Origin of the sequence: Cryobacterium sp. Hh38 (genome assembly GCF_004403235.1) — a bacterium.
GTDB lineage: Bacteria > Actinomycetota > Actinomycetes > Actinomycetales > Microbacteriaceae > Cryobacterium > Cryobacterium levicorallinum.
The window spans coordinates 112,067-169,737 of record NZ_SOHD01000017.1 but is presented as its reverse complement, the minus strand read 5'-3'; the positions used below and the strand labels follow the sequence as shown (position 1 = coordinate 169,737).

General features: G+C 61.3%; 50 protein-coding genes and 3 tRNA genes (1 of these 53 cut by a window edge). 25 read left to right on the top strand and 28 right to left on the bottom strand.

The genetic code is table 11. From position 1 onward, the window contains the following. Nucleotides 1-216 precede the first annotated feature (216 nt). The 3 genes from E3T41_RS06775 to E3T41_RS06765 are packed head-to-tail and all read right to left on the bottom strand — an operon-like array spanning nucleotide 217 to nucleotide 3,115. Nucleotides 217-1,251 (bottom strand): NAD(P)-dependent alcohol dehydrogenase, encoded by a 1,035-nt coding sequence (locus E3T41_RS06775; protein ID WP_198415576.1) that lies wholly within the window; start codon nucleotides 1,249-1,251, stop codon nucleotides 217-219. Beyond that, nucleotides 1,248-2,060, bottom strand: coding sequence for an iron-sulfur cluster assembly protein (locus tag E3T41_RS06770; protein WP_241991052.1), 813 nt, complete (start codon nucleotides 2,058-2,060; stop codon nucleotides 1,248-1,250). Before E3T41_RS06770 ends, E3T41_RS06775 begins: the two co-directional genes overlap by 4 nt. 11 nt (nucleotides 2,061-2,071) lie before the next feature. Further along, nucleotides 2,072-3,115: an amidohydrolase family protein gene (locus E3T41_RS06765; RefSeq protein ID WP_104132945.1), complete on the bottom strand. Its 1,044-nt coding sequence runs from the start codon at nucleotides 3,113-3,115 to the stop codon at nucleotides 2,072-2,074. Nucleotides 3,116-3,309: 194 nt separating this feature from the next. Here E3T41_RS06765 and E3T41_RS06760 point away from each other — a divergent pair, with 194 nt between their 5' ends. Then, on the top strand, nucleotides 3,310-4,746 hold the full coding sequence (locus E3T41_RS06760) for a GAF domain-containing protein (RefSeq protein WP_233195405.1): 1,437 nt from the start codon (nucleotides 3,310-3,312) through the stop codon (nucleotides 4,744-4,746). Between the two features lie 391 nt (nucleotides 4,747-5,137). Beyond that, nucleotides 5,138-6,289: a glycerol dehydrogenase gene (locus E3T41_RS06755; RefSeq protein ID WP_134477821.1), complete on the top strand. Its 1,152-nt coding sequence runs from the start codon at nucleotides 5,138-5,140 to the stop codon at nucleotides 6,287-6,289. A 294-nt stretch (nucleotides 6,290-6,583) separates the two neighbouring features. Here the strand turns inward: E3T41_RS06755 and E3T41_RS06750 are convergent, their stop codons facing one another. From E3T41_RS06750 to E3T41_RS06740, 3 genes are all read right to left on the bottom strand, one after another. Then, nucleotides 6,584-7,342 carry a glucose 1-dehydrogenase gene (locus tag E3T41_RS06750; protein WP_092448062.1) on the bottom strand — a complete coding sequence of 253 codons (759 nt, stop codon included), beginning with the start codon at nucleotides 7,340-7,342 and terminating at the stop codon, nucleotides 6,584-6,586. Nucleotides 7,343-7,408: 66 nt separating this feature from the next. Further along, nucleotides 7,409-8,167: a glucose 1-dehydrogenase gene (locus tag E3T41_RS06745; RefSeq protein ID WP_092448061.1), complete on the bottom strand. Its 759-nt coding sequence runs from the start codon at nucleotides 8,165-8,167 to the stop codon at nucleotides 7,409-7,411. Nucleotides 8,168-8,325: 158 nt separating this feature from the next. Continuing rightward, nucleotides 8,326-9,576 (bottom strand): ABC transporter substrate-binding protein, encoded by a 1,251-nt coding sequence (locus E3T41_RS06740; protein ID WP_166787531.1) that lies wholly within the window; start codon nucleotides 9,574-9,576, stop codon nucleotides 8,326-8,328. A 298-nt stretch (nucleotides 9,577-9,874) separates the two neighbouring features. Between E3T41_RS06740 and E3T41_RS06735 the strand changes: the two genes are divergently transcribed. The 8 genes from E3T41_RS06735 to E3T41_RS06700 all read left to right on the top strand — a co-directional run bounded on the left by E3T41_RS06735 (nucleotide 9,875) and on the right by E3T41_RS06700 (nucleotide 17,971). After that, nucleotides 9,875-10,963: an MBL fold metallo-hydrolase gene (locus tag E3T41_RS06735; protein ID WP_158251671.1), complete on the top strand. Its 1,089-nt coding sequence runs from the start codon at nucleotides 9,875-9,877 to the stop codon at nucleotides 10,961-10,963. Further along, nucleotides 10,960-11,790 (top strand): cyclase family protein, encoded by an 831-nt coding sequence (locus tag E3T41_RS06730; RefSeq protein WP_134477819.1) that lies wholly within the window; start codon nucleotides 10,960-10,962, stop codon nucleotides 11,788-11,790. Before E3T41_RS06735 ends, E3T41_RS06730 begins: the two co-directional genes overlap by 4 nt. A gap of 113 nt (nucleotides 11,791-11,903) precedes the next feature. Continuing rightward, the gene (locus tag E3T41_RS06725) at nucleotides 11,904-13,031 is read left to right on the top strand and encodes an acyl-CoA dehydrogenase family protein (RefSeq protein ID WP_134477817.1); all 1,128 of its coding nucleotides are present in this window, start codon (nucleotides 11,904-11,906) and stop codon (nucleotides 13,029-13,031) included. Further along, entirely contained in the window at nucleotides 13,028-13,921 is an 894-nt protein-coding gene (locus tag E3T41_RS06720) for an acyl-CoA dehydrogenase family protein (protein WP_092448056.1), read from the top strand. The genes E3T41_RS06725 and E3T41_RS06720 overlap by 4 nt, the downstream gene beginning before the upstream one ends. Next, nucleotides 13,914-15,107: an acetyl-CoA C-acetyltransferase gene (locus E3T41_RS06715; RefSeq protein WP_092448055.1), complete on the top strand. Its 1,194-nt coding sequence runs from the start codon at nucleotides 13,914-13,916 to the stop codon at nucleotides 15,105-15,107. Before E3T41_RS06720 ends, E3T41_RS06715 begins: the two co-directional genes overlap by 8 nt. A gap of 143 nt (nucleotides 15,108-15,250) precedes the next feature. After that, the gene (locus E3T41_RS06710; RefSeq protein WP_092448054.1) at nucleotides 15,251-16,030 is read left to right on the top strand and encodes an electron transfer flavoprotein subunit beta/FixA family protein; all 780 of its coding nucleotides are present in this window, start codon (nucleotides 15,251-15,253) and stop codon (nucleotides 16,028-16,030) included. A 37-nt stretch (nucleotides 16,031-16,067) separates the two neighbouring features. Next, the gene (locus E3T41_RS06705) at nucleotides 16,068-17,042 is read left to right on the top strand and encodes an electron transfer flavoprotein subunit alpha/FixB family protein (protein ID WP_241991051.1); all 975 of its coding nucleotides are present in this window, start codon (nucleotides 16,068-16,070) and stop codon (nucleotides 17,040-17,042) included. After that, nucleotides 17,039-17,971, top strand: coding sequence for a cytochrome b/b6 domain-containing protein (locus tag E3T41_RS06700; protein ID WP_134477813.1), 933 nt, complete (start codon nucleotides 17,039-17,041; stop codon nucleotides 17,969-17,971). The genes E3T41_RS06705 and E3T41_RS06700 overlap by 4 nt, the downstream gene beginning before the upstream one ends. A 392-nt stretch (nucleotides 17,972-18,363) precedes the next feature. Here E3T41_RS06700 and E3T41_RS06695 read toward each other — a convergent pair whose 3' ends face one another. The 3 genes from E3T41_RS06695 to E3T41_RS06685 all read right to left on the bottom strand — a co-directional run bounded on the left by E3T41_RS06695 (nucleotide 18,364) and on the right by E3T41_RS06685 (nucleotide 23,077). Continuing rightward, complete coding sequence (locus tag E3T41_RS06695; RefSeq protein ID WP_134477811.1) at nucleotides 18,364-19,548, bottom strand: acetyl-CoA C-acyltransferase; 1,185 nt, start codon at nucleotides 19,546-19,548, stop codon at nucleotides 18,364-18,366. 137 nt (nucleotides 19,549-19,685) lie between these two features. Continuing rightward, nucleotides 19,686-20,369: an ABC transporter ATP-binding protein gene (locus tag E3T41_RS06690; RefSeq protein ID WP_092448050.1), complete on the bottom strand. Its 684-nt coding sequence runs from the start codon at nucleotides 20,367-20,369 to the stop codon at nucleotides 19,686-19,688. After that, entirely contained in the window at nucleotides 20,366-23,077 is a 2,712-nt protein-coding gene (locus E3T41_RS06685) for a branched-chain amino acid ABC transporter permease/ATP-binding protein (protein WP_104132953.1), read from the bottom strand. The genes E3T41_RS06690 and E3T41_RS06685 overlap by 4 nt, the downstream gene beginning before the upstream one ends. Nucleotides 23,078-23,457: 380 nt before the next feature. On the opposite strand from E3T41_RS06685, the gene E3T41_RS06680 reads away from it, so the two are divergent. After that, nucleotides 23,458-25,551: a hydantoinase/oxoprolinase family protein gene (locus E3T41_RS06680; RefSeq protein ID WP_158251672.1), complete on the top strand. Its 2,094-nt coding sequence runs from the start codon at nucleotides 23,458-23,460 to the stop codon at nucleotides 25,549-25,551. Nucleotides 25,552-25,572: 21 nt separating this feature from the next. Further along, nucleotides 25,573-27,777, top strand: a complete 2,205-nt coding sequence (locus tag E3T41_RS06675; RefSeq protein WP_092448047.1) for a hydantoinase B/oxoprolinase family protein — start codon at nucleotides 25,573-25,575, stop codon at nucleotides 27,775-27,777. A 216-nt stretch (nucleotides 27,778-27,993) separates the two neighbouring features. Here the strand turns inward: E3T41_RS06675 and E3T41_RS06670 are convergent, their stop codons facing one another. The 5 genes from E3T41_RS06670 to accB are packed head-to-tail and all read right to left on the bottom strand — an operon-like array spanning nucleotide 27,994 to nucleotide 33,170. After that, nucleotides 27,994-28,917 carry a cyclase family protein gene (locus E3T41_RS06670; RefSeq protein WP_134477809.1) on the bottom strand — a complete coding sequence of 308 codons (924 nt, stop codon included), beginning with the start codon at nucleotides 28,915-28,917 and terminating at the stop codon, nucleotides 27,994-27,996. 15 nt (nucleotides 28,918-28,932) lie between these two features. Further along, on the bottom strand, nucleotides 28,933-29,760 hold the full coding sequence (locus tag E3T41_RS06665; protein WP_092448045.1) for an enoyl-CoA hydratase-related protein: 828 nt from the start codon (nucleotides 29,758-29,760) through the stop codon (nucleotides 28,933-28,935). 4 nt (nucleotides 29,761-29,764) lie between these two features. Further along, nucleotides 29,765-31,237, bottom strand: a complete 1,473-nt coding sequence (locus E3T41_RS06660; protein ID WP_092448044.1) for a carboxyltransferase — start codon at nucleotides 31,235-31,237, stop codon at nucleotides 29,765-29,767. A 60-nt stretch (nucleotides 31,238-31,297) separates the two neighbouring features. Next, nucleotides 31,298-32,656: an acetyl/propionyl/methylcrotonyl-CoA carboxylase subunit alpha gene (locus tag E3T41_RS06655; protein ID WP_092448043.1), complete on the bottom strand. Its 1,359-nt coding sequence runs from the start codon at nucleotides 32,654-32,656 to the stop codon at nucleotides 31,298-31,300. Between the two features lie 4 nt (nucleotides 32,657-32,660). After that, nucleotides 32,661-33,170, bottom strand: a complete 510-nt coding sequence (accB, locus tag E3T41_RS06650; RefSeq protein WP_158251673.1) for an acetyl-CoA carboxylase biotin carboxyl carrier protein — start codon at nucleotides 33,168-33,170, stop codon at nucleotides 32,661-32,663. 211 nt (nucleotides 33,171-33,381) lie between these two features. On the opposite strand from accB, the gene E3T41_RS06645 reads away from it, so the two are divergent. Genes E3T41_RS06645 through E3T41_RS06635 form a run of 3 tightly spaced genes read left to right on the top strand, consistent with a single transcriptional unit; the run spans nucleotide 33,382 to nucleotide 35,094 of the window. After that, the gene (locus tag E3T41_RS06645; RefSeq protein ID WP_092448041.1) at nucleotides 33,382-34,074 is read left to right on the top strand and encodes a 3-oxoacid CoA-transferase subunit A; all 693 of its coding nucleotides are present in this window, start codon (nucleotides 33,382-33,384) and stop codon (nucleotides 34,072-34,074) included. After that, nucleotides 34,071-34,730 carry a 3-oxoacid CoA-transferase subunit B gene (locus tag E3T41_RS06640; RefSeq protein WP_198416393.1) on the top strand — a complete coding sequence of 220 codons (660 nt, stop codon included), beginning with the start codon at nucleotides 34,071-34,073 and terminating at the stop codon, nucleotides 34,728-34,730. Before E3T41_RS06645 ends, E3T41_RS06640 begins: the two co-directional genes overlap by 4 nt. A 1-nt stretch (nucleotide 34,731) precedes the next feature. Beyond that, nucleotides 34,732-35,094, top strand: a complete 363-nt coding sequence (locus E3T41_RS06635) for a nuclear transport factor 2 family protein (RefSeq protein ID WP_092448039.1) — start codon at nucleotides 34,732-34,734, stop codon at nucleotides 35,092-35,094. A gap of 69 nt (nucleotides 35,095-35,163) precedes the next feature. Here the strand turns inward: E3T41_RS06635 and E3T41_RS06630 are convergent, their stop codons facing one another. After that, nucleotides 35,164-35,790, bottom strand: coding sequence for a TetR/AcrR family transcriptional regulator (locus E3T41_RS06630; protein WP_092448038.1), 627 nt, complete (start codon nucleotides 35,788-35,790; stop codon nucleotides 35,164-35,166). A 190-nt stretch (nucleotides 35,791-35,980) separates the two neighbouring features. Between E3T41_RS06630 and E3T41_RS06625 the strand changes: the two genes are divergently transcribed. Beyond that, nucleotides 35,981-38,050 carry a 3-hydroxyacyl-CoA dehydrogenase NAD-binding domain-containing protein gene (locus tag E3T41_RS06625; RefSeq protein ID WP_092448037.1) on the top strand — a complete coding sequence of 690 codons (2,070 nt, stop codon included), beginning with the start codon at nucleotides 35,981-35,983 and terminating at the stop codon, nucleotides 38,048-38,050. Here the strand turns inward: E3T41_RS06625 and E3T41_RS06620 are convergent. From E3T41_RS06620 to E3T41_RS06605, 5 genes are all read right to left on the bottom strand, one after another. Next, nucleotides 38,043-39,503, bottom strand: coding sequence for a class I adenylate-forming enzyme family protein (locus E3T41_RS06620; protein WP_166791505.1), 1,461 nt, complete (start codon nucleotides 39,501-39,503; stop codon nucleotides 38,043-38,045). The two genes, E3T41_RS06625 and E3T41_RS06620, sit on opposite strands and share 8 nt — an antisense overlap. A gap of 48 nt (nucleotides 39,504-39,551) precedes the next feature. After that, nucleotides 39,552-40,919 carry an NAD(P)/FAD-dependent oxidoreductase gene (locus E3T41_RS06615; RefSeq protein ID WP_092448035.1) on the bottom strand — a complete coding sequence of 456 codons (1,368 nt, stop codon included), beginning with the start codon at nucleotides 40,917-40,919 and terminating at the stop codon, nucleotides 39,552-39,554. Between the two features lie 128 nt (nucleotides 40,920-41,047). Beyond that, nucleotides 41,048-41,941 (bottom strand): alpha/beta hydrolase, encoded by an 894-nt coding sequence (locus E3T41_RS06610; protein ID WP_134477805.1) that lies wholly within the window; start codon nucleotides 41,939-41,941, stop codon nucleotides 41,048-41,050. 403 nt (nucleotides 41,942-42,344) lie between these two features. Further along, on the bottom strand, nucleotides 42,345-42,488 hold the full coding sequence (locus tag E3T41_RS17815; protein ID WP_158251675.1) for a hypothetical protein: 144 nt from the start codon (nucleotides 42,486-42,488) through the stop codon (nucleotides 42,345-42,347). Between the two features lie 832 nt (nucleotides 42,489-43,320). Next, a tRNA-Leu gene (locus E3T41_RS06605) sits at nucleotides 43,321-43,404 on the bottom strand. 417 nt (nucleotides 43,405-43,821) lie between these two features. Between E3T41_RS06605 and E3T41_RS06600 the strand changes: the two genes are divergently transcribed. The 7 genes from E3T41_RS06600 (at nucleotide 43,822) to pknB (ending at nucleotide 52,668) form a co-directional block, all read left to right on the top strand. After that, on the top strand, nucleotides 43,822-44,571 hold the full coding sequence (locus tag E3T41_RS06600) for a DUF3662 and FHA domain-containing protein (RefSeq protein WP_134477803.1): 750 nt from the start codon (nucleotides 43,822-43,824) through the stop codon (nucleotides 44,569-44,571). A 2-nt stretch (nucleotides 44,572-44,573) separates the two neighbouring features. Then, nucleotides 44,574-45,125 (top strand): FHA domain-containing protein, encoded by a 552-nt coding sequence (locus tag E3T41_RS06595; RefSeq protein ID WP_166791510.1) that lies wholly within the window; start codon nucleotides 44,574-44,576, stop codon nucleotides 45,123-45,125. Nucleotides 45,126-45,128: 3 nt separating this feature from the next. Then, a complete protein-coding gene (locus E3T41_RS06590) occupies nucleotides 45,129-46,364 on the top strand; it encodes a PP2C family serine/threonine-protein phosphatase (protein ID WP_092448032.1) in 1,236 nt (411 codons plus the stop codon). Further along, nucleotides 46,357-47,742: an FtsW/RodA/SpoVE family cell cycle protein gene (locus E3T41_RS06585; protein ID WP_233195407.1), complete on the top strand. Its 1,386-nt coding sequence runs from the start codon at nucleotides 46,357-46,359 to the stop codon at nucleotides 47,740-47,742. Before E3T41_RS06590 ends, E3T41_RS06585 begins: the two co-directional genes overlap by 8 nt. Beyond that, a complete protein-coding gene (locus E3T41_RS06580) occupies nucleotides 47,742-49,193 on the top strand; it encodes a penicillin-binding protein 2 (protein ID WP_134477799.1) in 1,452 nt (483 codons plus the stop codon). Before E3T41_RS06585 ends, E3T41_RS06580 begins: the two co-directional genes overlap by 1 nt. Continuing rightward, nucleotides 49,190-50,896, top strand: a complete 1,707-nt coding sequence (locus E3T41_RS06575) for a protein kinase (RefSeq protein ID WP_104132956.1) — start codon at nucleotides 49,190-49,192, stop codon at nucleotides 50,894-50,896. Before E3T41_RS06580 ends, E3T41_RS06575 begins: the two co-directional genes overlap by 4 nt. Nucleotides 50,897-50,973: 77 nt before the next feature. Next, nucleotides 50,974-52,668 carry a Stk1 family PASTA domain-containing Ser/Thr kinase gene (gene pknB / locus E3T41_RS06570; protein ID WP_092448029.1) on the top strand — a complete coding sequence of 565 codons (1,695 nt, stop codon included), beginning with the start codon at nucleotides 50,974-50,976 and terminating at the stop codon, nucleotides 52,666-52,668. Nucleotides 52,669-52,722: 54 nt separating this feature from the next. Here the strand turns inward: pknB and E3T41_RS06565 are convergent, their stop codons facing one another. Genes E3T41_RS06565 through E3T41_RS06560 form a run of 3 tightly spaced genes read right to left on the bottom strand, consistent with a single transcriptional unit; the run spans nucleotide 52,723 to nucleotide 54,386 of the window. After that, nucleotides 52,723-53,361, bottom strand: coding sequence for an aminodeoxychorismate/anthranilate synthase component II (locus E3T41_RS06565; RefSeq protein WP_092448028.1), 639 nt, complete (start codon nucleotides 53,359-53,361; stop codon nucleotides 52,723-52,725). After that, a complete protein-coding gene (locus tag E3T41_RS17810) occupies nucleotides 53,358-53,519 on the bottom strand; it encodes a hypothetical protein (protein WP_166791504.1) in 162 nt (53 codons plus the stop codon). Before E3T41_RS17810 ends, E3T41_RS06565 begins: the two co-directional genes overlap by 4 nt. Nucleotides 53,520-53,528: 9 nt before the next feature. Then, entirely contained in the window at nucleotides 53,529-54,386 is an 858-nt protein-coding gene (locus E3T41_RS06560; protein ID WP_104132958.1) for a class E sortase, read from the bottom strand. An 80-nt stretch (nucleotides 54,387-54,466) separates the two neighbouring features. Here E3T41_RS06560 and E3T41_RS06555 point away from each other — a divergent pair, with 80 nt between their 5' ends. After that, the gene (locus tag E3T41_RS06555; RefSeq protein ID WP_092448026.1) at nucleotides 54,467-54,712 is read left to right on the top strand and encodes a cell division protein CrgA; all 246 of its coding nucleotides are present in this window, start codon (nucleotides 54,467-54,469) and stop codon (nucleotides 54,710-54,712) included. Between the two features lie 152 nt (nucleotides 54,713-54,864). Here the strand turns inward: E3T41_RS06555 and E3T41_RS06550 are convergent, their stop codons facing one another. Together E3T41_RS06550 and E3T41_RS06545 are read right to left on the bottom strand one after the other, a co-directional pair. Further along, on the bottom strand, nucleotides 54,865-55,710 hold the full coding sequence (locus E3T41_RS06550) for a rhomboid family intramembrane serine protease (protein WP_134477797.1): 846 nt from the start codon (nucleotides 55,708-55,710) through the stop codon (nucleotides 54,865-54,867). 18 nt (nucleotides 55,711-55,728) lie between these two features. Further along, nucleotides 55,729-56,268 (bottom strand): peptidylprolyl isomerase, encoded by a 540-nt coding sequence (locus tag E3T41_RS06545; protein WP_092448024.1) that lies wholly within the window; start codon nucleotides 56,266-56,268, stop codon nucleotides 55,729-55,731. A 179-nt stretch (nucleotides 56,269-56,447) separates the two neighbouring features. Here E3T41_RS06545 and E3T41_RS06540 point away from each other — a divergent pair, with 179 nt between their 5' ends. Then, a complete protein-coding gene (locus tag E3T41_RS06540) occupies nucleotides 56,448-56,975 on the top strand; it encodes a hypothetical protein (protein WP_092448023.1) in 528 nt (175 codons plus the stop codon). Nucleotides 56,976-57,156: 181 nt separating this feature from the next. Here the strand turns inward: E3T41_RS06540 and E3T41_RS06535 are convergent. The 3 genes from E3T41_RS06535 to E3T41_RS06525 all read right to left on the bottom strand — a co-directional run. Further along, a tRNA-Ala gene (locus tag E3T41_RS06535) sits at nucleotides 57,157-57,229 on the bottom strand. Between the two features lie 51 nt (nucleotides 57,230-57,280). Beyond that, a tRNA-Ile gene (locus E3T41_RS06530) sits at nucleotides 57,281-57,354 on the bottom strand. A 149-nt stretch (nucleotides 57,355-57,503) separates the two neighbouring features. Beyond that, nucleotides 57,504-57,671, bottom strand: the 3' end of a protein-coding gene (locus tag E3T41_RS06525) for a DUF3566 domain-containing protein (RefSeq protein WP_092448022.1). The gene runs 237 nt beyond the window's last position; the window shows 168 of its 405 coding nt (coding positions 238-405); the start codon falls outside the window, past its right edge; the stop codon is at nucleotides 57,504-57,506.

Here is a 57,671-nt window from a genome sequence, read left to right as displayed (position 1 = left end):
CACTCAGCCTGTGGAAAATGGCACAGAGAATCACCCGTTCACGCTGCCCGGAGAGCTTGGATCCACACGGCTAACGAGCCACTCTGGCCGAGACTGCCGCCCATCTGGAACATCTCGTCTCTCTGCAGCGCGCAACCTGGCTTGCGACGGCCGACAGCGATGTGCTCGCGATCGCCCGACAATAGTGAAACCGCTCCCATTGCATCCCACCCGGTGTCAGGGGATGAGTATGGCGCGCCCGCGCACGCGCCCGGCCCCGAGGTCGTCGACAGCTTGCTGAAAGTCGTCGAGAGCGTAGGACGTCGTGTGCAGTGTGACTTGGCCTCGTGCAGCAAGCACCATTAGCTCGGTGAGGTCAGTGTAGCTACCCACGAGGTTGCCGATGAAGTTGATCTCGCTCGAAATGATGTCGATCGTGGGCACGTCGATGTTCTCGCCGTAGCCCACGACGTAGTAGTCGCCGGCTTGGCGCAGCATGCGAATGCCCTCCGCTGTCGATCCGCCCTCGCCGACGAAGTCCATCACGGCCTCAGCCCCGGCGCCACCGGTCAGTTCAAGAACGCGATCGACGTGTGATCCGTCGGCAATCACCCCGTGGTCGGCACCAAGCGACATCGCGAGTTCGAGCGCGGCCGGGTTACGGTCGACGACGATCAGCTCCGACGCCGTGAGCGCCTTCAGCACCTGGATGCCGATGTGCCCGAGCCCGCCCGCCCCAATGATGACGCACCGATCGGCGGGGCGCAGGTGCCGGGCGGCCTTGGCCGCTGCGTGATAGGCGGTGAGGCCCGCGTCGGCGAGCGCTGCAACATCCGCCGGTTCGAGTGAATCAGCGATAGGCACGAGGCTACGAGCCGAGGTCTTCAGGTACTCGGCGTAGCCGCCGTGGGTGTCGATCCCTGGAAAAGCGCTCGCGGTGCAATGTACGTCGTCACCGGATCGGCACGCACGACAAAACCCGCAGGTGATGAGCGGATGCACGATCACTTTGTCGCCGACAGCCACATTCGTCACCGCACTGCCGATCTCGTCGACCCATCCCGCGTTCTCGTGGCCGATCGTGTACGGGAGGGTGATTCCTGACTTCTGCTCCCATTGTCCCTCGAGGATGTGCAAGTCCGTGCGGCACACCCCTGCGCCTCCGATCCTCACGATCACGTCGAACGGACCGGTGATCTGAGGTTTTGGAACCTCGGTCATTACAAGGTTTTGGTGGTAGTCGACGACCTGAACGGCTCTCATGGTGCTCATGCAATTTTCCTTTTGTGCGTGCGGATGACTGAAGACAAGGGAAAGAAATTCTCTTCTGCCCTGGGTAGTTGATCGACCTCGGAGCCCGGATACCGCGTTGCGAGCAAACCCCGGCAGAAATGAGCGTTGCCGTCGATCGAGATACGAGTCGAGCGAGCCCGGCGAAGGGCGAGAGCAACGGATACTGCAGGGTAAGGTGATCCGCTGTCGTCAACCAGCACCGATGCGGAATCGACGGTGCTCAGGCCGATCGTCGCCCGCCGCCTCAGCAAGGCAGCCTTCGCCGAGTCGTCGGGCAAATCGCCCAACACCACGTTTGCGACCGCCGTCTCTGCGAGTTCAGGCCGAGCGCGCAGGAACGCGGTGAGCGAGCGTTCCATCGCCGCGGTGTGGGCCTTGCGCTGAAACGTGGCCCGCAATTCATCGAGATCACTCTCTGCCTCGTGCAGGAACGTTCCCTTGTAGCCGGCGTTCGCTGCCAGTCCACTGTTGATGATGTCGGAGTCATGGTGGTCGTCGAGCTCGACTGTCACCACCCCGACATTGCGGAGTGCTGTGAGCACGTCCTTGGCGTCCGACGCCATCAAATACGCGAAGTTCGGTGCGCAGAATGACGTGGGCAGACGCAGGTGAACCTCAACGCTCGCACCCGTCAGCGTCACCGAGCGCACGAATCCGAGGTCGGTGATGGGCTCGTCGAGCTCAGGGTCGATGACCGAATCCAAAGCCCGCAGCACGTCGCCCTCCGTGAGCGGCTCTGGTGCTCCTGCCTCCCAGTGCAGAGTGGCCGCCACTGCGGCTGGCATCATCGTGGTACCCATCACACTGCAGCCAGATCGGCCCGTTCGGGCTGACGCGGCCCCGTCGCCGTCTCATCTGCACTCGGCAACTGCAGTTCGACCGGCACCGGAATGTCGTACATCTTCGCCGCGTTAAGCCCGAGGATCTTTCGCTTCTGCTCGATCGTGATGGGAGCGTACTCCGTCATGTCCTCCGGGATCTGAAAGTCCACGAAGGCTTCGATAAGCCAGCGCGGGGTCCACAGCGCGTAGTCGGAGGAGAACTGGATGCGGTCTTCGCCAATCCAATAGATCAACTCCCCCATGATCTGGGCGAAGTAGCGCGGGCGCGTGTGGATGAAGGGCATCGCTACTGCAAGCCCCCCGTGCACATTAGGCTCCTGCGTGGCTATCCAGCAGAAATCTTCGAGGCGGGGCAGGCCCACGTGCTCGACGATGAAATTGAGGTCGGTGAAGTCGGTCGCTGCGTGGTCGACATCGGCCACGTCGAAGGCATCTCGATCGAGTGGGCGGATTGTCGGCCCCTTGTGCACATGGATGTTGCGGATGCCGAGCTCGCGGCACAACTCGAAGTAACGGTAGGTCCAGGGGTCGTTGAGCTTGTAGCCCCGGGAGTCACCGTGCCACTCGGCGGTATAAAGTTTCACACCCTTCAAGTTGAAACGCTCGGCGTCGGCGCGCAGCTGGTCCAGGCCGGCCTCGCCGTTGCGTGGGTCGAAATTGTGATTGTAGGTGAGCCGCCCAGGGTTCGCCTGGGTGAGCGCGAACGCTTCTTCGGTCTGCCCGAAGCCGGTCTTGTAGAACTCGCCGAGGTGGGCAGGCTGGAAAATGGCGTGGTCGACGTAGCCGTCGGTGAAAATGTCCTTGATGAAACGCTCGCCGCCCTGATAGAGGTACTCCTCATATGGCCACTTCTCCGAAGCTGGGGACAGGTTGGCGTGGTAATCGTAGAAGCAGTCGATGAACTGCTTGCCGTGGATGTTGCGCTGATTCTCGGGGCGCGCGTCCCAGAGCGCCACATGGGCGTCGACAATAAAGTAGCTCTCGCCATCCTTCTGATACATACCTGCTCCTTTGCTGCATGCGGGAATCGTGATTACCTACGTCACGCTAACGGACGCCTACCGGAGCGGAGCGATGGCGCCGTCTCATTCTGAGATCGGTCTGGGCACCTCGGTGGCGGGAAGACCTAAACTGATGGTGACCGACTACCGCAAAGGTGCTGATGGACGCTCACGATCTTCCTTCTCGTGTACACGTGCATAACGCACCGATGGCGGCGATCTCCCCCCGCCTTCTCGCTTCGTGGCGGCGCAGTGAAGACTACGGCGTCTCCCTTGACGACGTCCAGCCCATGTTCTCGGGCACGTACGACGACGAATCGCTGTTCGTCGAGTGTGGGCGTGAGGTCCTGACAGAACTGCACGACACCCTCTCGTCCGAACCGGTCGGACTCATGCTCACCGATGCGGAGGGACTCGTGCTTAACCGACTCAGCGGAGACCGCCAGCTGCTGCTCGCGCTCGACGATGTGCACTTAGCACCAGGATTCTCGTACTCCGAGCGGCAGGCGGGCACTAATGGCCTCGGCCTCGCCCTCGCCGATCGAGTACCCACCCTCGTGCGCGCGGAAGACCATTACACGCTGAGCCTGCGCCTGTACAGCTGTGCCGCTGCCCCGGTTTTCGACCCGGTGAGCGGTCGGCTCGAGGGGGCGGTGAACCTGACGACCTGGTCGGAGAAAGGCTCTGACCTGCTGCTCGCGCTGGCGCAGACGGCTGCCACGTCGACCGCGAACCTCATGCTCGCTCGATCGCAGGGCCACCACCCGCGGCGGGTATCGCGCGGCCAGGTCTTTCGCATCGAGGGTCTACGGGAGCAGTCGGGGAACGCTCCACTGCGCGATCTGTCGGACGCCTGGAACAATGCCGTCACCCGCACCGTCGAAGCCCTCACCGCGGGCCGTATGGTTGCAGCGGTGGGCGAGCGAGGTTCGGGACGAGCTACGCTGTTGGCCCAAGCCGTTCGGCAGGTGTACCCTCACGACCGGCTGTTTGCCGTACGCGCCCCAGCGCCGCGCGACACGGATTCGTGGTTCTCGGTCTGGACACCCGAGCTCAGCCGTCCCAACACCGGGTTCGTGCTGTGCGACGTTGATGATCTCTCCTCTCCCGCCGCCGAGCACCTGCGCGCGATGCTGGTCGGCGAGCGCACCTCCGACGCGGCTGCCTGCCCAGTGTCCGCAGAGCATTTCGATGCCATTCCGCTGCCACTTCGCACCCTTGTCGAAACGGTGGTGCAGGTGCCTCCGCTGCGTGAGCGGGCGGCCGACATCCTCCCCCTCGCCAACCATCTAGCCTGGCGGGCACGCCGCCGCGAGGTCGATTTCACCACCGCCGCTTCACGCGCGCTCACCGACTACGCCTGGCCGGGAAACGTCGAGGAACTCGCTCAGGCCGTCAGAGAGGCCGCGAGCCGCACCGATTTAGTCGACGTGCGCCACCTTCCGCCACAGATACTGTCCCGCGGCCAGCACCTTTCGCGCATCAAGGCGTTTGAGCGCGACGAGATCGTGCGCGTGCTCAGTAGACCCGGTGCCACCTCAGAAGGTGCGGCGGCCGAGCTGGGAATGAGTCGCGCCACCGTGTACCGCAAACTGGCGCAATACGGAATTCAGCTCCCCCGCCACGACTGAACAACATCCCTCGAGACGAGGCACCGTAGGCCTCAACCGCGCGCTGTTGCTCGCCGCATTCGCCGCGCTCAACGCACCAGTCTCACGCAATGGCTGCACCCGAAGATCGCCCAAGGCAAACATCACAGCCAAGCCTTCATTCCGGAGCCCGCCGCCGCTGCGACGTCCTCTCCACCATGATCCGAGACGACACAATCGTATAAATCGGGTCCACACTCCCGACTGGACGAAACCGCGGGGCTGCAACAACGCGCAGTGCCCGTCTCAAGTTGAGATAGTCGCCATCACTCGGAACTCCATCGGCCTAATACTCTCGTCACACCGGGGTTCAGAAAAAAGGCTCCGGGACCGCCATTTGGCCTGCATCGACAACGACGTCAAGGAGCCCCACATGTCCGCAATAAGTCCCATCCGCACAGTCATCAGCCCGGGGCGCTACGTCCAAGGGCCGGGAGCCATTTCCCGTCTGGGCGAGTTCCTCGCACCCATCGGAGACACACCCCTGATCGTCGCCGATGATGCCGTCTGGGGTTTCGTGGGGCACGATGTAACCTCATCCTTGAAGACGGTTGGGCTGCCTGTCACCCGAGAAACGTTCCGTGGAATCCCGTCTGCAAGAGAGATCAATCGCCTCGTTGCCGTGATCAAGAGCACGAATGCGAACGTCGTCGTCGCCGTCGGCGGCGGAAGTACGATCGACGCGGTCAAAGCATCCGGATTTCTCGCAGGTATCCGGTGGGTGACCGTACCAACGGTCGCTTCCACGGATGCGCCGACTTCCGCCTTGGCCGTGGTTTACACCGAAGAAGGTGCATTCGAGGAGTACCGCTTCTTTCCTCGCAACCCGGACCTCGTCCTTGTCGATTCGCAGATTATTGCCAACGCCCCGGCGGCCTTTCTCGCAGCGGGAGTTGGCGACGCTTTGGCCACCTGGCTTGAGGCACGGGCAACGGCAGCTTCAAACTCGCTGACGATGGCCGGGGGTCTTCCTACCCTCACCGGCACCGCCCTGGCCCGACTTAGCTGGGATGTCCTTTGGGAGAACGCGCTGCCAGCTCTCGACGCTGTACGCGATCACCTCGTAACCCCGGCAGTCGAGAAAGTCATCGAGGCGAATACTCTGCTTTCGGGCATGGGGTTCGAGTCCGGTGGTCTAGCCGCAGCCCACGCCATCCACAACGGGCTGACGGCGGTACCGCAAACACATGGACTGGCTCATGGGCAGAAGGTCAACATCGGTTCACTCACGCAGCTGGTACTTGAGGGGGCACCAACCGGCGACATCCGGGATTTCATCGAGTTCACCACTCGAGTGGGCCTCCCCACAACTCTCACCGAAGTCGGGCTGACGGTGGAAAGCTCCCAGGAACTCGCATTGGTCGCCAGTGCGGCTACCGAGAAAGGCGAGACCATTCACGCGATGCCTTTCGACGTGCGGCCGGCCGATGTTGTTTCGGCCCTTAAGTCGATAGAGCGTTTCTCTCGCCGGGTCCGCGAGGAAGCCAGCCTCCCGGTTCCGACGCCATACGTGGCTGCTCACTGACGTGTTCTTGGGCTTCTCCAGTCCAACCGGGCTGAGGCCGCCGACGACCTGATTGTTTAGCGGTTTCGATTTGCTGAAATCATATGCGGACGGATCAGAGACCTCGCTTGGAATCAACTTCGTATCAGCTGGCGGGCACCTCGCCGATCCCAGCCGAGGTGCCCAGCATCGCCTCCGCGATCGCCGCTCAGATCTCGTTCACCTCGGGTGCGGTGAGCGGATCGGAGATGATCGGCGCGCGGCGACTTTGCCTAGGGAAGTCCAGCCAGCAGGTCCCGTGGCTAACGTGCCGGATTAGACGACAACCCGCGACAGAGGTATGAGATTGGAAAGGCCCGCTGCTTCGCCACCGTCAGCCAGGTACTCCGCTCCGGTACAGAACGAAGATTCATCACTCGCGAGAAAGAGAACGAGATTGGAGACTTCTTCAGGCTCTCCTAGCCTATGCATGGCCGTGTTGCTGGGGTTAGGGCTCAGTCCCACAGTCATCGGTGTCCTGACAGCACCGGGGTGCACCGAGTTCACTCGGATACCATCGGCCGCGAGGTCGAGGGCCACCGACTTGGTCAGCCCGCGCAGAGCGAACTTCGAAGCGTTATAGACGCCCAAACCCTCAAACCCGACGAATCCGGCGATTGAGGAGATATTGATGATGGATGCGTGCTCGGATTGCTTCAGTGCGGGCAGGGCCGCCTGGATCCCCCGAAAAGCACCGGTGAGGTTGATTGCGATCGTCCGGTCCCACAGCTCCATTGTCGTGTCTTCCAGGCTCACGAATTCCGCGATTCCGGCGTTGTTCACCAGGATGTCCAGTCCCCCGAAGCTCTCAACCGCGACCGCAACGGCCCGGTCCCAGTCCTCAGAGTCGGTGACATCCAAATGAACGTATCTGGCATTAACTCCGAGCTCATCGGCGAGCGCTTCACCCTGGGCATCTCCGATGTCACCGAGCACGACACGGGCTCCTTCCCGAATCATGGTGCGCGCGTGCGCGGCGCCCATTCCCTGTGCGGCCCCACTGATCAGTGCAACTTTTCCAGCTAAACGTGCCATGGTTCTGCTCCTTCAACATTCGTGTTTTTCGAATTTGTCTGGCTTGAGCGCACCCGCGTGCGGCCGTCAGACGGTGTGGCGCGACAAGATGGCGTTGTTAGCTAGGCCGGCGATTTCCCCGCCGTCAGCAAGGTATTCAGCGCCCGTGCAGAACGAAGCCTCATCGCTGGCAAGAAAGAGCACGAGATAGGAGACCTCTCGTGGCTCGCCCATACGGCGCATGGCAACATGGCTGGGGCTCTCACTGAGTCCCTCCGACAGCGGGGTCTTGATGACGCCAGGATGTACCGAGTTCACGCGGATACCGTGCTTCGCCAGGTCCAGGGCCATGGATTTCGTCAGTCCACGGACTCCGAATTTGGAGGCGTTGTAGACGCTGAGCCCTTCGTAGCCGACAAAGCCTGCCGTGGAGGACAGGTTGATGATGGACGCACGTCCTGATTTCTTCAGTTCGGACAGGGCTGCCATGACTCCGCGGAACGGGCCAGTGAGGTTCACCGCGAGGGTTCGATCCCACAAGGCCATGGAGGTCTCCGCGATGGGCGCGAACTCTGCGATGCCCGCGTTGTTCACGAGGATGTCGAGGCCGCCGAATCGCTGGACGGCCGTGTCGACCGCGTGGATCCAGTCGTCCGGTTTCGTCACGTCCAGATGAACGTAGACAACGTTGTCTCCCAGCTCGGCAGAAAGGGCCTGCCCCTCAGCGTCAAGGATGTCGCCGATGACAATGCGTGCGCCTTCCTCGCTGAAGAGGCGTGCATGCTCTGCGCCCATGCCGCGAGCTGCCCCGGTAATGAGTGCGACTTTGCCTTGTAGACGATTCATTTCACTACTTCCTATCGTTGAGGGCTGATGCACGGAGGGCCCTCGCTGATTCGGAGAAGCAATCATTTCTGACTGATCGACTCCGAGCGAAGGCCCCGTGGCTATGTTTCGTTACAACTTGTCGTTCGCCAGTTCATCGGCAAACGATGCCCCGCGCGTTACGGTGCCAGTCCCTGCATGGGCCCGGAAAGGTCAATCCATCCGCCACCGTCAACGGGAGTGCCGTCGATCTTCATGTAGGTCACCTGCCGGCTGAAGGACCGTGCGTACTGGCCGTCGAAGGCATCCCAAGTCTTGGAGAAGTCGATGACAGGGGTCATGCCGCCGTTGTCCACAACGGTTGTCGAAGCGGCGGCGAGGAAGCTCTCCGGCGTGATGTCCCCCGTGATCGACTCGGCGATCTGTGTGAAGGCGCTGTATCCAGACCAAGCTGACAAGGCTCCCAGGGAGCTGTAGTCGAACGTGTCCGGAGCGTCGTTGGCCGTGAGCGCTCCACGGAAGTCGTCCCAGACGGCGTCGTTCAAAGGCATGTAAGCGCCGGTTACAACGCTGTTCTTGACGCCGGCAAGCTCTTCATATCCCTTGGTCGAAACGGCGTTCAGGTTTCCCTGTGCTCCGTACAGAGTCTGCGTTCCGCCGGACTGAGCGAACGGCGCCATCATGCCCGAGATATTGTTCTCTCCGAGGAACATACTGATGCAGTCAGTGCCGTCAGTGGCCTGGGCGACAACGGAACTGTAGTCGGTGGCGGTGAGGGGAACGCGAATGAATTTGAGTTCCTTCTCGTAGCCGTACGCCTTGGCGATATTGCTGAAAATGATGTTCGTGTCGTCGGTGACGCCCGGGATGTCCAGCTCAAGAACCGCGATGTCCTCGCACCCGTCCTGAACCGCACGAGCAACACCGGCGGGGTTCAGCACCGGGTTGTTGCCCATCTGAAATGTATTCGGACTCGTGTACTCAGCGGCGGCAAGGTTGCAGCACGCGCCTAGGATGGCCATGCTCGCGGCGTCATAGATGGGAACGTTGACGTATGCGTTGTAGCTGAAGGAACCCACATCGGCGATGGCACCCGCGGCGATGGCGTCGCGAGCACAAGCGGCCGTGAGCGTAGGGTCGCCCTTGTCATCGCACACGGTGACTTCGAGCGGGTGTCCGGCGATACCACCCTGGTCGTTGATCCATTTTTCGTATGCCTTTGCGGCCACGAAGATGTTCTCGTAGGTCGGGCCGTTCCAGTCGGCGGCAGCTACCGTCACTGTCTTGATGGGGGTGCCGACCGCTGCGCCAGCCACGGACGCGCTGCCATCGATGGCGGAACCGGAGCTACAAGCGGACAGCATGAGGGCGGCAACGGCGACAGCCGCTACGACCCCCAGCTTCTGGGTGGATTTACGGAAATTGATCAATTGAGCTCCTCCTTGAGCTGAAATGTGGTGCGGGCCGAACCGCGAGGTTTGAGTCACGTCGCTCATTTCCCGATGGGGGTGAGGATGCTGTGGGATAAGCGACAACCATCCAGTTGCTCAAGCAAACGATTGGTTGATTTATTTTCTACCACCCCCTCTAACAGGTGTCAAGAGAATTCTTTTCCGGTGATCTCGGGCCAGGCGAACCGGCAGACTCAGCACTTAATCAAACAAACGATTGACGGATAGTGCATGTCTGGGTCAAGCTGTCTCTCACGCCATCACTTCAGGAGGATCCGTGCATGACACAGTATCTGCGCCCAACACCTTTGCTGTGCCCCGCGACGGCGAACTAACCCAGATCGCTCCCGGGATCTTCTGGGGGCGCCTTCCCCTTCACTACGCCCCTCACCACGTCAACATCTACGTTCTTGACGACGGTAACGCTTGGCTCGTTGTCGACACCGGAGTCGACAGCACGGCCAGCCGAGAAAGTTGGCTTTCCCTCATCTCCGGACCGCTGGCGTCCAAGCCGATCACTCGTATTCTTGTCACGCACTGGCACAACGATCACCTCGGAATGGCCGGCTGGCTCGCTCGCCGTACGGGAGCAACCCTGCTGATCAGTGACGAGGAGCACCAGCGCGGAGCGAGTCAAGCGGATCAGACACGTCACGCTCGCGATGCCCGGGAGCGGCGTTACCTGCTGGCCCATGGCGCCGCCGTCCCAGTGCTTGACCGATGGCTTGCTGAAGGCTTTCAGAACATGTCGATGATCTCCCCCCTTCCTGAAACCTACATTCCGATCGGACCTCGTGATCCGGTGAGAGTGGGGAAACGGACGTTTCAAATCCTCCCGCTATCCGGGCACTCCCCTCTTGCATCTGGCCTGCACTGCTCCGAAGACCACATATTCATCTGTGGAGACCAACTGTCGGACCGGCTCGTGCCTCCCGTCGCCGTCATGTCCGACCAGCCCGACGCAAATCCCTACGCTGGGTTCATTGCATCCATGGACCTTATCCGACGGACCATCCCCGAAGACACGCTCATCCTCCCCGGACACGAGGAGCCATTCAGGGGCGTTGCCGCCGCACTCGCCAGACAGGCGACCAAACACACCGAGGTCTGCAACCGATTACTGAAGGCGGCCCACGAACCTCAGTCCGCCGGGGAACTGGTTTCCCAGCTGAGCCGTTCCGACCCCGGTTCGACTTGGTTCGGATTCGTTGTGTCGCGCGTCGTTGCCTACGCCCATCTCCTGCTGGCCTGGGGACACTTGAGTCGGGTTGTCACCGACGGAAGAATATATTTTACAACCACTCTCACCGAGGAAATCGAGATCTCTCAATTCCTCCCTACTACCGAAACGGAGACCACCCCATGACCCACTGGTCCGGATCATTTCTCGATACCGAACTCGACATCACGCTGAAAGGACGAGTTCGCGTCTTCGACCTTGCGGTACGTCTGGAAAACGGTATGGCTCGACACCCTCACCACCCGCCCTACTCTTTCGCCATGGCCAAAACGCATGGCGGGCACGGATACCGTGACGGCGTCTCTGCCGCGATGGAGATGATTGCCATGGGTGCTCACGTCGGCACGCACATTGACGCCCTCGGTCATGTGTCAAAAGACGGCATGACCTTTGGGTGTCGCGACGTGCTCATGGGCGCCGAAGGGCTGGGCGGCCTCGACGCCGGCAGCATCGAGGAGATGCCACCAATCATTGGGCCGGGCTACCTTGTCAACGGCCCTGAGCTCTTTGGTCGCGACCTCACCCCGGCTGACAGCTTCGGCCCCAGGGAACTGGAGCAGTGGTTCACCGGTCGCACTCTCCCCATCCCCGGATCAATCGTGCTCATCCGCACTGGTTGGATGAAGTACTGGGCGGATTCCGAACGCTACATCGGGCTTTCAACAGGACTGCCCGGAGTAACCCTCGAGGGCGCTCAATGGCTCAGTGCGAGAGGCATTCTCGCAACGGGATCCGACACCATGAACTACGAGCACAAGCCTTCTGCCGCCATCATCAACCTGCCCGTGCACGTTCACAACCTGGTTGAAATGGGAATTCCCATCATGGAATCCATGGACCTCGAAGAACTGGGCAAGGCAGGTGTCTCTGAATTCACATTCATCGCAACACCACTGCGCATCGGCGGAGGGACCGGCTCCCCCATTCGGCCTCTCGCGATTGTTCCGCAATAACCACAACCGTCAGGGCCGAACAATTTCCCGGGTTTCTTCCGCAGCACTAGTCACGGGAGGAAATCCGGGTGTAATATTCAAACAATCGTTTGGCTGAATTATAAGGAGTACAAATGCCCACCACAGAAGAGCGCAATGCGAGGGAAGTGTTCACCAGCGCCGCCCGCGTGTGGCTCCAAGAGAACGTCCCCGCGCGTTGGAGGGAACACAGAGGCAGCTTGAGCGAGAAGGAAACGGACGAGATCCGACACGAGTGGGACCGTCAGCTTCACCGCGGCGGGTTTGCCGGACTCTCCCTGCCGAAGGAATTCGGTGGCCAGGGGCTCTCCATGGTTGAAGAGGTGATCTTCCACGATCTCGCCGCCCAGGCCCAGGCCCCCGACGGGCTGGCCCGCATCGGCCGCATCCTGACGGCACCCAGCCTGATCGGCCACGGAACGGATGAGCAACTTGCGCGCTTCCTGCCGAAGATCCTCAACGGGGATGAGATCTGGTGCCAGGGATTCTCCGAGCCCAATGCCGGATCAGACCTCGCAGGCGTATCTTGCCGAGCAGTCAAAGTCGACGGCGGATATCTCATCTCGGGCCGGAAGACCTGGACCAGCTTCGCCAAGATGGCCCATCGTTGCCTCCTTCTGGCCCAGACGGATCCGAACGCGCCCCGCCATAAGAATCTCACCATGTTCCTGCTGGACATGAAGCAGCCCGGCGTGAACATCAGCCCGATCAAACAAGCCTCCGGACTGACACACTTTGCCGAGGTCCAGTTCGATGACGTCTTTGTCGCCGACGCCGACCGGGTATCCACGGAAGGCTCAGGGTGGAAAGTCGCCATGACGACCCTGATGAATGAACGCGGAGGCGTCGAAGCGACAAGCCGCTATGTCGAGATTCGCTCCGACATGGATCTCCTACTCGCGACGCTCGGTGACCGGCCAGACCTGCGAAAGCAACTCGACGAGTTGGACATTCGGGTCGAACTGGTCCACTGGCAGGTCTCCAAAGCGGTTGACCTTGAGCTCGACTCACCGGATTTCTTCCGGGCGACATCCATTTTGAAGCTGCTGTGGAGCGAGCTGTGGCAAGAAACCTCCATTCTCGGACTCGAGAACATGACCCCCGAAACATCGGATCACTGGCGTCTGCAGTATCTCGAAACCCGCGCCTCCTCGATCTATTCGGGAAGCAATGAAATCCAAAGAAACATTATCAGCGAACGAGTATTGGGGTTGCCGCGATGACACTTCTCACCACGCGTCCGGGCGAGATCGGTCTGCTTGCCGCCGGAGCGATCCGTTCAGCCCTCGTCAAGGCCACGGACCAGGCGAACATCTCCTCCTATATCGAAGGGCAGTCCCCTCTCGCCTGGAGCGACATTTCTGATGCCGGCTGGGACCTTGTCGGCGTCACCGAGGACGACGAGTCCGCGACCCTTCGCGACCTTGTGGAAATCGCCAAGGCCTGGGGAGAAATCACCGTTCAGCTCCCTCTGCTGACCACGATCATGGCGAAGCGCCACTCCGCCAGCGCAGCCGAGCACGATGGTCCCGTCACCTTCAGCATTCCCACACGCGCTCTCTCCGCGGGCACCGGGATGGTGCCTTTTGGTCAGATCGCAGACATGCACGTGGTCTCTGATTTCATCTCCGAGACGAGCTCCCTCGTTGCCGTGCAGAGCCTCGCCAGTGACATTTTCGCTCCCAGTCTGCGAGCCGCCCACTCATCGCACATCACAACGTTCACTGCGGAGGCCGCCCGTGAAATATCTGTCGTGTGGGCTGCGGAGGGCAGCGGTATCGCCAAACGCGCCGTGGCCGATGCCGTGACGTACGCCAAGCAGCGCATGCAGTTCGGTAAGCCGATCGGCTCGTTCCAGGCTGTCAAACATCACTTATCGAATGCCCACATGGACGCCGAACAGGCGGAAACCGCCGTCGTCTGGGGCAGCCTGGATCCCGCCAACGCGCATCGCAGTGCTGTCTACTCGCTCGACCTCAGCATCCGCGCTGTTGAGCTGGCGATTCAAGTTCACGGAGGCATCGGATTCACCTGGGAGATGGGTCTTCACTTTTACTTGCGCCACCTCATCACCCTGCGAGAAATGGTCACGGCGCTCGGTGAACATGCCTGAAGCCGTCATCGTCGCCACAGCTCGATCGCCGATTGGTCGCGCCTTCAAGGGATCACTGACCGAGATCCGCGGTGATGACCTCACCGCGCAGATCACGATCGCCGCCCTGGCCCAGATCCCCGAGCTGGACCCTGCCACCATCGAGGATTTCCTCCTCGGCTGCGGCCTCCCGGGAGGGGAACAGGGCGCCAACCTCGGCCGAATTGTTCCGCTTTTGATGGGCTACGACGACATCCCCGGGACGACGGTCAATAGGTTCTGCGCGTCTAGCCTGCAAACGACGCGTATGGCCATGCACGCCATCAGAGCGGGTGAAGCCAATGTGCTCATCTCCGCCGGCGTCGAGATGGTCTCCCGCATCCGCGACGGAAACCCAGATGACCCTCAGTACGGCAACAGTGCCTTCACCTCCGGAACACCGCAGCCCGGAGATTGGGTTGACCCCAGGATCACCGGGGACATGCCCAATGCATTTGTCGATATGGGAACGACAGCCGAGAACATCGCGGGCATTCGAGGCGTTTCGCGTCGGGAAATGGACGAGTACGCCTTTCGGAGCCAGGCGCTGACAGAGCAGGCGCGTCTATCTGGCTTCTGGGACCTCGACATCACACCCATCACGCTTCCGAACGGCACCGTCGTCAGCCGCGACGACGGACCGCGTCCCGGCACGACGATGGAGAAACTAGCCGGGTTGGAACCCGTCTTCCGCGAGGGTGGATCTGTCACGGCTGGTAATTGCTGCGGTCTGAACGACGGGGCGGCGGCCCTCGTCATCATGAGTGCTCAGCGGGCAAAAGAACTGAACCTGACGCCCCTCGCGCGGATAGTCTCAACGGCCGTCTCCGCGCTTTCCCCCGAGATCATGGGCCTCGGCCCCGTCGAGGCGAGTAAGAAAGCGTTAGCCCTCGCTGGGCTCAGCGCCCAGGACCTGGATCTCGTAGAGATCAACGAAGCCTTCGCCGCGCAGGTCATCCCTTCCTACCGAGAGCTGGGCATCCCGCTCGAAAAGGTGAACGTTAACGGTGGGGCCATCGCCATCGGTCATCCCTACGGGATGACCGGCGCGCGGATCACGACCACGCTCATCCACTCATTGCAGTGGCATGACAAGCAATTCGGTCTGGAGACGATGTGCGTTGCGGGTGGCCAGGGCATGGCCATGGTTATCGAGCGGCTGTCCTAACAACTTTTCAAAAGCGTGAGAATAAAACAAACGATTGATTGATTTTTTGATATACGTGGTGTTCAATGGAGAACAAGCTTCTTGTCCCTGAACAACGAGTATCTCATCATCATCCGTCCTCCAAACAGCAGGAAGAGTGCCCCGTGAAGATCATTGTGCTCGTGAAGCAGGTTCCCGACACCTGGGGCGAACGATCCCTCGATTCAGCGACCGGGGCGCTTGATCGTTCCGCACCCGACAACATCATCGACGAGATCAGTGATCGGTCCCTGGAGGTTGCCCTCCGACACAAAGACGAGACCGGCGCAGAAATCATCGTTCTCACCATGGGCCCCGCCTCCGCCGCAGTCGCGCTGCGCCACTGCCTTGCGATGGGCGCGGATTCGGCGGTTCACGTTTTGGACGACGCCCTCGCCGGTGCCGATGTCACATGGACGTCAAGCGTGCTTGCTGCTGCCATTACCCACGCGGGCTTCGACATGGTGATTGCAGGAAACGAGTCAACCGATGGCCGCGGGGGCGTAATCCCTGCCATGGTTGCAGAGCATTTATCGGTGCCTCACCTGACATCGCTATCCGAGGTCCACATAGCCGCCGATGTCGTCAACGGCTCACGCGAAACCGATTACGGGACCCTCACCGTGACAGCACGGCTTCCTGCCATCGTCTCGGTGACGGAACAATCCCCTGACGCTCGCTTTCCCAGTTTCAAGGGCCTCCTGAAGGCGAAGAAGAAGCCCCTGGCAACCCTCTCCCTCTCCGACCTGAGCATCAACCCGGAAACCTCATTCAGGTCAACCGGCCGATCGACGATAACGACCGTCACGCGTCGCCCCGCACGCACCGCTGGAATCAAGATTGTCGACTCGGGAAATGCCGGCGTCGAACTGGCAGAGTTTCTTGCCGCCGGGCGCTTCGTCTAACCCCGCCAAACCTCGATCAAACATAAGGAATGACACCGTGTCGACTGCACTGACCTTGATTGAAGTGTCTCCGTCGGGAGAGATTCGCGGAAGCGCGAAGATGCTGCTTGCCGCCGCGACGCGACTCGGAACTCCCGTCGCCGTCCTCAGCACCACGCCGGGCGACCACAGCGAACACGTGAAACAGCTTGGCGATCTCGGAGCTCACCATGTCTTCATCGCGGAGTCGACCCAGACCGATTCCCTGTTGGCGACTCCTGCAGTGGAGTCCCTCGCGGCAGCGTTCTCCCACTTCGATACCTCAGCCGCTGTGCTCGTGACGAACTCCGTCGAAGGCCGTGAGATTGCGGGAAGACTCGCGGTCAGAATCGGTGGAGGCCTCACAATCGATGCCATAGACATCGCGCTCGTCAACGACAGAGTGGTTGCCCGCAACTCCGTTTTCGGAGGAGCCTTCGACGTCGAGTCGTCCATCCACGGCGGGCCGGCTGTCATAACGCTCCGACGGGGCTCGATCGACGAAGACGTCACGGCCCACACTCCCGACCTGACCACCATCACCCTGTCCCTCACAGGCGTTGCCGCCGCCACGATCACATCCCGAACGGAAGCACCCACCGATTCGGGCCGGCCCGACCTTCGTGGGGCCGCAACTGTGGTTTCCGGCGGACGCGGTGTCGGTTCGAAGGAAGACTTCCTCCTCGTTGAGCAACTCGCCGACGCTCTCGGTGCAGCAGTGGGGGCCTCTCGCGCCGCGGTGGATGCCGGGTACGTCACGCATTCTCTGCAGGTAGGCCAGACCGGAACCATCGTGTCACCCCAGCTCTACATCGCCTTGGGTATCTCCGGCGCAATTCAGCATCTAGCCGGAATGCAAACGGCCAAGGTCATCGTGGCCGTGAACAAAGATCCCGACGCCCCTATCTTCGACTTCACCGACTTCGGCATCGTGGGTGATATCTTCACGGTCATTCCGCAGACCATTGAAGCCCTGCATCGGCTCCGGCATTGAGCTCCTCCCTGAAGGTGCGGGAGCCGGTACGCCGCCGATGGGTCAAGGCCGCCGGGTTAGCGCTGCTAAGTGTCCTTCTTCTCCTCGCCGCAGTTCTCGGTGCCCAGGCCGTGCGCGACGTACCCGAGGTGCGTTCTTTCATGCAGACTTACCCCGGGCATTCCGCCTTACCCGCCAACGCTCCGGTGGGCCTGCCCGTCTGGTTGGGGTGGCAACATTTCTTCAATGCCTTCTTTATCCTGCTGATCATTCGATCGGGATGGCAGGTACGCACCGAGCGTCGCCCCGCGGCCTATTGGACCAGACGCAATTCCGGTATCTTCCGCACGAAATCGGCACCGAAAAGAGTCAGCATCATGCTGTGGCTACACCTCAGCCTGGACTTCCTCTGGATTCTCAACGGTATTGTCTTCATTGTTTTGCTCGTCGTCACCGGCCAATGGATGAGAGTCGTCCCCCTGGGTTGGGACGTCTTTCCGAACGCTGTTTCCGTGGGCATTCAGTATTTATCGCTGAATTGGCCCACTGACAACGGTTGGGTCAATTACAACAGTCTTCAGCTTCTGAGCTACTCGGCGACAATCTTCGTCGCCGCGCCCCTGGCGATCGCAACCGGGCTCCGGATGTCTTCAGCCTGGCCACAACGTGCCCGAAGAATCAACGCCGCGTTCCCCCTGGCGATGGCCAGAGCAATTCATTTTCCCGTCATGCTCTGGTTCGCCGGGTTCACGATCCTTCACGTGACACTCGTACTCGCAACAGGTGCGCTGCGCAACCTCAATCACATGTATGCCTCCCAGGACAACACAACATGGTTGGGGTTCTGGATTTTCGCAGGATCACTGGTGGTCATGATTGCGGCTTGGTTCGCAGCGACACCGCTCGTGCTGCGCTCCGTTGCCGCACTGACCGGAACAGTTTCTCGCTAGCGGCAATTTTCCGGGCTTGCCTGGGCGAAGTGACCGATCACGGCGAGCCGGTCGCGGAATGCGTCCGGAGTGCGACGGGTTGGGAACGACAGAGGGAGAGGCCGGCCACCACCTCATGAAGGCCGCCGGACCCTGCACAGTTCACGATGCGGCTACCATCCTCGGGCGAACCGCAAGAACGCAGAATCCCACCATCGAAGGGAAGAAACCCAAAGATGCCAGTCAGTTAGCGTCGGCGGTGACGTGGGAGATGCTGTTGAGGCAATTCAGGCCGGCCTCGAAGGCAGCCGTCCCTTGCGTCGGGCTTCCGCCTCAGAAGCGGAGTTGCTGTAGCCAAACCTCTGGAGAACTGAAGGTTCTCGTCGCGGCGAGTTCGAGTCCCATTGTGGTCATCAGACACGCTCCAGGATCAAGGCCGAGCCCTGGCCGACGCCCACACACATCGTGGCGAGGCCATGCCGGGCGTTTTCACGTTCCATGCGTCCGAGGAGAGTAACGACGAGTCGCGCCCCACTCGATCCGAGCGGATGCCCGAGGGCTATCGCGCCGCCGTCGCGGTTCACGATCTCCTCGTCAAGGTCGAGGCGCCGGATGCACGCCAGCGATTGGGTGGCGAAGGCCTCGTTCAGCTCGATCGCGCCCAGGTCCTCCACCCGCAGTCCCGTTCGAGCGAGCACCTTCTGGGTAGCCGCAACCGGACCCAGCCCCATGATCTCCGGCGCGAGTCCCACGCTGGCACCGAACACGATGCGGGCGCGAGGAATGAGGCCATAACGCTTCACCGCCTCGCCGCTCGCCACCACGACCGCCGAAGCCCCGTCATTGAGCGAACTGGCATTCCCGGCCGTCACGACAGAACCGCCACTGACGATTGGGCGCAGCCCGGCGAGCCCCTCCAGGCTCGTATCCCGGCGCGGGCCCTCATCCACGAGCACCTCGCCGGCCTTCGTCGGCACGCCGACGATCTCGTCCACGAAATGACCGGCATCAATCGCCGCCGCCGCCCGCTGCTGACTGCGAAGGGCGAAGGCATCCGCCTCATCACGGGTGATGCCGTCGATGCGAGCGACCTCCTCCGCCGTTTCCGACATCGAAAACGTGGCCTTATCCCGCGCCGCCAACTTCGGGTTGATGAAACGCCACCCGATGGACGTATCGAACTGCGCACCGGGCTTCGCCCACGCCCGGTCCGGCTTACCCTGAACCCAGGGCGCCCGCGTCATCGATTCCACACCGCCGGCCACCATCACGTCGGCATCGCCGGCGCGAATGGCCTGCGCCGCCATCGTGATCGCCGACAAACCCGACGCACACAGGCGATTGACCGTGATCCCCGGCACGTGATCGGGCAGACCGGCCAGGAGAGGCGCCATCCGCGCCACATTACGGTTGTCCTCCCCGGCCTGCGTGGCAGCGCCGAAAATGATGTCGTCAATCAGGGCCGGATCGATCCCGGCACGACGCACCGCCTCCGCCACCACGATCGCCGCGAGGTCATCCGGACGCACCCCCGCCAGCACCCCACCATAACGACCGACGGGCGTTCGTGCTCCTCCAACGAGGTAGGCCTCTGCCATGTCCTCTCCTGACGACGATGTAATTATGGCGTCTGTGCCGAGGCACTCTGTTTGACTCGGCTGAGAATATCAGCGTGTGTCAGCAAGCTGACGGGATGGTTCTCGGTCCGCAGCCCAACGGCCGGGCCGGTCGCTCGTCAGGCCGAGAGATAGGCGTTCTCAATGTCTTCAATGCGGTTCTTCGCCTCGGCAATCGGAAGGTCTAGTTCGACTCGCCCGCGCCTCATGACGTAGACGTGGTCAACGTAGTCGAGTGCCTTCCGAACGTGTTGTTCAACGAGGAGAACACCCAACCCTGTCTCAGACGCCGCAGTGCGCAACGCCTTGAAGAGGCGTGTCACGACGAGCGGGGCGAGACCGAGTGACAGTTCGTCGGCCAGAATCAGGTTGGGTCCTCGCACCATGGCCCGACCGAGCGAGAGCATCTGCTGCTCGCCTCCCGAGATGAGTCCGGCCTTAATACGCAAACGTTTCTCAAGTTCTGGGAAGAGCGCGAGCACGGTGGGAATGTCTACACCGCCCACTCGGAGGTTTTCCTCAACGGTCAGCCCCTTGAAAACGGACCGTTCTTCCGTGACATACGAGAGCCCATTGCGTGCACGCTGGTACAAAGGGGCTGTGGTTGCGCTGCCGTTGATCGCCACACTTCCCGCCAGGACGCCGATGGCCCCGCTGATGGCCTTGAGCGTGGTTGACTTTCCCGCGCCATTTGCCCCGAAGAGAGCGGTGACGGTTCCCGATTCAACGGTCAGGTTGATGTTTTCCACAACGGGTTGGGTGCCGTATCCAGCGCTCATCCCGATAACGTCAAGTGCGCTCATCGATTCATTCCTTCCGTGATTTCTTCCGACGAGGGAGCTCCGAGGTAGGCCTCGAGAACAAGGCTGTCCCCGCGAACTTCAGCGGGGCTTCCTTCGGCGATCTTCTTTCCGAAGTCGACGACAACGATCTCGTCGCACAGACCCATGACGAAGTTCATGTCATGCTCCACGAGCAGGACTCCTATGCCCCAGTTCTTTGCAAGTTTTCGAACCATTTCTGCGAGCTCCGCCGATTCGACATCGCCCAATCCGGCTGCGGGCTCGTCCAGCAGCAAAATGCTGGGTTCGATGGCAACAGCGCGGGCGAGAGCGACAAGTCGACGCTTGCCGTAGGGCAGGTTCTCAACCACCGTGTCGAGTTCATCAGCGAGGTCGAACTCACGGATCGCTTCGATTGTGGCCGGGGAGAGTCGCGGTTTGCTCGGCCGAAAAATCTCCAGGAAGTATGAACCCGACTCGAATGGATCGGCAGCCGTAAGCAGATTGTCGAGAACGGTACAGTCTTCGAAAAGCTCAAGAGACTGGAATGAACGGCTGACTCCGGCCCGTGCTCGACGCATGGCCGAGAGATCATTCATCTTGACTCCATCGAGGATGACATCGCCCTCGGTCTGCGGGGCGAAACCGGTGATCGCATCGATGATGGAGGTCTTTCCAGCACCGTTGGGCCCGATCAGGCCGAGAACCTGGCCAGGGCGGACCGTCAGGGTCACGCCTTCCACGGCGACCGTTCCGCCGTATCGAACGGTCAGGTTCCTGACTTCCAATACCTTCTGGCTGACGCGCACCGGAGCTGCGTTGGGAACCATCAGCTCCTTGGAGGAATGCGCCTTGGCATCACGGGCCAGCTTGGGCAGAAGTCCCTTGAACAGAGTCGACATTTCCTTGGCAACACCGTTCTGGTTCTGGATCACGAAGAAGATGATCAGCACACCGCTCACGAGAGGCAGGAACGTGCTGAACTCTCCCGGGATTGCGTTCAGGAGAGCGGCACCAATGGATCCCGGAGCCAGCGTTGCACCAAAGAGCGGGCCGAGGAGGAATCCGATTCCGCCGATCATCGCCCAGCCCACAGCCGAAATCGAGTTGAAGCTCGTGAAGGTCGAACCGAAGACGATCGATTCGCTGCGGAACGCGAGGATGATACCGCCGCACGCCGCTATGCCGGCAGCGACACCGAAGGCGTACAGCTTGGCTGACGTGATGCTGATTCCGAGTGCGGCGGCGGCTCGTTCATTCGTTCGCACCGCAATGAGCTTGCGGCCGCTTCGGCCGCGACGGATGTTGCCCACGACCAGGGTCATCAGGAGCAGGAGCCCCAAGGCCACGAGTCCATATCGCTCGGGATGAACGATGGCGCTGATGTTAAGGCCGAAAAGCAGGGGTTGCCCGATTTGGGTCCCGAAGAAGCCGCCCGTCAAGAAGTCGCTGTTGAAGACCATGAACTCGAGAGTCGTGCCCAACCCGAGAGTGACAACGGCCAGGGTGATCCCCCGGGTTCGCACCGCGGGGAGCGCGATGAGAATCCCGACCGGAATGGTGGCCAAGATGCCGGAGATGAGAGCCACTTCGAAGGAGACATGCCAAATGGAAACCATTCGACCGGCGATGAATGCGCCAAAACCTGCCATCGCAAATTGGGCCAGCGAAATCTGTCCGGCATAGCCGGTAAGAAGCACGATGGACAGCGTTATCATGGCCGCGGCAATGGTGATGGTCAAGGCATCCTGCCAGCGAGGCGGAACGGCGATGATCAGGATTGCGGCAGCAACGAGAACAGGAACGACGATTCTCCAGCGGATGCGTCCCGATCCAACCAGGGGAAGCTTCTGGAAGATGTAATCGCGGAGCGGAAGAGACTTGCCCCGCACCAGCAGGATGATAACGATGGCGACAAGGGGAAGCGAGTCCGCCAGCCCCGGGATGTCTGCTGAGAAGCGTCCCACAGCGGTCTGCATCATGCCGATGACGAGCCCTGCCACCAGTGCGATCGGGAACGAACGGAAGCCGGCAATCAGCGCCGTTGCCATGGCCGCAAGTACAAGGTTCGTCATCACCGAGACCTGAAGGGTGATGATGGGCGAAACGAGGATTGCGGCAAGACCGGCCAGTGCGGAACCAACGGCCCAGTTGATCATGGCGATGCGATCAGACGACCAGCCCAGGGTCGAGGCCGCCAATTCATTTTCAGCCACCGCTGAGGTGCCGAGTCCGAATCGTGAGTATTTGTAGACAGCCCAGAGGATGACCGTCAAGACCACGGCGATGACGACCATGATGAGTCGGTCCCAAGGAAGGACTATCGATCCGGATAGGGGAATGACGCCTTGGGGCAACTCGGGCGTCACGAATGTCGTTCGGCCGCCGTATTTCAAGACTGCGAGGGACTGCAGGGTGAGCAGGATCCCGAGGGTCGCCACGATTCGCGCCAGCGGCGAGGCGTTCTTGAGCCGGCGCATGATGACGACCTGCACGAGAACACCGACAATTCCCGAAGCGGCGATGCCGATCAATGCCGATACCAGGAAGGGAAGCTCGAACGTCGTGCGAGCCTCGTAATAGACGTAGGCCCCGAGCATGCCGACGGCACCCTGCGCAAAATTGAGAACACCCGAACCTCGGTAGATGAGAACAAGACCTTGCGAGGCAAGTGAGTACATTGCACCCAGGCCAAGGCCGATCAGTGCAAACCGCAGAACTTCTTCCATCAGGTCCTTCTTCCATCAAATTCAGATTCAACAAAAGGCCGGAAGGGCATGAAGCTCCTTTCGATCCTCATTGATCGGGGTTGGACAGGGGGTCAACGCTCGACCTGCTGCACGGTCCCACAGGCTACTTGATATTTCTACCAATCGTATGGTGGAAAGTCAACTATTGTTTCTACTCGATCACGCCGGGATTCTCTGGCTGGCGTCCCTCCGGAAACAAACAGTAATTCAAACAAACGCTTGACAGATTTATCTCGCCTTTGCGACACTTATCGAGAGCTCACAGACCCGTCGTTTCCGCGCAAGCGGTCGAAGCGCAACAGGGCAAATGTGATCATGACGCAGCGAGGCGTTGCTATGAAATGGAGAACACAAGGACTATGAAATCGCAGCTGGTTGAAAAAGGTGACTATGCCGTTGGAGTCGACGTCGGGGGGACCCATACCGACCTCGTCCTCTCGGGGCCCAATGGTCTCGTACGCAGTAAGTCGTTCACGACACATGGTGATTACAGTGTCGGCATCTTCAATGCGCTTGAGCTTGCAGCGAACCAGCTCGGCCAGGAACGCGATGAAGTTCTGGCCCAATGCCATGCGTTCATCAACGGTTCAACTATTGTCACCAACGCCATCACCGAGTTGCGTGGTGCCAAAGTAGGCGTGCTCATCACACGCGGATTCAAGGACACGTTTCGTCTGGCCAGCGGCGCCCGCCGCGTTGAATACGACGACCATCTCCAGACTCCCCCGCCGGACGTCGTTGCGCGGGACTGCATTGAAGAAATAAGTGAACGCGTGATGAGCAATGGCGAGATCGCCGTTCCCCTCGATGAAGTCGAAGTCCGTGCCGCCGTCCGTCGTCTTCGCGACAATGGTGTTGAAGCCATTGCAATTTGCTACCTGTGGTCGTTCAGCGACGGCACGAACGAGAAGCGAACCCGCGAGATTGTTCTCGAAGAGATCCCCGGAATTTTCATCACCCTCTCTTCTGAGGTTCACCCCGTCGTCGGCGAGTATCCGCGATTCATGACCGCGGTTTTCAACTGCCTGTCACACCGGGCAACGACACGATATGTCGAAGGCCTGCAGACACAGCTCGGCAATGCGGGTTTCACCGGCACCCTCACCTTCTTTCAGGGAATCGGTGGATCCGTCGGCGCCGAGGCCGTTCAGGCCAAGCCTGTCACCCTGATGCAATCCGGCCCGGCGGGCGGCGTGATGGGGGCCCGGCACGCTGCCGCCCGACTCGGACTGACGAATATCTTCGTCGGTGACATGGGTGGAACGAGTTTCGACACGGCGGTTCTCCCCAACCTCGAGCCGTCCATCGCCAAGCAGGCAACATTCGGACCGTTTCACACCGGAATCAACATGTTGGACATCGTCTCAGTCGGCGCCGGCGGCGGCAGCGTGGCATGGCTCGACGGACGAGGCGTTCCCCAGGTGGGCCCGCACAGCGCGGGTTCCGAGCCCGGCCCCGCCTGCTACGGACGCGGCGGAACAGAACCGACGGTTACCGATGCGAACGTCATCCTGGGGTTGATCGATCCAGGAAACTACCTCAATGGTCGCCACCAGCTCAGCGTTGCGGATGCGTCAGCAGCTGTGAAGAACCGAATTGGGGATCCGCTGGGCTGGGATGTCAAGCAAGCCGCAGCAGGCATCTATGACCTTGCCGTCATCGAAATGGCCAATGCACTGCGTGTGGTCAGCATCGAACGAGGCCATCACCCTCGTGATTTCACGTTCTTCTCGTACGGGGGAGGGCTCGGCTTGTTTGCCGTGGAAATCTGCCGCCGATTGGGCTGCCCGAGTATCGTCATCCCCGATAATTCCTCGGCGTTTTCCGCGTATGGCGTTCTGATCGCGGACTACGTGCGTCAGTACGAGCAAACAGTCAACTGGGATCTCAGCGACCCAAGCCAGGCCGATCGGATTAACGAAGCCATGGCGGTCATGCTCAGCCAGGCCAAGCACGACGCTGGTCTCGAGGGGATTGCTCCAGAGGATCTCTCGGTTGAACGAAGCGGTGATTTCCGTTTCCTCGGACAGACATATGAAGTCACCGTTCCTTTGCAGGACGTGGATTTCGTTCCAGCCGACGCTGCTCGCCTCGCGGAGGATTTCCCTCGCGTCTACGAGCGCAACTACGGCGAAGGAACGGCATGGAAGGGCTCACCTGTTGTTCTCATGACCCTCTCGACCCGGGTCATCCACCACCGCCCGAAGCCGACTGAGCGTCAGCAGGCGGTTGTCGTCGGAGCCCCCACGCCGCAGCCTGTCGGAGAACGCTCCGTCTTCCTGCCCAGCGAGCGACGCGACGCAGTGCTCCCCATCTACGCCGAAGCAGACCTCATCCCCGGCGCCGTGGTCAACGGCCCCTGCATCGTTGACGTCGGAGATACGACAATCTACGTACCCGAAGGCTCCGAATGTGGCCGTGACCAGTACTTCAATTTCACGCTCACCGCGTAAAGAACCAGAGAGAAGACAGTCATGAATTCTGCAAAGACGCAGGGAACCCTCGAATACGATCTAATCGATGTCGAGGTTCACCAGAAGTCGATTCGCAACATTGCCAACGAAATGGCCATCACCCTGATGCGGACATCGGGTTCCCCGGTCGTCACCGACGCCAAAGACTTCAGCACCTGCATCCTGGATGCAAACGGTGAGCAGCTCGCGTTCTCGGGATTCGTCTCGTTCCACGTCAGCACCGCTCTCCTGGGCGTTCAGGCCGTTATGCGTCGAGTCGACCCCGCCAACCTTCGGCCCGGTGACGCCTTCGCCTGCAACGACCCGCACACCTCCGGCGCCGTGCACCAGGGCGACGTGGGTATCGTTATGCCCTTCTTCTTCGAGGACAAGCTCGTGGCCTGGGGCTATGTGAACGAACACGTCCTCGACATCGGCGGTTCTGCCATTTCCGGTTTCGCGCTGGGTGCCGTGGACTCCTTCTCGGAATCCCTCGCGTTCCCCGGAACGCGAATTGCTCGTGATGGCGCCATCGATCCTGAATGGGAAGGTTTCATCGCTAATAACGTACGCATGGCGGGAACAGTCCTCAACGACATTCGCAGCATGATCGCCGCCAACAACGCCGGCCAACGCCGTCTCGAAGCGACATTGGCTGAAATCGGCCTTGACCGCTTCACAACGTTGAACGAAGAGAGCAAGCGGCTCTCTGAGATCGGCCTGCGTGCCATCATCAAGTCAATGCCGGACGGCACGTATGACAGCAGCGACTGGGTCGAATTCGACGCCCGCGGCATTGAAGAACTCCACGAGATTCACTGCCGCCTCATCGTGGAAGATGATGAGATAACACTGCAATTCCGCGGTGGACCTCAGACGGATTCATTCGTCAACGGTGTCGAACCGTCGGTTCTCGGCCAGTCCTGGACGACGATCTTGGCGCAGCTGGCCTATGACATCCCCATCAATGCCGGAATTTGGCGTCCGGTCCACTTCGATCTGGGACCCAAGGGTTCCATTGTCAACGCGGTGGCCCCGGCTCCCGTCACGATGTCACACATCCAGACGGGAATGCGCGTCAACAAGTTGCTCATCGATGTGTTCTCCCAGGCCTGCTCCTTCAGCAAGAATCCCGTCATCGGCGCTCGTGTTGCCGGACAGCCTGCCCAGAATCAAACCTATTTCACCGCCTTCGGCGTTGATCGCCGGACAGGGAACCCCACTGTTTCGTTCTCGATGTCCGTGGGTATGTCCTCGGGCGGAGCGGGACAAAGCGTTGGCGACGGCATGGAAATCTATGCCGCACAGGCGATGGCCGGGTGCGACATGCCCGACGTTGAGGCTGAAGAGATGAGCCAGCCCGGAATGATCCTCTGGCGCCGCGTGGAGCCCGACACCGGTGGTGCCGGAGTGTTCCGAGGTGGCAACGGCGTCAACACCTGTCTCGCCATCCTGCACTGCGACCGGATGAATGCCGGCGCCTACACGAACAGCGCCTATGTTCCTCCTCGTGGCGTTGCCGGCGGATTCGCCGGTTCGGCCGGCACGTGGAAGCTTCTTCGCGACACGAACATTCTTGATCTCCTGGAGACGGGAACCTACCCCACTGAAGAATCGCTTCAGGGACACTCCATCCCCGGCCCCACGCAATCCGCGTCGCTCACGCTCAACCGAGGTGACGTCTACACCGTTATCCACGGCGGCGGCGGCGGTGCCGGTGACCCGCTCCTGCGGGAAACGCACCGTGTGAGTGCGGACGTCTCCGACGGCTACGTCTCCGCTGGAGTCGCCCACGATGTCTATGGTGTCGAGCTCGCCGAAAATGGCAGCGTTGATGAGCTCGGAACCATGGCTCTTCGTGAGTCAATCCGTGAAGCGCGAATCGGCGGCAAAGTGAAGCGCCCGATCCTGAGCAACGCGACGGCCTTCGCGCCTCTGGGTATCGTCAATGAGCGCTGGGCCTGCAACATGTGCGGCGAGGACCTAGGCGCCAGTACGGGCAACTGGCGCACCCAGGCGGTGACGAAGGAACAAGAGATTTCCGGCCGTTTCGCGGAGCTCAAGTCGAACGTTCGCAAGCGTGTGCAGTTCGAAGAGGTTGTTCTTCGCGAAAACAGCTGCCCGGGCTGCGCAAGTTCGCTCGTGGTCGACGTCACCCTGGACGGGCACCCCTTGGTTCAGTCCAGTCGTCCCGGTATCTTCGAGCGGTTCCCCGCGGAAGCGTAAAGAACCACACACCACGCACTACAGCCCCGGACCTGAAGGTCCGGGGCTGTAGTGCGTTCGGCCCGCGCGGGGTGTCCGGTTCACGAGCGGAAGCCGGATCAGAACCGGCTTGCGACAACACCCCGATGGGCTGCCATGTTCGCGATCGCGGAGACACGCAGGCGCGCCAAACGACCGCGCCGAGCAGCGAAAGCAGCCAGAGCAGCGGTCGTTCGTCTAGAGAATGGCGAGTGCGTTTGCCGTTGAGCTCGCTCCCCCGGTCAGGGGGAGCGGTGCGGCGGAAAAGAGGAAGTTGTATGCGTTGAGCTCGAAACACCTGTCAGCGAGGGCATCCAGATCGAGGAGCTCTGCCAAGGCGAAGCCCAGCCCGGGGATCAGTCGCCGGTGAAGCGAGCCATTGCGAGGATCGCCAGGAGCGCTCTCCACAGCGGGGTTGTCCGATGCGACGGCAGCAACCTTGTTGTCCCAGAGGAATCGCGCCATTGCCTCGGTGGACGCTATTCCGGCAAACTGGTCCCCGACGCGGGAGAAATCTCCGTCGGTGGAAGCTCGACGTCGATATTCACCCATCCACCCGGTGCGAACACAGAGGATATCTCCGGGCTGCAGATGCTGTCCTTGCCAGGCGATGATGTCGGCGATTTCAGACGCTTCAACGGCGTCCTCCACGAACGGGTCCCACGCGATATTCTGCGCGGCCCGATACCGAACGACGTCGACGAGCAATCCGCGGCCAACGATGCCGTGCTGGGCCCAGTGGTGCATTCCCAGTGTTGTTCGGGCTTCGTCGCCGTCGGTGATGCCACCGTAGAATCCGAATTCTCGGGCCCGGATGTGGGTTAGGCCGTCCCATTGTGATGCGGACTGAGGATTGAAATCGTTCAAGGTGTCTTCGAACGTGTTCTTCCCGGTCTCCGTCACGAGATGCCCCAGGCTGGGGCGGCCGAAGAGGGGCGGTGCGAAGTCGTCGAAGGGAACATTGAGAGAAATCGTCTCCCCCGTACGGACGGCATGGCTGGCCTCGAGCGTCGCCGCCGGGCTCAGAAACGCGAGCGTTCCCAACGAAACGGGAAGGACCCCCCACGAGTGCTTGATGCCGATGGTGCCGATTTCAGGGAGGTCATCGAATGCGGGAATCATGGGATCCGTTCTTGGCTAGAATTTCATTTCGCCGGAGTTGAAGTGAGCGATGGCGCCCTTGAGGCCACGTTCCTTGATCAGGTTCTGCAGGAGCTGAACCTCGGGCGTGAGATGGAGGAGCGCATCTGTTTCGGCGCCCATCCGCCCGATCGTGACGAGACCCTGAAGTTCGGAAACCCGATTAATGGCCTCCTTCTTGAGCTTCAGAATCGCCGTCGGCGTGCGAGCGATGGAGACCGCGAGCGCTCGCACGTGTTCATCCAAAGCATCCGCAGGGACCGCTTCCGTGGCCCAGCCCCATTCGACAGCCGTCACACCGCTGATGCGATGGCCGGCGTCGAAGCTCATGAGCTTTGCGCGCTTGGGACCGACGATGGTGGCCCACAACGGGGAGATGAACCCACCCCCGATGGGAACAGCCGGGGAAGCGGCGATGACGGCATCTTCAGCCACGATGGTGATGTCGGAGAACACACAGAGCTGCGTCGCTCCGGCCATGCAGAAGCCGTGAACGGAGGTAATGACAGGAAGCGGGTGGCGCCACACTTTCAGAAACAAATCGATGTTCGCGAGCTGACGGTCACGGTCTTCAACCGGGCTTCGCTCGTGCGCGTAGCCGATTTCATTAGAGTCCGAACCGACGTCGTAGCCCGCCGAAAATGCTCGGCCGCTGCCCCTGAGGACGATGACCCTGCTGTCTGACGTTGCCAGGAAATCCAACGCGTGGCCTAGTTCTTCCAAGAGCTGATCATTCAGGGCATTGAGCCGATCAGGCCGGTTGAACGTGATCCAGGCGACGTTGTCTTCCTCGAGGAGGGTGATGGCTTCGTAGTCTGCGGTCATGGCCTTACTTGCTTCCGGTCAATTTGCTGAGGTGAACGCTGAAGTCAGGAGATGACACCGAGAAGGCTGTGGCCGTGCTCTTCTCTCCGACCAAGTCCACGATGTTCTCGACGATCCTGTTTGCACTCCGGCGAGGGTCCTTGCGCACAGGTCCCGCCGCGAGGGTCTTGTTCACCTCATCTTCGGAGTTCATGTAGCGAAGCAGCAGCTCCTCGTCCGAGATCCCGGCGGCAAAGCGCGAACGAATCTCCTTCAGGCTGGGCTCGGGGCGCTCCCACTGGGCAATTTGCTTGGCGCGCGCACTGGAGAGAACGCGGTCGCGCACGTTCTGGTTCACGGTGCCGTGGATGGGCCCATAGTGACCGAGAAGGTAGTGGATGACCTCGTCAGGAACCAGGCTGTAGGGGTCGCCCGTAACAATATTGAGCACCGCTTGTATTCCGACGAACTGGGAGAACGGAGTAGCCATGATCGGTTCGCCGAAATCCAAACGAACCTGAGGGATCGCGTTCAGGACCTCATTCAGCCGGTGAGCCATCCCATGCTTGCCGAGCTGGTTGATGAGCGTGCCCGTCATGCCACCGGGAAGCTGGTGATCGTAGATCCGGGGGTCGAACTCGGCAGGCACTCCAAGTAAGTGGTTTCCGGCCTTGGCTGCTCGAATGAAATTCTCGGCAACGGGCGCAAACATGTTCCGGTCGAGCGAATGGGTGTGGCCCATGTATTCGACGATGTCGACCATGCTCTCCGTCGACGGAAGAGATGCCCCATTGGCGAGAGGGCGTGACGCGGTGTGGATACGGTTAAAACCGCTCTCAATCCCCACCATGTAGTTGTGCTGGGCCATCCCGGCGTTGTTATGGCAGTGAAGCTCAAGAGGCATATCGCCAGCCGCCGCGCGGATTGCCGGTAACAGGGTCTTTGCGCGTTCCGGTTTCAGAATGCCGGGCGCATCCTCTACATAGATGGAACGCACTCCTGCCCACGATGCCATTTCCTTTGCTTGGGCGGCGAAGAACGCGTCGTCGTGAATCGAGGTCAAGCCGTACATGATCGACGGGAGCGCCTCCCCGCCAGCCGCGGCAATCACATCGACCAAGCGCTTCATCACCGGGAGGTCGAAGGCACAGTCGTAAATCCAAAAATTCTCAACGCCGTGCTTGATCAGCGTTTGGACCCACAGGTCGATGATCGATTCAGGGGCGCGGGCGAATCCCATCACGCTGTGGGTGCGCATTCCGCAGCGCGTTTTGTTGCCCGGCAGGCCCTTGACGAGGAAGTCCATCGTGTCCCATGGATCGTCGTTGAACTCCCGAACGAGGACGGTGAAGACACCTGGGCCCGTCAGATCAATGGTCTCGAATCCCGTCTTGGCCAGGTACGGCAGGGCATCTGCGGCATCGTAGGCACGCATCCGCAATCCCCAGAGGCTCTGAGTTCCATCGCGCAGGGTCTGGTCTACAAATTCGACATTCATGCTATTTCCTTCGAAGCGTCGGGGCATGCACACATAGTGAGCGGTGACAAGGGAACGTGCTTAGGCTGCGGGCCGGGCCGGAAGAAATGATTCTTCGAGCCATTTGGTGGTGATGGGTTGGGTGCGGAAAGTCTCGTTACGCATAATGTCGAGCTGAAGGTCGATTGTCGTGTCGACGCCGCGAACGGTCGCTTTGGCCAGCGCGCGGGCCATCAGGTCTACTGCCTGCTGTCGGTCGGTCGCATGAACGATTATCTTCGCGATCAGCGAGTCATAGTAAGGGGGTACGTGAGCTCCGTTGTGTGCGTAGGTATCCACGCGAATGCCCGTGCCCTGAGGCATCGTCCACTCCTCGATCAGGCCGGGGTTGGGCAGAAAATTATTGCGAGAATTCTCGGCGTTAATCCGGCACTCGATGGCATGCCCTGTAATAGAAACATCCTCTTGCGAAAACGACAGGGGCAAGCCTTGGGCGATACGAATCTGTTCGCGCACGATGTCGATTCCCGATACTGCCTCAGTGACGGGATGCTCAACCTGAACTCGGGCATTCACCTCCAGAAAGACGAAGGCGTTTCTTTCTACGTCAACCAGGAACTCGGCTGTTGCTGCCCCGACATAGTTGAGGGCTGTCGCCAGGTCAACTGCAGCCTGCCTGATCCGGATGATGAGGTCATCCGGAAGACCGACACTGGGTGCCTCCTCGATGATCTTCTGGTATCGACGCTGCGCTGAGCAGTCACGTTCGCCGAGGTGGCAGACGGTCCCCTGGGAGTCGGCGAGGATCTGAATCTCAATGTGTCGAGCCTTCTCGATGTAGGGCTCGAGATAGAGGGTTCCGTCACCGAAGGCACGCAGTGCCTCGGTGCTCGACCGGACAAAACCCTGGCTGAGGTCATCGGGATTCCTCACGACCGTCATTCCACGTCCACCACCGCCGGCCGACGCTTTGAGCAGGAGAGGGTATGCGTTCAAGTGCTCGGCCGTCCGGATCGCGTCTTCGACGCTGGTCAGCCCCGGAGATCCCTTGCCCGTGGGAATACCAATGGACTCCGCCACCGCGCGTGCCTGAAGCTTGTCGCCCGCGCGACGCATGACCTCAGCCGGAGGCCCGATGAACGTGATCCCGTTTTCTTCACAGGCGTCAACAAGAGTCGGCCGCTCGGAAAGAAACCCATAGCCAGGGTGGAGTGCATCGCAGTTCGCGTGACGCGCCGCTGCCACGACCCGTTCAACGGAGAGGTAGCTTTCCCCCGCTGCTGCCGGCCCGATGACGACGATTCGATCTGCGAGTTTGGCCCCGAGCGAATCAACGTCGGCGGCCGAGACGGCGAGGACACTCTCGATATTTTCGTCGAAGCAAGCCTTGATGATACGAACGGCGATTTCACCGCGATTGGCAATCAGAATGCTGCGCACGGGGTCAGTTCGCGGTGACGTCAACGCTGAACAGGGGTGTTCCATATTCAACGGTCGCCCCGTTTTCGGCATGCACAGCCGTCACGATCCCGGTAACCGTGGAGGCAACGTTGTTCATCAGCTTCATGATTTCAACGATGCACACCGTGTCCCCGACCTCAACGCGCTGACCGACCTCAATGAAGGGAGTGGCGCCGGGTTCGGGGGAACGCCACAGAACCCCAATGCTGGGTGCCGTGATGGCGAAGTCCGTGGCATTGGCCGGAGCGTGTGCCGTTGCTGCCGGCGAGGACGGAATCGGAGCGGAAACCGCCACTGCGGGGGCCGCAACAGGGGCGACGACCGGCTCCGCGACCGGTGCAGGAGTCGTCATCGCGGTTGATCCGCCGGGAAGGTGGGCGCCGTTACGAGCAACGGAAATCTTTACGTCGCCGACGCTCACGACGGCCTCATCCCAGTCCGATTCGTGCAGGGCTGCGACGATGCTATTGATATCAGCGGACGAAAGACTCACTGTGGGCTCCTTTGCCATTCTCGGTCTGCCGGATTAAGACCGACGTGCTTGAATCAAACAATCGGTTGGCAGTTTTAGTATATGGTCACCAGAACAAGGCGGTCAAGCATTGTTGTCAATACGAAGTTCGACATACTGATTCTGGTTTATCGAACAGACGTATGGTTGACTAGCTCAAGACCCAGCCAAGAACACGAAGTGAAGGTGTCCGGTGATTGACAAAGAAGTCCACGACGCGGGAGAAGCCGTTTCGGGAATCGAAAACGGCGCCACGATCATGATCGGCGGGTTCGGCCCTCCCGGCCAGCCCATCGCGCTGATAGAGGCACTCCTGAACCGCGGGGTCAGCGACCTCGTGGTCATCAACAACAATGCCGGGGCGGGCGGGGACGCCATCTCCCGACTTTTTGGAGCCGGCCGCGTTCGCAAAGTGATCTGCTCCTTCCCCAAAGCAATCGGCTCCACTGTTTTCGATGAACTTTTTCTCGCCGGCAAGATTGAGCTCGAGCTCGTCCCTCAAGGCAACCTCGCCGAACGCATCCGTGCTGCGGGTGCCGGAATCGGAGGTTTCTTCACCAAGACCGGTTATGGCACAGAGCTGGCCGCGGACAAGGAAGTGCGCCTCATCGACGGGGAACACTACGTGTTCGAGACACCCCTGCATGCAGACTTCGCCCTAATCCGGGCATCCCGTGCGGATCGCTGGGGCAACCTCGTCTACCGCAAGACGGCGAGAAATTTTGGCCCCGTGATGGCTGCCGCAGCCAAGGTAACCATTGCCGAAGTCGATCACGTGGTGGCACTCGGCGAACTGGATCCCGAGATCATCGTGACCCCCGGAATCTATGTGGACCGTTTCATAAGCACGGGCTACGCCCCGACCAACCCGAAAGTGACATCATGAGGCTTTCGCGCCACCAAATTGCGGCACGAGTGGCGAAAGACATCCCCGACGGCGCCTATGTGAACCTCGGTATCGGCGTACCGACACTCGTGGCGGATTATCTACCCGAGGACAGGGAGATCATTCTCCACACAGAGAACGGGATGCTGGGAATGGGAGGCGCCGCGCTCCCCGGACAAGAAGATGCGGACCTGACCAACGCGGGAAAGGTCTACGTCACCGAAGAGATCGGCGCGTCGTATTTCCATCATGCCGATTCCTTCGCGATGATGCGTGGAGGACACATTGACTTCTGCGTCATGGGTGCCTATCAAGTGTCGGCGCGGGGCGACCTTGCCAACTGGCGCACGAACTCGACCACGTCCATTCCCGGCGTTGGCGGGGCGATGGACCTGGCAGCGGGAGCGAAACACGTCTACGTCGTGATGGACCTCTTTTCTAAGACCGGCGAGAGCAAACTCGTGCAGAACTGCAGCTACCCGCTCACCGGCGCCGAGTGCGTGGAACGGATATACACGGACGTGGCCGTGTTCGACGTCATTCCTGCCGGCGTTCGGATTCTCGAAATCTTCGATGATCTGGATGCGGGTCAGCTCTCGACGCTGGTGGGATTCACCCTCATCGACGCGACAAAGTCCGCAACCGTAAGGAACTGACATGTCAACGAACTTCGACATAGCCCGTGCCTACTGGGATGCCGAAATCACGCGAGATCTCGATGCCATAATGGCCTTCTACCGAGACGATGCAACTTTTGTGACACCGGGTTGGAACCTCCAGGGTCACGACGCCATTCGTGGCTTCTATGCAAACGCGAGCGACCTCTATCCGGGCCTTGAGGTCGCTATCGTGCACGAAACCACATCGGGTGCCGAGTCCGCATTTGAGTGGCAGTCCGTCCTCATCACGTCGGCAGGCATCAGATACCCGCTTCGGGGCATCAACTGCATGACGGTAATCGGCGGCAAGTTCGCCGCCGTCCGGTCGTTCTATGACACGGCGGAACTCACCTCCGCCTGAGCCGGGTTACGTCAGGCGAACGCGCCGCCCTGGCCAGAGTGAGGCAGCCCCTCATCCGGCGGCCGACCGCTAATCGTGCGCGGCCGGTTGGGCTTCCAGCCCGTTGAACGTCAGCTCGACAAGGGCGGAAACGAGCTGTTCGTCCGAGAAGCTCCCCGCACTTCGCGATGGCCAGAAACGAACATTGTTCATCGCGCCGATCACAAAGCGGGTCAGCAGCCTCGCATCCAGCTGACTGCGAATCTGTCCGCTTTCCTGCGCCGCGGTGATCAGATCACGCACATGCCGTTCAAACTGCAGGCCGCGGTCTTTCGTCAGCGCCTTCCGCTCCCCCGTGAGGTTCCGCGACTCCGTGAAGAAGATGTTGGCGCGTTCAACGTTGGCCAGATACCACACGCTCTGTCGCGTCACGTATTCCAGCAACTCGTCGATCGGATCCAGGCCCAAAGCGGCAACCGCGTCGGCGATGACCATTGACTCCGAGTGCGATTCGTCGAGGATGCGAAACAGGAGCTCTTCTTTGGAGGAGAAATAGTGGTAGAGACTGCCCTTTAGCACACCGACGCGATCGGCGACCTCTTGAATTGAGGTGCCGGAATACCCTTTTTCCGACATGACGGAAATAGCTGCAGCGATGACGTTCCCGTCTCTGTTCCGCCCCTCCGCGGAGGGGCGTTCAGATGGTTTCTTTTTCATGATTACCCATTTCTCAGCCAGGGCTGACTGCGCCGCGATACCTCTAGTCCTTAGAAAGACATACTACCGATTGTTTGGTGTTTAGTCGGTATCTCGAACTTGTTTTTCCATACTATGACAACCAAATGATTGTTTGATAATATGATCCGTGCACCGCGTATCGATCGGGTGAATTGAAACTAACTCAAGGATGAGGCATCACCACATGACAGTCGTCTCAATGCTCGTACGCTCCAGTGTGGCGATCATTACCTTGGACAGTCCCCCCATGAACATGGGCAACAGCCTGTTGCGGCGACACCTGCTCGCAGCGCTGGAACTCGTCGCGACCATGTCCGATGTCCGTGCGGTCGTCCTGGCCAGCGGGCGCGCACATTTTTATGCAGGTTCTGACATCAAGGAATTCGAGAACGCTATAGAGGCACCCCAACTCCCGACCGTCATCGCAGCGCTGGAAGCACTCCCCTGCCCTGTAGTTGCAGCACTCACGGGTTTCGTTCTCGGCGGCGGCCTGGAGGTCGCTCTGGGATGCGACGCCAGAATCTCCGACTCCACGGCGGTGCTGGGCCTCCCAGAGGTGACCCTGGGAATTCTCCCCGGCGCCGGCGGCACCGTCAGGCTCCCTCGCCTTGTGGGAGTCGCGGCGGCGATTGACCTCATCTCATCCGGGCGTCACATCACGGCCAGAGAGGCACTCGGCATGGGGCTGGTCGACAGCATCGTCTCCGCAGAGGCCCTCCTTGATTCAGCAATTTTCGCCGCACGGACCATGGCCTCCAAACGACGGACCCTCGATCTGATCCCTCCCGTTGACCCGCCCGATCTCATTGAGCGTGCCGTTGAAAGAGCCTCCGGCCGGGGCCGCGCTCGCCCCAATATCACCCGGGCGGTCGAACTCACTATTGGCTCGCTCACCCGCGACTCAGCCGAGGCTTTGGCCCTCGAGCGTCAAGCGTTTAACGAGCTGCGATCCGGCACCGAAGCGATCAACCTCCGGTATCTATTCTTCGCCACGAGAGCCGCCGCAAAAGGCCTCCGCACAACTGCGACCGCCGCACAACTGTCACATATCGGAATCGCCGGCGCGGGAACAATGGGCTCCTCGATCGCTCAGGTATGCCGAACGGCGGGCTTCGCGGTCACGCTCTTCGACTCCAACCCAGAGGTACTCGACCGCGCAATGACATCGCTGGCACAGGACCACAGCGACGTAAAAAACAACGGCACCATCACCATGACGTTGAATGTCCAGGATCTGGCCACCGCTGACCTAATCATCGATGCCGTTTTTGAAGACATGCAGGTGAAGAAGGACCTTCTGGGGCTTCTTGAAACCGTTGTTTCGTCCACCGTGGTTCTGGCCAGCAATACGTCGTATCTGAATTTGGATGAAATCTCCCAGAGCCTTCGCTATCCGGAGCGCCTGGCCGGTTTTCATTTCTTCAACCCCGCAGAGAAGAATCCACTCGTCGAAGTCATCCGAACACGCTTCACAAACGACGCCACCGCGTCCACCCTGGCGGATCTTATTCGCAAGCTAGGGAAAACCGGCGTTCCGGCGCGGGTCGGTGAAGGCTTCATCGGTAACCGCATTTACACGGACTACCGAGCGCAGGCAGAATTCCTTGTCGAAGAGGGCGCCACACCTCAGGACGTCGACGCTGCCATGGTGGATCTCGGCCTCCCCATCGGCGTTTTCGCCGTGTCGGATATGTCCGGCCTCGACATCGCCTGGGCGCGAAGAAAACGTCTGAGTAGCTCTCGAAATCCGCTCGAACGTTACGTGACCATCGCCGATTCTCTCTGCGAACAAGGCCATCTGGGCACCAAGACGGGCGAGGGCTGGTACGCCTATCCCGATGGAGCGAAACGGGGAATACCCAGTGAAAACACCGCGAAGGTCATCGCGGAAAGCCGAGCCGCCCAGTGCATCACGCCTCGCCTTTTCACATCGGCCGAGATCCAGCAGCGCATCATCTCCTCCATGCTGGTCGGAGCCGCAGAAGTTCTCGCGAGCGGCGTTGCTCAGCGCGCCAGCGACATCGACGTGGTGATGACAGCAGGTTTCGCATTTCCCAAAGCGCTGGGCGGCCCCATCCGCTTCGCCGCCGCGCAGTCCCCAACCTGGCTGATGGAGGGGCTCGCAGCGTCCTACCAGTCCTGCCCGTTGATCTTCGCCTTGGCCCGGCCTGCGACCACGGGCGTCATGCCCCCAGAAGTTGTCGCCCTGCTGGCCGCAGTGGGCTCTCCCCTCAGCTGACGGCGTTCTCCACTTCCCTGCCTCGGCGCAGATCCAATTTGCGAATCTTGCCGGTGGGAGTCTTCGGCATCACATCGATGACGAAGACATCCTCCGGCACCTTGAACGGTGCAAGCCGGGCCGCCGCCCACGTCAGGAGTTTCGCGCCGGAGACGTTCTCCCCGCGACGCAGCACGACGTACACAACAGGGACTTCGCCGAAGTCGGCATCAGCGCGGGCGACTGCTGCGGCCTCACTCACGGCTGGATGGGACGACAGGACGCGTTCGATCTCACCGGGGTAGATGTTCTGTCCACCGCGAATGATCAACTCCCGCTTTCGGTCGACGATGTGCAATCGTCTTTTCTCATCGAAGAGACCGATATCCCCCGTGAGCAACCATCCATCTTCGACGGGGCGCGGCTCAGCAGTCCCCACATAGTCGCTGAACACGGCTCGACCCCAAACCAGAACTTCGCCGCGGGCGTCTTCACCGGATGGGTCCCGGATCGTGACCCGCACGCCCGGTACGACTGCGCCCGCTGAGAGATAGTCCCCGGTGTTGTTCTCTTTCGTGCCCACGTGGTTCGTACTGACGATCGCGGTGGCCTCCGTCAATCCATAGCCGAAGTAAATATGGGCTCTGGGAAACACCGACCATGCATCGGCTGAGATTTGAGACGGCGACGCAGCGGCGCCGATACCAACCCGCACGTCACCGTCAAAGCGCACGCCGGCTTGATGCAGGCGCGTCACCATGGTGGGGACGAGAGGGATGAATGTGGGCAGGAATTCATTCATTACTTCTTGCAGACGCTCGGGTGAAAAGCGACGAACCAAGCGCAGCGTGGCACCGGTCATCGCCATCATATTAATGCCCTGGTTCAGCGCGTAGGTGTTGAAGACCGGAAGGGTGAGCAGAATGCGATCTTCCTTGCCGATGCCTATCCAACGATAGGTCGCGTCATAGTTGGAGCTGAGGTTTCCCATGGATAGGAGCACGCCCTTGGGACGGCCGGTCGACCCCGATGTCTGCAGGAGGCAGGCGCCAGCGTCAGGGTGAAGAACGGCAGGGGTGGGGATCACGGCGCCCGGCGGCGGCACATCGAACTCCCCCGCGACGACGATGTTTGTTGCGCCGTCAGGAAGCTCTAACGGCGTATCGCTCACGACGATCGTCAGACCGACGAGTGTCACGACTTCGACAACTTCCGGCTCCGTCAACGCCCGATTGAGGGGCATCACGATTCCACCAAGATAGAAAACCGCGTGTTGATAGACGATGAAGTTCGGCGTGCTGTCGATGAACAGGCCCACGCGCGTCCCGATGCCGACAGCGCTCATGAGGCTGGCCGCGACCTGTTGGATCGCGAGGCTGACTTCGCGGTAGCTGTAGGAACGTTCATCGGTGACCAGGCATGCCTTGTCCGGTTGTGAGAAAGCCCAGTCGAGAATCGGCAGAGCCCGGTTCATGCGCGTGCCACCTTCGAGAGCCCAGGTTCGACGGGCCATCCGTCGAACTTACACATAGAAGTCAGGAGTGTTGAAGTACGGGACGGGAACCCCGAAGTCCTCTTCCAGTTCTTTGAGATAGGTGTTGACAGCCTCTATATCGACATGATTCGCGTTGCGCCGCACATCCAGGAACGTACCGTCGTGCTTGAAGCTGGGCCGATATGACGCCCGTAATTCCTTGAGACGAGCTCCATTTTCGCCAGACAATAGTGCCTTCGCGTCTGCTGCCGCAAGCTGAACGAGCTGATCGAAGACCGGGTAGGTGTTGCCCGCGAAGTGCAGCACTCCCGCGCCGTACAGTCCCTCCACGTTGTCGACGAGTGCCCCGAGCAGGAACTTCGGCTGCCCCTCTTCATACTCGAGCATTCCTTCGGGCAGCCAGGGAATGCTGTTGTCGTACCCCGTTGAAAAGACGATGACGTCGATCGCTTCGAAGCTGCCGTCCTCGAATATCACCCCGGTTGGAGTGATCTCCTGAATATTAGGGCGATAGGAGAGCAAGCCGTGCGCCAGAGCGTGCAGTACCTGGAAGTTGGTGATGGGGTGCGTCGCGCCCAATGGGTGATCCGGCGCGGGCAGACCGTAGTTTGTGACGTCACCCACGACAGCGTCCAGGACTTTCTGAATGATTCCCGCTGAATCCAGCCCGACAAGTTCCGCGGGCAGTTTCTCATCGGGGATGTTTCCCTGCAAGAGGTCTCCCACCGGGACGCCGTAGGCGAGCTTGGGGAGGAACCAATATCCCCGACGGGTCGAGAGAACAGCTTTCTCCGCCATGAACGCCGCGTCCGCTGCGATGTCAACGCCGCTATTGCCGGCGCCGACCACCAGCACTTTCTTGCCTCGGAAGACATCGATGTCGTCGTACTCCGAACTGTGCATGATGGTGCCGGTGAACCGTTCGGACCCGGAGAACTTGGGAATGACCGGAACCCACTGACCTCCCGTTGCGCTAACGACGCCTCGGTAGTTTCGAGTCTCACCGGAGCCCAGCGTGACCGACCAGTATCGGCCGACGTCGGTGTCCACTGGCACGGCACTGACAACGTCTGAATCGGTCCGGATAAACGCGGTCAGACCGAATGTATCGGCAAAGCCCCGAACATAGTCACGTATCTGGTGCCACTTGGGATACAAGGGGTAGGTGGCGGGCATGGGGTAGCCGATGAATCCCCCGTAGTCTCGACTAGAGATGAAATGACAGCTCTCGTAGACAGGAGATCCGGGGTTGCTTTTGTCCCAGATTCCGCCGACACGGCTGTGGCGCTCGAGGATTTCAATCTTGAGCCCATAGTTGAGGAATGCGCGGGCGGTGACGAGGCCGGCAGGGCCCGCTCCGACGATCGCAAAGGTGTCAGGCAGTTCGAACGTCATGAGTTTCTCCTCATAGCTGGGGCCCACCACGAAGAGAAGTTATTATGCTCTCACCATTGAGATGTACCAATCGTTTGTATGATTCATATCCTGATGCAGATATTTCAACCTGTCAATCATCTTCTTCCTTAAAACCATTGCGCGAGTCGTTTGAGCTCCTCGTCGGCTTCCGTCGCCCGCCCGGCCAGGATGGGGAAAACATGCTGCATGCCGGCAACCTGGCTGAGCGTTGAATCAACCCCGGCAGCGAGTGCACGTTCATGGAGTCGGCGGGCGTCGTCAAGCAGCGCCTCTCCCGATCCCACGTTGATATAGAGACGGGGGAAACCTGCGAAGTCAGCGTAAAGAGGATTGGCCAACGGATCGTCCGCCGGTGTGATGCCGCCCAGGAACATAGCGACGAGCTCAGGACCCGATGGCCTAGGAACGAGATAGTCCGTCTCACCGCTCGTCCACAGCGACGGGCTCATCAACTCGACATCAACCCACGGAGAGAAGCAGATGATATGCCGCGGACCCGGAATGCCGCGGTCCCTCAGATTGAGCGCAGTCGAAACAGCCACACTGGAGCCTGCCGAGTCACCGCCCAAGGTCAAGTTCTCTGACAGAAAGCCCCTGTCGAGGAGCTCGCAATACGCTGTGGTGAAGTCTTCCATCTGCGCCGGAAACGGGTGCTCGGGGGCTAGCCGATAGTCGAGAAGGAGAACAGTCACGTTCAGTTCTTTCGCGACATGACCGCCAAGCTTACGATGGCTGGCTGCTGAGCCCGCGATGAAGCCACCGCCATGCGCCCAGAGGACCACTTTTCGGAGATCCGCTCCGGCCGGAACTGCCCACACACAGTCGACGCCGCCAACGGTTTCGCTTCGAAAGCAAACATCTTCCGGTTCCATGGTCGGCCGCTGCCGCTCTTCAAAAAGTTCCCGAACGGCAGAAAGCGACAACGCCGGTTCGACAGCCATGCGCACGGACCAATCTTTATAGAGATTCGCAAGAAAATGCAGTCCATCGTCCGGTGCCATGTTGTCCTCATATAGCTCATTGTCCGGAGGTGATAAATCAATCGTTTGTTTTACACTAGGCCCCTGCATCCCCACAATGGAAGATGTCGCGGCAGACAAGACTGAACCGAGAAAATCAGAGAACCGCGCGCAAATCCGTCGCTGCCCAAATCACCGTCACCATGCTGCTCCCCAACTTTCAACCTGCGCGAGATCGTGGCCACCATCCGCGACAAAATCAAAATCGACGCAAAAAACGGGTCGGAGGGTCACGCACCGACCGTAAAAATGCGTCGCCGTTGCCTTAACGGGCGCGACACGCGGCCCGGTACTTTGAGTCGACAACTCGGCCGTCGTCACCAAACTCAACGAATGGCGGCACGCACGCCTGAAATCAAATGCGGGGGTCAAACCAACCATCCCGTTACGAGCCGTCCTCGTTCACTTGCTCCTGCACGTTCAACTGGGCGACGGCATCAACTATCACCGCATCACAGAAACCCTCGATGTTCACTTCCGCGCCGAAGAGTTCGCCCTGCTCGGCATACAAAACCACGCCGGTGACCACGACGCGTGGTACCCACGCCTGTGGCGCTCAGCGAATCGCACGATGGCCCGTGTTGTCCGTACCCCGGTCCCCGAAACAAGCGGCTGAAGCCGAAGACCTACGCAAAGTTGCTCGCGAAGCAATGAACGCCAAGGGCCATACGAAAGTCTGAACGCAATCTTGAGCGTCTGGACTGGCTGTGCGAACAACTCCTACACACCAATGTGCGAATGCTTCCGGCCGATGCGACCCTGATTTCGGGAACCGGGCGACCCAACCCCACAGGGCTTATCTGGAAAACCGCGATGCCTACCGTATGAAGCCCAAAGGCCAGCCCAACAAGGACGGTTCTCAATGATTCCTTTACCCGTTCCCGGCACGTACATGGCTATCGACCGTGCCAGTAGCAAAAGAGTCGCCAAACCGACTACACGCTGTCAGCGTCACAATCCCTCTCGACGCCGGAGCACCCGCCGAACGAAACCAAGACCCCAGGCTCGCCGTCAAGCACCTGCAAAAATTTCCCTACAAGTCGCCGGAGCACCGGGAGCACTTCGGCATGCGCAGCCTGGTTGGATCTGCCAACAAAACGATCAAGGCAAAGAACTTCGAAGACCTAGCCAACGTCAGCAAACGCTCAGGCCTCGACTCCAGCACGACTCCCACTGCACGCCGAAACCTTTAACCTGCCCACCGCAGGTATTTTTGCGTTTAACGCGCAGCCGCCGCAGAAGCTCCAGACCGGCCCGATCACACCGTTAAAAACCGAAGGCCGGGCGAGTATTTCTACTCGACCGGCCTGTTCGCTTGGATTTCATGAAAACGAAACTTCAATTTCCTGAAACACCCGCAGTGCGCGAGAGGGGACTTGAACCCCTACGTCCTTTCGAACACTGGCACCTGAAGCCAGCGCGTCTGCCAATTCCGCCACTCGCGCGAACTTAGGAATGCTAACACTGTGAGGGGTGTCAGCGCCATTCGACGGCGCGCCGCCCGGGCCGTCGGGGCCAGATCGGGCGTGATCACGCCCGATATCGGTGGCCGCTACGGTAATTACCGGAGCAAGCACTCACATCGGGCGCACTCCCAACGGATGCCGCCGCTCGACTGCACCTACAAGATCCGCCCGCCCAGCCCCCACCGCATCCGCACGCCCGCGCGCACCGCATCCGCACGCCCGCGCGCACCGCATCCGCTCCAAAAAAGTCCAAAGGAATGCCCATAATGGGCCACGAATTCGGTCCAGGACCCTCCGCAGGTAGTATGACTGTTCGTGCCGTTTGCGCCTCAAAGGCGGGTTGTCACCCGAGACAAGTAACATGCTCATAGCCAAACGGACCGGATCGGGAGACCTGTGGGCATACTGGATAACTTTGAAAAGGGATTGGAGCGCGCCGTCAACGGAGCGTTCGCCAAGACCTTTCGATCGGGCTTGCAGCCGGTGGAAATTACCTCCGCGCTGCGTCGTGAGCTCGACACCAAAGCCGCGGTTGTCGCGCGGGATCGCATTCTCGCGCCCAATCGGTTCACCGTGCGCATGTCCCACACCGATTACGCGCGCATGAGCGCGCTCGGCGTGACCCTTATCGATGAGCTCACCGCCCTGCTGCAAAAACACGGCACCGAGCAGCGCTACCAGTTCACCGGCGGCATTGTGATCACCCTGCAAGACGACGGCAGCCTCAGCGAGGGTCTGGTGCAGATCGACTCCAGCACGGTAGCGACCAGTGTCGCCTGGACGCCGGTGCTCGACATCAACGGTACCCGGCATCCGCTGGTCAAGGCCCGCACCGTGATCGGTCGCGGCTCCGACGCCGACATCACCATCGACGACACCGGCACCTCCCGCCGTCACGTGGAGATTATCTGGGACGGCGCCCGCGCCCAGGTGCGCGACCTCGGCTCCACCAACGGTTCCCAGCTCAACGGTGCCACGGTCAGCCAGGCCATCCTCGAACCCGATTCGATCGTCACCATCGGCCGCACCCGCATCGTCTTCCGCGTGCTCGCGCAGGCCTCCAACGAGACTCCGCGCGCGGCCGCACCGACCGACCCCGCCACCGAACGCCACGACATGGGCGGATTCTGGAGGCCGAACGCATGAACGTGAGCGAACTGACCCTGCTGGTGCTGCGCATCGGCTTCCTTCTCCTGCTCTGGATGTTCATCTTCGGCATCGTCTACGCGCTGCGCAGCGACCTGTTCGGCCAGCGCGTACGCCGCCTGAAAACGGATGCCGCCGCACCGGCCTCCGCCGCAGCCTTCCCCGCCGCTGCCGCTCCCGTTGCAGCCCCCGCACCAACCCCAGCACCAGCCCCGATCGCGCGGGCCAGCCCGGCCGCCGACGGTGCACTCGCCACCGCCCAGAACACCACGCGCCTCGTCATCACGAGCGGCCCGAAGTCCGGCACCGAGTTTCCGCTCAGCACCGAAACCATCACGATCGGCCGCTCGGCCGACTCGAGCCTGGTCATCCGCGATGATTACACCTCAACCCACCATGCCCGACTCATGCTCTGGAATGACGAGTGGATGCTGCAAGACCTCGATTCCACCAATGGCACCTTCCTGGCCGGCACCCGCGTCACCGTGCCGACCAAAATTCCCCTGAACGCCACCGTGAAGATCGGCGCCACCAGCTTCGAGCTTCGGCGGTAAGTCATGGCGACGGTAAGTCACAGCGCAGCCACGTCCCACGTCGGCAAGGTTCGCTCCAATAACCAGGACTCCGGTTACGCCGGACGCACCCTGTTCGTGGTCGCCGACGGCATGGGCGGCCACGCCGGCGGAGACGTCGCGTCGTCGATCGCCACGAAACGCATCATCGAGGCCGACAAGCCCTATGCGAGTGCCCAAGACGCCGAATTCGCCCTGCAGGCCGCCCTGATCGGCGCCAACGCCCAGCTGGCCGAAACCGTGTTCGAGCATGCCGAACTCACCGGCATGGGCACGACCGTCAGCGCCATCGTGGTGCTCGAGAACGAGGTCGCGATCGCCCACATCGGCGACTCGCGCATCTATCTGCTGCGCGACAACGAACTCTCCCAGATCACCATCGACCACACCTTCGTGCAGCGGCTGGTTGACAGCGGTCGCATCACCGAGGCCGAAGCCATGGTGCATCCACGCCGCTCCGTGCTCATGCGTGTGCTCGGTGACGTCGAGGCGAGTCCCGAAATCGACACGTCGATCCTGGCCACGATCGACGGCGACCGCTGGCTGCTGTGCTCCGATGGTCTCACCGGTGTCGTCTCGCACACCGGCATAGCCTCCGCCCTGGCCAGTGGCGCCAACGCGCAGGATGTCGCCGACCTGCTCGTGAAGGAAAGCCTCGACGGCGGCGCCCCAGACAACGTCACCGTCGTCATCGTTGACATTGGCGCGGGCGACGGCAGCACGCGCACAGACAGTCCCGTCGTTGTCGGGTCGGCGGCCAATCCGCTCGCCTTCGGTGAGGAACCCGGCCGCAACCGAGCGCTGCGCATCCCGGCCCTGCGGCTGCACCCGGTACGCGAGACGCACTTCGAACCCGATTCCCAGGACTACCTCTCCGAACTGATCGAAGAGGATGCCCGCCGCGCGCGCCGCCGCAAGGCCACCTGGCTGTTCGGCGTTATTCTGCTCGTACTCGCGATCGTCGGCACCAGCATCCTGAGCTACCAGTGGACCCAAACCCGCTATTTCGTCGGCTCCGAGGGTTCGACCGTCGCGATCTACCAGGGCGTGCAGCAGGATATCGGCCCGCTCAAGCTGTCCAGTGTGTACGAGGCCACCGACATCAACCTGTCCGATTTGCGCGTCTACGACCGCCAGCAGGTCGAGCAGACCATCAGTGCCGGCTCCCTCGCGGATGCGCAGGCCATCGTCGAACGGCTGAAGGGTGCGGTCGTTGAGTAAAGCATCCGCTCTGCAAGCGCGTCAGGGAACCGAGCCGGTGCGTCGTCTGCACCTGCCGCAGAAACTGCGCAACCTCGAACTGTTCCTGCTGCTGATCGCCTGCTTCATCAACGCGAGCGCGGTCGTGCTCGTGCAGCTTGGCGCTCTCGGCGATCTCGACCCGACCCTGGTGCTGCTCGGAACCGGCCTGTCGGTTCTGGTCATCAGCCTGCACGTGGTGCTGCGATTTGTCGCTCGCGACGCCGATCCCTTCATTTTGCCGATCGCCACGGTGCTCAATGGCATCGGCATCGCCATGATCTACCGCATCGACATCGCCGACCAAGACAGCGGCTGGGCGAGCGCCGCAGTGCGCCAGACGGTGTGGAGCGCCCTGGCCATTTTCAGCGCGATCGTCGTGCTGCTCGTGATCCGCAATCACCGGGTGCTGTTTCGTTACACCTACATTTTCGGTCTCGTCGGTGTGGTGTTGCTCTTTCTGCCGCTCGTGCCCGGCCTGGGTAAAGAAATCAGCGGCGCTCGGGTCTGGATCGGCTTTGGCAGTTTCGGCACGTTCCAGCCCGGTGAGATCGCAAAGATCGCCCTCGCCGTGTTCTTTGCCGGCTACCTCGTACGCAACCGCGACAGTCTCTCCATGGTCGGTAAGAAGTTTCTGGGCGCGCGCTTTCCGCGCTTGCGCGACCTCGGTCCGATTCTCGTGGTGTGGGCCCTGTCGATGTCGGTCATCATCTTCCAGCGCGACCTCGGAACCGCCCTGCTCTACTTCGGTCTGTTCCTCGTCATGCTCTACCTCGCGACCGGGCGGGCGAGCTGGGTCATCATGGGCATGGGCCTGTTCCTCGGCGGCGCCCTGCTGGCCAGCCAGACCCTGAACTACGTCAACGGCCGGTTCACCAACTGGCTCGATGCGCTCAACCCCAAAGTCTATGAAGCCGAGGGCGGCAGCTTTCAGCTCGTGCAAGGCCTGTTCGGCCTCGCCAAAGGCGGCCTGCTCGGCACTGGCTGGGGCCAGGGACGGCCCGAACTGACCCCGGTACCGCAGAGTGACTACATCATTGCGAGCCTCGGCGAGGAGCTCGGGCTCGCCGGAATCTTCGCCATCCTCGCCCTGTACCTGCTATTCGTGGCCCGCGGATTCCGCATCGGCTTCGCCGGTCAGGATGATTTCGGCAAGCTTCTCGCCGTCGGCCTGGCCTTCGTTGTGGCGCTGCAGTGCTTCATCGTCATCGGCGGCGTCACCCGGGTGATTCCCCTCACCGGCCTGACCACGCCGTTCCTGGCCGCCGGCGGCTCCTCGCTCGTGGCCAACTGGATTATCGTGGCCCTGTTGCTGCGGCTCTCCGACACAGTGCGCAATCAACCCAGGCTGGTGGTCTAATGAACCGCGAACTCAAGCGCGTCAGCATCGTCGTGATGCTGATGTTCATCGCCCTGCTCAGCTCCACGTCGATCGTGCAGGCCTTTCAAGCCGACAATCTGTCGGCCGACCCGCGCAACACCCGCACGCTGTACGACAGCTACCAGGTCGAGCGCGGCGCCATCCTCGTGGCCGGCGACCCGATCGCCCAGTCCATGCCAGCCGACGACGACTACAAATTTCTCCGCACCTATATCAACCCCGAGTTGTACGCGCCGATCACCGGATACATTCCGATCAACGGCGAACCGACCGGCCTCGAGTTCGCCCTCAACGCCGAACTCACCGGAACCTCCAACTCGCAGTTCTTTGACAAGATCAGCGCCCTAGTCACCGGCCAAGACCCGAAGGGCGCAGCCGTCGAGGTCACGATCGATCCAATAGCCCAGCAGGCCGCCTGGGATGCCCTCGGCGATTACACCGGATCGGTCGTCGTGACCGAACCGACGACCGGCCGCATCCTGGCGATGGTCTCCAAGCCGAGTTTCAACCCGAACCTACTCACCGTGCACAATAACGCCGAGGTCACCGCGAGCTACGAGGCCCTGCTGGCCGACGAGAACGACCCGCTGATCAACCGGGCGATCAATTCGCTCAACCCGCCCGGGTCGATCTTCAAACTCGTCGTGACGACGGCCGCCTTGGAGTCGGGCGACTACACGCCGGAGAGCACCTTTCCGAACCCGGCCGTGTACACCGCGCCGGGCACCACGAGCAAGATTGAAAACTCCAGCGGGTCAACCTGCGGTGCTGGTGAGACGGTCACCCTCGCCACAGCACTGCGTTTGTCCTGCAATATCCCGTTCGCCGAATTGGGCGTCGCGCTCGGCGACACGGCCATTCGGGAGACCGCCGAGAAGTTCGGCTTCAACAGCAGCTTCAGCATTCCCCTGAGCGTGACCGAGAGCGTGTACCCCGACGGGCTCGACGGTCCGCAGACCGCACAGTCAGCCTTCGGTCAGTACGACGTGCGGGCGAACCCGCTGCAAATGGCCCTGGTCAGCGGCGCCATCGCCAACGGGGGTGTCGTGATGCAGCCCAACCTGGTGCAGGAGATCCTCGCACCCAATCTCAGCGCCATCCAAACCTTCAAACCGGCAGAACTTGGGCGGGTGATGAGCGAAAAAACAGCCGCAACACTGAGCGCGATGATGATCAATGGCGTTCAGGATGGTGCCGCGAGCAATGCAAGAATAGACGGGGTCGAAGTGGCGGGGAAAACCGGCACGGCGCAGAACGGGTCAACCGATCCGTTCACACTCTGGTTCACCGGTTTCGCACCGGCGGACGACCCACAATTTGCCATCACCGTTCTGATCGAGGACGGCGGAGGAGAAGGACAAACCGGGTTCGGCAACAAACTTGCCGCACCTGTCGCACAGAAAGTACTAGAGGCGGTGCTTAACAAATGAGACCCACAGCAGGCCTCACCTTCGGGGGACGATACGAGCTGCAGTCGCGCATTGCGATTGGCGGCATGGGGGAGGTGTGGAAGTCCACCGACCTCGTAATCGGTCGAAGCGTCGCCATCAAAATTTTGAAGGACGAGTATCTCGGCGACCCCGGTTTCCTCGAGCGCTTTCGCGCTGAGGCCCGCCACGCGGCCCTGGTCAACCACGAAGGCATCGCGAATGTCTTCGACTACGGCGAAGAAGACGGCAGCGCCTTCCTGGTCATGGAACTAGTGCCCGGCGAAGCTCTGTCGACCATTCTCGAGCGCGAGCACGTTCTGCCGACCGACAAGGTGCTCGACATTGTCGCGCAGACCTCGACCGCGCTGCACGCCGCCCACGCCGCCGGTCTCGTGCACCGCGACATCAAGCCCGGAAACCTGCTCATCACGCCGGAGGGCCGGGTCAAGATCACCGACTTCGGCATCGCCCGCATCGCCGACCAGGTTCCGCTCACCGCGACCGGCCAGGTTATGGGCACCGTGCAGTACCTCTCACCGGAACAGGCGAGCGGCCACCCCGCATCGCCAACCACCGACATCTACTCGATCGGCATCGTCGCGTACGAGTCGCTGGCCGGACGTCGTCCGTTCACGGGTGAGTCGCAGGTCGCGATTGCCATGGCTCAGATCAACGAGATAGCGCCCGACCTGCCGGTGACCGTGTCCGAACCGGTACGCAATCTGGTCTTCGCCTGCCTGGCGAAGAACCCTGCCGACCGGCCGGCGTCTGCTGCCCACCTGGCGCGCGCGGCATCCGCTTTGCGTCGCGGTGACGTCGCTGCAGCCGCGGTGGCCGTGCCGTCCGTTCTGGGCGGCCTCTCGGCCACGAGCGCCACCATGCTCATGCCCGGTGCCGGCTCCGACCAGGCCACGACCGTTCTGCCGGCCACCGGTGCGCCCATCACGCGGGCCTCCGCGGCCGCTGCCGAAGCGGAGAAGAAGAAGCGCAGTCCGTGGACCTGGCCGCTGATCGCCCTCGTCGCGCTGCTGGTGATCGTGCTCACCGGAACGCTCATCGCCCTGTTCACGCAGAACAACGAGACCCCGGCACCGGCCCAGACCACGTCAGCGCCACCCTCATCAACCCCGTCGGCTACACCATCGGCGACCCCGTCGCCGACGCCGTCGCCCACCAATGCGAACACGTCGGTCAATCCGGAAGATTTCGTGGGTAAGCCCAGCGCCGATGCCGCCGCCCTTCTCGTTGAGATGGGATTCGTGGCTGACGTCCAACCCGGAAATGCGGCCGGGTCTGAGGAAGAAGTTGACACGGTGTACGGAGTCAACCCCCGGGGGCCGGTTCCGGCCGGGACGACCGTGACCCTGACTGTCTACGGCGCGTTCCCCACGCCGAGCACACCGACGTCAGCCCCGACGGCGACGCCTTCGCCCGTCGCTGCCGCGGGCACTGTCACGGTGAACTGGAACGCCCAGACCTGCCCGGCCGGCCAGACTTTGGCTGGCTATGAGATCGCAACGGAGGGCGGTGCCGCCATCATCACCTCGGCCAACCCCACCACCGCTGAAACGACGACGGCCACGATCACCGCCGGAACAGAGAATTTCAAGGTCAAGTTCCGCTATTTCTGTGGCCAGGTTAGCTCTGAGTTTTCCCCAACGGCAGACGTGAGCGTAACTGGCGACCCCGCTGTCGGGGAGTAATTCCCCAATGCCGTGCGGTAAAGTAGCGCTCACTGTGCCTAACCCGGGCATCCGTTTTATTGTGGGGGAGTGCGCTCGTGCCTGACTCTGGCCGTTTGATCGCGGGCCGCTATCGTGTCGGGGCGCTCCTGGGCCGTGGCGGCATGTCCGACGTACATGTAGGCACCGATTCCCGGCTCGGTCGCACGGTGGCCATCAAGCTACTCAAGTCGAGCCTGGCCTCCGACCCGGCCTTTCGCACCCGGTTTCGGCAAGAGGCCCAGGCCGCAGCTCGCATGGCCCACCCGACCATCGTGCGGGTGTTCGATGCCGGCGAGGAGACCGTCACCGACGATGCCGGACACGATTCCCAGGTTCCGTTCATCGTCATGGAACACGTCGACGGTCGGCTGCTCAAGGACATCATTCGTGAGGGCCCGATCGAAGCGACCGAGGCCGTACGCATCATCGATGGGGTCCTGACCGCGCTGGAATACTCGCATCGCGCCGGTGTGGTGCACCGCGACATCAAGCCCGGCAACATCATGATCACCAAGTCCGGACAGGTCAAGGTGATGGATTTCGGCATCGCCCGTGCCATCTCCGACTCGGCCACGACCGTCGCGCAGACCACCGCCATCCTCGGTACCGCCGCCTATTTCTCGCCGGAGCAGGCCAAGGGTGAGTCCGTCGATGCGCGCACCGATCTGTATTCCACGGGCGTGGTGCTGTTCGAGATGCTCACCGGGCGGCCGCCGTTCCGCGGTGACACGCCCGTGGCCGTCGCCTACCAACACGTCAGCGAACTGCCGGCGAAACCCTCAGCGCTCAATCCCAAGGTGTCACCGGCCCTGGACTCGGTCGTGCTGCATGCCCTGGCCAAGGACCGCTTCGCCCGCTATCAAAGCGCCGTCGAGTTTCGCAATGATGTCGAGACCGCCGGATCCGGCCAGATTCCCGTTCACCGGGCCGGCGACGAGGTTGGTGCCGGCCTGTTCGGGGCTGCGCCCACGGCGATCACCGGTTCGGCGCTGGCCCTCAAACAGTTGTCCGAAGACCAGACGATGGTGCGCACCCAGCGTCGTCCCCCGGTGATCTGGGTCTGGGCCGGAATCGTCTGCGTCGTGGTCATCGTCGTCGCGGTCATGATCTGGGTGGCCAATCTGCAGCCTTCAGTGGAACTGCCCGACAGTTCGCGCCAGATTCCCGCACTCACCGGGCAAACCTATGACGACGCCCAAAATACTCTCCTCGACCTCGACCTCGCGGCCACGCGTGCCGAAGAGTCGAGCACGACAGTGCCGGCCGACCAGGTTATTCGCACGGATCCTCCGGCCGATACCATCGTCAATCCCTCCGACGTGATCAAGGTCTTCGTCTCTACCGGTCCGGTGCCCGTCGCGGTTCCCGATGTCACCAATCAGCCCATAACGGATGCCCAGGCCGCGATCGAAGCGCTCGGTTTCGTTTCCGGGTCGGTCACCACCGAAAACTCCCCGACCGTGGCGGCCGATATCGTTCTGCGCACCGATCCGCCCGCGGCGTCTTCCGAATTCGCCGGCGATACCATCAACTACATCGTGTCGAGCGGCCTGGTCACCCTCGGAGACCTCACCGGCCAGTCTCTGGTTGCCGCGATCGATCTGGTCAGCGCCGACGGACTCACGCCGAGTTCCAAGCCTGATTACACCTGTGACCAGGAGTCCGGCTCCCCGATTAAAGCGCAGTCACTGGCCCCCGGAGACGTCCCCCAGCGCTCCGAGATCGAGCTGACCTACTGCGCCCGCTCCTAGCCGCACCGCCCTGTCTGCACCGGGCCCGGTTCCCACCCACAGCCAAGCGCGAAGTTAGCTCAGGCGCAACAGCGGGTGCAGGCCCTTCGCGGTCTCCTGGGCAGACGAAAGGCCGGCCAGGGCGAGCCAGTTGCCCAGCATCCGGTAGCCGCCCTCGGTCAGGACCGACTCCGGGTGAAACTGCACGCCCAAAATAGGAGCGGTTAGGTGCCGCAATCCCATGATGACCCCGCCCGGCGTGCGCGACGTGACGATCAGGTCACTCGGCACGGTCGACGCAACGACGGCGAGGGAATGGTAGCGCGTTGCTGTGAACGGTTGCGGCACACCCTCATAGAAATCGCTGCCGTCATGCGTGATGAGTGAGGTTTTGCCATGCATGAGTTCTTCAGCATTGGTCACCGTGGCCCCGAAGGCCTCGGCGATGGCCTGATGGCCGAGGCAGACGCCGAACAGGGGCAGGTTGGCCGCCAGCGCGGCCTCTACGACGGCGATGGACACACCGGCGTCTGAGGGCTTCCCGGGGCCCGGCGAAACGAGCACGCCGTCGTAGTCGGCAATCCGAGCGGCTGCATCGGTCTGCTCGAAGGAATCGTTGCGCACAACGTCGGTGTCCGCGCCGAGCTCCATCAGATACCCGTTGAGGGTATAGACGAAGCTGTCATAATTATCGATAACCAGAATTCGGGTCATGGGCCGTCTACCGTCGCTTCCTCGCTGCTCAGAATTCCATCGATCCACGGATACACCCAGTAGGCCAGCACGGCCAGTACAGCCACCAGCAAAATCAGGACCAGAATGATGCGCACCCAGATCGGTCCGGGTAGAACACGCCACAGTGCTGCGTACATAAGAGCCTCCTAGCCTTGAGCGGCGATGATCGGTGCGAGCTCGGTGGGAGCGCCGGCCGAAAGTGGCTGCCACGACTCAAGCACGCCGTAGGCGATGATACGTTCTGCGGTGGAGTACAGCGGATTGCAACTGGTGAGCGTGATGATGCGGTCGACCGGGGTTCCGTCCGGATAGTTGGGAACGGATGCCAGTACCTGCACCTGCGACGGTGCCACGTACTCGGTATCGCGGTACCGGTAGGTGTAATAGCCGTCGGCCGTCTGCACGTAGATGGCGTCGCCGAGTTGCAGCTCGTTGATCAGGTGCATGCCACCGCCGAAGGCGCTGCGGTGCGCGGCAATCGCGAAGTTTCCGACTTCGCCGGGCATCTGAGTGCCAGCGTAATGTCCGATGCCCAAACGGTTGCTGTTCAAGACGTCATGGCCGGTGCCTTCGGCAATGCTGCGGTGGTAGTCGGCACCGAAACGAGGCACATACAAAACCGCGAACGCCGTGGCATTGCCGGGTGCAGCGGCAACGACGGGCTCGCCGTAGTCCACCGCTACGCGGGCTGCGTCCGGTTCCGTCGGATCAGCCGTCGCTTCGGGGAACGTCGGCGACGTGTCCTGGGCGATCCAGTCCTGGCTGATCTCACTCGCAGCCGAGGACTGCGAATTGGCCATGATCATGTCATTCCACCACAGCTGCCAGCCCAGAAATAGCAGCACGAGTGCACTGGCCGTGATCAGCAGTTCACCGAGCACGCCCAGGAGTGTGACCTTGGCGGACGGGGCTGTACTTGAGCGGTGCCGACGTTTGGTGCCAGCGCCGGGCGACTCCGACCCATCGGGCACCGGCGCGGTGCGATCGTCTGCCTGTGGACACATATAACAAGTCTACTGACCAGAGTTGTGCGCTGCCCCCGCGTCAAAGCCACGAAAACAGGCGGAGACGCTAGGATCGCAGCATGGCACGTAAGAATTCTCGCACCAAGCCCGCCCGCACCGAAGTTGCCCGCTCGAACGAGGACGCGCCCAACGCCGTCTGGTTCAAGCCGGTCATGTTCGGCTTTATGCTGCTCGGCCTGGCCTGGATCATCGTGTTTTACGTCAGTGGCAGCCAGCTTCCCATCGCGGGTCTCGGCGCCATGAATATTCTGGTCGGCTTCGGAATCGCATTCATCGGCTTTCTGATGACCACGCGCTGGCGCTAGTTCGGCCGCACCGCCGAGTCACGAACCGCCCACGCAACGGTCATTAAGCGGATGCTGCCCGGCTGCCGGAATCCAGCAGTGCGGGTAATGACACCGGTGTAATTATCCCCATGTGGATAGACCTGTGGATAACTTCCCGGTGCACCGGGTGGTTAGCTGATCGGGGCGAGCAGGCTCACAATTTTGAGGACTCCGATCACCACGAGGAGAGCGGCGACGCCCGCGATCAAGACGATCTGCAGCCCCTTTTGTGCCGGTCGCCGGGTACGCATGAGAACGAACCCGATGAGTGCGCCCCCGATTATGCCGCCGAAGTGAGCCTGCCAGGCGATCCCCGGAATGAAGCTCACGACCACGTTGATGCCGAGCAGAACCAGCAGCTGCTTCGAATTTCCGCCAAGACCGCGCTGAATGACCAGGAAGGCACCCATGAGCCCGAACAGGGCCCCTGATGCCCCGACGACGTAGGTGTAGGGAGCAGCCAGCACCAGAACACCGATCGACCCGGCGAAACCGCTGATCAGATACAGCGCCAGGAAACGACCACGGCCGAGCATCCCCTCGAGCATCGGACCGAAGATCCAGAGCACGTACATGTTGAGCAGCACGTGAAACGGCAGGCCACCTTGCGAGTGCAGAAAAACACTGGTGAGCATGCGCCATGGCTCAATGAGGGTGAGGGCTGGCGCGTAGGCGAATCGTTGGGTGATCCCGAGACCGGGGATCCATTGCAGGATGAAGACGAGGACGGTAATCGCGATGAGCGCGTAGGTCACCGTGGGCTGACCGCTCCCGGTCAGCCGGGTGAGCACGGCGGGTTTGATGCGGGGTGCGTTCTTGCGCTGCAGTTTCATGCATTCGGGGCAGATAACGCCCACGGCAGCCTGGGTCTGGCACTCGGCGCAGATGGTGCGCCCGCAGCGCTGACACAGAATGAAGCTCTGCCGCCCCGGATGGCGGTAGCAAAAATTCGCCGCCGAGGCCGGCAGATCACTCATTTTGGTCTGAAATACGGGTTAGACGGATTCGACGGAGACGCTCTGGATGATGACGTCTTCCAGCGGGCGGTCGCGACCATCGGTGGCGACGGTCGCGAGCTTCGCGACGATTGCGCGGCTGTCCTCGTCTTCAACGGCACCGAAGATGGTGTGCTTGCCCTGCAGCCAGGTGGTCGGCACGACGGTGATGAAGAACTGCGAGCCGTTGGTTCCGTGACCACCCTGGATTCCCGCGTTCGCCATTGCGAGCACGTAGGGCTGGGTGAAGTCGAGGTCGGGGCTGATTTCATCGTCGAACTGGTAGCCAGGACCGCCGGTACCCTGGCCGAGCGGGTCGCCGGCCTGGATCATGAAGTCCTTGATAATGCGGTGAAAAACGGTGCCGTCGTAAAGCGGCGTGGTGGAGGCGACGCCCGTGGCGGGGTGCTTCCACTCGATCTCGCCGGTCGCGAGGCCGACGAAGTTCTTGACCGTCTTCGGCGCGTGATTACCGAAGAGATTGACCTTGATCGGTCCGAGTGTGGTGTTCAGGGTGGCGACAGCGGTGTGCTTAGACATACACCGATTCTTGCACAGCAACCGTCGCCCACCCTGCTCGACCCCGTGTGCTTCCGGTGCGTTCCCAGTGCATTCGCTGGCAAGACATCGATTGCGCGCCAAGGTTTCAGTGGCAAGATGGGCACTCAGTGGCAAGATAGACACACATTCGCCACACACGACATCGATGGAGGGTCCAGATGAGCCTGTCACGCAAGCGCCGCAAGGAACTCACTCGGCTGCGCAAAAGCGCAGACGAACTATGGAGCCACCAACAAGAGGTATTGGAGCGCGCTAACGTGCTGGCTCGCCAGGCCGGTCACCAGGCCGGCGTCCTCGCCCGTGAAGAAGTTGCTCCGCGCGTTCGCGAGAGCTACGACCACTACGTTCGCCCGGGCGTGAACGCCACCCAGGAAGCCGCCGACGGCGTTCGACGCCGCGTGGTGAACGATGTCCTTCCCGGCATCGGTACCGCCATCGGCACGGTTTTGTCGGTCGGCGACGTCGCGCGCGACGCCCGCGTGCGGGCCGCGCTGGGCCGCATCCGCTTACAGAAGCCCGTCGTGGTCGAACCTAAGGGCGTGGGGGCGGGAACGTACTTCGCCCTCGGTCTGGCCGTCGTCGCCGCTGCAGGCGTCGCCTACGCCGTCTGGCAGACGTTCCGCGCCGACGACGAGCTCTGGGTTGCCGATGACGAGGCTGAACCGGCCACGTCGCAGGAAGACTAGCGCCGCAGCACCACCCGCTTGCAGGGCCCGCATCCAGTGGATGCGGGCCCTGCCGCGTTAACGGCCGTAGCGGCCCGCAGTGACCGCCGCCGCGACGCCGGCTAAGCGGATGCCCAGTCCTGGTAGGGAAAAATCCCCGGAAGTACAAGAAAAGGCCCATCCGTAGACGAGCCTTGAATTGTGGAGCCACGGGGAATCGAACCCCGGACCTCCTGCTTGCAAAGCAGGCGCTCTACCAATTGAGCTATGGCCCCGCTTTCTCACCCTATTTATAGCGAGTGAGAACTGATGAATCTGGTGCTGCGTGGGGATACCGGGATTTGAACCTGGGACCTCTTCATTATCAGTGAAGCGCTCTAACCAACTGAGCTATATCCCCCTGTTGGGCAGATTGAAGACTATCGGAATCTGGCCGGAACCTGAAATCGAGTCACGCCGCGGTGCGGCGGATTTACCCAAATTCGGGCGTGAGGGCTATTTCCGCGGAGAAACAGCCCTCGATCGTGCCTACAAAGGCTTGACTGCAGCTTAGTTGTTGGTGAAGCCGACGAGCAGACCGCCGGTAATTTTGACGCTCAGGTTGTACAGAACGGCATAGATGGCGCCGAGTGCGGTGATCACGACCAGGTTCAGCACGGCCACAACGACCGCGAAGCCCATAACGTTGCCGATCGAGAGAATGGCGGCCAGGTCGGC

Coding starts and splice junctions, on each gene's coding strand:
- E3T41_RS06775 (WP_198415576.1), bottom strand. CDS start 1,251: ATGAGCACCATGAGAGCCGTTCAGGTCGTCGACTACCACCAAAACCTT.
- E3T41_RS06770 (WP_241991052.1), bottom strand. CDS start 2,060: ATGATGCCAGCCGCAGTGGCGGCCACTCTGCACTGGGAGGCAGGAGCA.
- E3T41_RS06765 (WP_104132945.1), bottom strand. CDS start 3,115: ATGTATCAGAAGGATGGCGAGAGCTACTTTATTGTCGACGCCCATGTG.
- E3T41_RS06755 (WP_134477821.1), top strand. CDS start 5,138: ATGTCCGCAATAAGTCCCATCCGCACAGTCATCAGCCCGGGGCGCTAC.
- E3T41_RS06750 (WP_092448062.1), bottom strand. CDS start 7,342: ATGGCACGTTTAGCTGGAAAAGTTGCACTGATCAGTGGGGCCGCACAG.
- E3T41_RS06745 (WP_092448061.1), bottom strand. CDS start 8,167: ATGAATCGTCTACAAGGCAAAGTCGCACTCATTACCGGGGCAGCTCGC.
- E3T41_RS06730 (WP_134477819.1), top strand. CDS start 10,960: ATGACCCACTGGTCCGGATCATTTCTCGATACCGAACTCGACATCACG.
- E3T41_RS06725 (WP_134477817.1), top strand. CDS start 11,904: ATGCCCACCACAGAAGAGCGCAATGCGAGGGAAGTGTTCACCAGCGCC.
- E3T41_RS06720 (WP_092448056.1), top strand. CDS start 13,028: ATGACACTTCTCACCACGCGTCCGGGCGAGATCGGTCTGCTTGCCGCC.
- E3T41_RS06715 (WP_092448055.1), top strand. CDS start 13,914: ATGCCTGAAGCCGTCATCGTCGCCACAGCTCGATCGCCGATTGGTCGC.
- E3T41_RS06695 (WP_134477811.1), bottom strand. CDS start 19,548: ATGGCAGAGGCCTACCTCGTTGGAGGAGCACGAACGCCCGTCGGTCGT.
- E3T41_RS06690 (WP_092448050.1), bottom strand. CDS start 20,369: ATGAGCGCACTTGACGTTATCGGGATGAGCGCTGGATACGGCACCCAA.
- E3T41_RS06685 (WP_104132953.1), bottom strand. CDS start 23,077: ATGGAAGAAGTTCTGCGGTTTGCACTGATCGGCCTTGGCCTGGGTGCA.
- E3T41_RS06680 (WP_158251672.1), top strand. CDS start 23,458: ATGAAATCGCAGCTGGTTGAAAAAGGTGACTATGCCGTTGGAGTCGAC.
- E3T41_RS06675 (WP_092448047.1), top strand. CDS start 25,573: ATGAATTCTGCAAAGACGCAGGGAACCCTCGAATACGATCTAATCGAT.
- E3T41_RS06670 (WP_134477809.1), bottom strand. CDS start 28,917: ATGATTCCCGCATTCGATGACCTCCCTGAAATCGGCACCATCGGCATC.
- E3T41_RS06665 (WP_092448045.1), bottom strand. CDS start 29,760: ATGACCGCAGACTACGAAGCCATCACCCTCCTCGAGGAAGACAACGTC.
- E3T41_RS06660 (WP_092448044.1), bottom strand. CDS start 31,237: ATGAATGTCGAATTTGTAGACCAGACCCTGCGCGATGGAACTCAGAGC.
- E3T41_RS06640 (WP_198416393.1), top strand. CDS start 34,071: ATGAGGCTTTCGCGCCACCAAATTGCGGCACGAGTGGCGAAAGACATC.
- E3T41_RS06635 (WP_092448039.1), top strand. CDS start 34,732: ATGTCAACGAACTTCGACATAGCCCGTGCCTACTGGGATGCCGAAATC.
- E3T41_RS06630 (WP_092448038.1), bottom strand. CDS start 35,790: ATGAAAAAGAAACCATCTGAACGCCCCTCCGCGGAGGGGCGGAACAGA.
- E3T41_RS06625 (WP_092448037.1), top strand. CDS start 35,981: ATGAGGCATCACCACATGACAGTCGTCTCAATGCTCGTACGCTCCAGT.
- E3T41_RS06620 (WP_166791505.1), bottom strand. CDS start 39,503: ATGAACCGGGCTCTGCCGATTCTCGACTGGGCTTTCTCACAACCGGAC.
- E3T41_RS06615 (WP_092448035.1), bottom strand. CDS start 40,919: ATGACGTTCGAACTGCCTGACACCTTTGCGATCGTCGGAGCGGGCCCT.
- E3T41_RS06610 (WP_134477805.1), bottom strand. CDS start 41,941: ATGGCACCGGACGATGGACTGCATTTTCTTGCGAATCTCTATAAAGAT.
- E3T41_RS06590 (WP_092448032.1), top strand. CDS start 45,129: ATGGCGACGGTAAGTCACAGCGCAGCCACGTCCCACGTCGGCAAGGTT.
- E3T41_RS06580 (WP_134477799.1), top strand. CDS start 47,742: ATGAACCGCGAACTCAAGCGCGTCAGCATCGTCGTGATGCTGATGTTC.
- E3T41_RS06575 (WP_104132956.1), top strand. CDS start 49,190: ATGAGACCCACAGCAGGCCTCACCTTCGGGGGACGATACGAGCTGCAG.
- E3T41_RS06565 (WP_092448028.1), bottom strand. CDS start 53,361: ATGACCCGAATTCTGGTTATCGATAATTATGACAGCTTCGTCTATACC.
- E3T41_RS17810 (WP_166791504.1), bottom strand. CDS start 53,519: ATGTACGCAGCACTGTGGCGTGTTCTACCCGGACCGATCTGGGTGCGC.
- E3T41_RS06560 (WP_104132958.1), bottom strand. CDS start 54,386: ATGTGTCCACAGGCAGACGATCGCACCGCGCCGGTGCCCGATGGGTCG.
- E3T41_RS06555 (WP_092448026.1), top strand. CDS start 54,467: ATGGCACGTAAGAATTCTCGCACCAAGCCCGCCCGCACCGAAGTTGCC.
- E3T41_RS06550 (WP_134477797.1), bottom strand. CDS start 55,710: ATGAGTGATCTGCCGGCCTCGGCGGCGAATTTTTGCTACCGCCATCCG.
- E3T41_RS06545 (WP_092448024.1), bottom strand. CDS start 56,268: ATGTCTAAGCACACCGCTGTCGCCACCCTGAACACCACACTCGGACCG.
- E3T41_RS06540 (WP_092448023.1), top strand. CDS start 56,448: ATGAGCCTGTCACGCAAGCGCCGCAAGGAACTCACTCGGCTGCGCAAA.